General features: G+C 57.5%; 49 protein-coding genes and 1 pseudogene (2 of these 50 only partly in view). 28 read left to right on the plus strand and 22 right to left on the minus strand.

The features are described from left to right. Positions 1 to 410 carry the 5' portion of a Tim44/TimA family putative adaptor protein gene (locus FHX15_RS27865; protein WP_184401589.1) on the minus strand. 295 nt of this gene lie to the left of the window's left edge, so the window shows 410 of its 705 coding nt (coding positions 1-410); its start codon is at positions 408 to 410; its stop codon lies off the left edge, out of view. 126 nt (positions 411 to 536) lie between these two features. On the opposite strand from FHX15_RS27865, the gene FHX15_RS27870 reads away from it, so the two are divergent. Next, positions 537 to 1,055 carry an FxsA family protein gene (locus FHX15_RS27870; protein ID WP_184401590.1) on the plus strand — a complete coding sequence of 173 codons (519 nt, stop codon included), beginning with the start codon at positions 537 to 539 and terminating at the stop codon, positions 1,053 to 1,055. A 98-nt stretch (positions 1,056 to 1,153) separates the two neighbouring features. Continuing rightward, a complete protein-coding gene (secB, locus tag FHX15_RS27875) occupies positions 1,154 to 1,636 on the plus strand; it encodes a protein-export chaperone SecB (protein WP_184401591.1) in 483 nt (160 codons plus the stop codon). A gap of 58 nt (positions 1,637 to 1,694) precedes the next feature. Here secB and dnaQ read toward each other — a convergent pair whose 3' ends face one another. The 5 genes from dnaQ to FHX15_RS27900 are packed head-to-tail and all read right to left on the minus strand — an operon-like array spanning position 1,695 to position 5,320. Next, the gene (dnaQ, locus tag FHX15_RS27880; protein WP_184401592.1) at positions 1,695 to 2,411 is read right to left on the minus strand and encodes a DNA polymerase III subunit epsilon; all 717 of its coding nucleotides are present in this window, start codon (positions 2,409 to 2,411) and stop codon (positions 1,695 to 1,697) included. Beyond that, complete coding sequence (coaE, locus tag FHX15_RS27885) at positions 2,404 to 3,015, minus strand: dephospho-CoA kinase (RefSeq protein WP_184401593.1); 612 nt, start codon at positions 3,013 to 3,015, stop codon at positions 2,404 to 2,406. Before coaE ends, dnaQ begins: the two co-directional genes overlap by 8 nt. Then, positions 3,015 to 3,872, minus strand: coding sequence for a shikimate dehydrogenase (locus FHX15_RS27890; RefSeq protein WP_184401594.1), 858 nt, complete (start codon positions 3,870 to 3,872; stop codon positions 3,015 to 3,017). The genes coaE and FHX15_RS27890 overlap by 1 nt, the downstream gene beginning before the upstream one ends. Beyond that, on the minus strand, positions 3,865 to 4,464 hold the full coding sequence (locus FHX15_RS27895) for a Maf-like protein (protein WP_184401595.1): 600 nt from the start codon (positions 4,462 to 4,464) through the stop codon (positions 3,865 to 3,867). Before FHX15_RS27895 ends, FHX15_RS27890 begins: the two co-directional genes overlap by 8 nt. A 34-nt stretch (positions 4,465 to 4,498) precedes the next feature. Further along, complete coding sequence (locus tag FHX15_RS27900) at positions 4,499 to 5,320, minus strand: pyruvate, water dikinase regulatory protein (protein WP_184401596.1); 822 nt, start codon at positions 5,318 to 5,320, stop codon at positions 4,499 to 4,501. 401 nt (positions 5,321 to 5,721) lie between these two features. Between FHX15_RS27900 and hemE the strand changes: the two genes are divergently transcribed. From hemE to FHX15_RS27940, 8 genes are all read left to right on the plus strand, one after another. Next, the gene (gene hemE, locus FHX15_RS27905) at positions 5,722 to 6,759 is read left to right on the plus strand and encodes a uroporphyrinogen decarboxylase (RefSeq protein WP_184401597.1); all 1,038 of its coding nucleotides are present in this window, start codon (positions 5,722 to 5,724) and stop codon (positions 6,757 to 6,759) included. Further along, positions 6,759 to 7,295, plus strand: coding sequence for a protoporphyrinogen oxidase HemJ (hemJ, locus tag FHX15_RS27910; protein ID WP_184401598.1), 537 nt, complete (start codon positions 6,759 to 6,761; stop codon positions 7,293 to 7,295). Before hemE ends, hemJ begins: the two co-directional genes overlap by 1 nt. Before the next feature lie 196 nt (positions 7,296 to 7,491). Further along, positions 7,492 to 8,757 (plus strand): transcription termination factor Rho, encoded by a 1,266-nt coding sequence (rho, locus tag FHX15_RS27915; RefSeq protein WP_029868909.1) that lies wholly within the window; start codon positions 7,492 to 7,494, stop codon positions 8,755 to 8,757. 98 nt (positions 8,758 to 8,855) lie between these two features. Further along, positions 8,856 to 10,178 (plus strand): tRNA uridine-5-carboxymethylaminomethyl(34) synthesis GTPase MnmE, encoded by a 1,323-nt coding sequence (gene mnmE / locus FHX15_RS27920; RefSeq protein WP_184401599.1) that lies wholly within the window; start codon positions 8,856 to 8,858, stop codon positions 10,176 to 10,178. Between the two features lie 63 nt (positions 10,179 to 10,241). Further along, entirely contained in the window at positions 10,242 to 12,116 is a 1,875-nt protein-coding gene (gene mnmG, locus FHX15_RS27925; protein WP_184401600.1) for a tRNA uridine-5-carboxymethylaminomethyl(34) synthesis enzyme MnmG, read from the plus strand. Positions 12,117 to 12,144: 28 nt separating this feature from the next. Then, positions 12,145 to 12,762, plus strand: coding sequence for a 16S rRNA (guanine(527)-N(7))-methyltransferase RsmG (rsmG, locus tag FHX15_RS27930; RefSeq protein ID WP_184401601.1), 618 nt, complete (start codon positions 12,145 to 12,147; stop codon positions 12,760 to 12,762). Positions 12,763 to 12,781: 19 nt separating this feature from the next. Next, positions 12,782 to 13,576: a ParA family protein gene (locus tag FHX15_RS27935; RefSeq protein WP_184401602.1), complete on the plus strand. Its 795-nt coding sequence runs from the start codon at positions 12,782 to 12,784 to the stop codon at positions 13,574 to 13,576. A gap of 36 nt (positions 13,577 to 13,612) precedes the next feature. Next, positions 13,613 to 14,494: a ParB/RepB/Spo0J family partition protein gene (locus tag FHX15_RS27940; protein WP_184401603.1), complete on the plus strand. Its 882-nt coding sequence runs from the start codon at positions 13,613 to 13,615 to the stop codon at positions 14,492 to 14,494. A gap of 6 nt (positions 14,495 to 14,500) precedes the next feature. On the opposite strand, the gene holA is transcribed toward FHX15_RS27940, so the two are convergent. From holA to leuS, 3 genes are read right to left on the minus strand one after another with little or no spacing between them, the layout of a single operon-like run. Continuing rightward, positions 14,501 to 15,538 (minus strand): DNA polymerase III subunit delta, encoded by a 1,038-nt coding sequence (gene holA / locus FHX15_RS27945; RefSeq protein WP_184401604.1) that lies wholly within the window; start codon positions 15,536 to 15,538, stop codon positions 14,501 to 14,503. A 12-nt stretch (positions 15,539 to 15,550) separates the two neighbouring features. Continuing rightward, positions 15,551 to 16,072: an LPS assembly lipoprotein LptE gene (lptE, locus tag FHX15_RS27950; protein WP_184401605.1), complete on the minus strand. Its 522-nt coding sequence runs from the start codon at positions 16,070 to 16,072 to the stop codon at positions 15,551 to 15,553. Further along, positions 16,062 to 18,692 (minus strand): leucine--tRNA ligase, encoded by a 2,631-nt coding sequence (gene leuS / locus FHX15_RS27955; protein WP_184401606.1) that lies wholly within the window; start codon positions 18,690 to 18,692, stop codon positions 16,062 to 16,064. Before leuS ends, lptE begins: the two co-directional genes overlap by 11 nt. Before the next feature lie 197 nt (positions 18,693 to 18,889). On the opposite strand from leuS, the gene FHX15_RS27960 reads away from it, so the two are divergent. Next, on the plus strand, positions 18,890 to 19,549 hold the full coding sequence (locus FHX15_RS27960; protein WP_184401607.1) for a YggS family pyridoxal phosphate-dependent enzyme: 660 nt from the start codon (positions 18,890 to 18,892) through the stop codon (positions 19,547 to 19,549). A 417-nt stretch (positions 19,550 to 19,966) separates the two neighbouring features. Then, positions 19,967 to 20,902, plus strand: coding sequence for a flagellin (locus FHX15_RS27965; RefSeq protein ID WP_184401608.1), 936 nt, complete (start codon positions 19,967 to 19,969; stop codon positions 20,900 to 20,902). 72 nt (positions 20,903 to 20,974) lie between these two features. Here the strand turns inward: FHX15_RS27965 and FHX15_RS27970 are convergent, their stop codons facing one another. Further along, the gene (locus FHX15_RS27970; protein ID WP_184401609.1) at positions 20,975 to 21,676 is read right to left on the minus strand and encodes a DUF1013 domain-containing protein; all 702 of its coding nucleotides are present in this window, start codon (positions 21,674 to 21,676) and stop codon (positions 20,975 to 20,977) included. 234 nt (positions 21,677 to 21,910) lie between these two features. Here FHX15_RS27970 and acs point away from each other — a divergent pair, with 234 nt between their 5' ends. Next, positions 21,911 to 23,866 (plus strand): acetate--CoA ligase, encoded by a 1,956-nt coding sequence (gene acs, locus FHX15_RS27975; protein ID WP_184401610.1) that lies wholly within the window; start codon positions 21,911 to 21,913, stop codon positions 23,864 to 23,866. 338 nt (positions 23,867 to 24,204) lie between these two features. On the opposite strand, the gene FHX15_RS27980 is transcribed toward acs, so the two are convergent. Next, the gene (locus tag FHX15_RS27980) at positions 24,205 to 24,429 is read right to left on the minus strand and encodes a DUF1674 domain-containing protein (protein ID WP_184401611.1); all 225 of its coding nucleotides are present in this window, start codon (positions 24,427 to 24,429) and stop codon (positions 24,205 to 24,207) included. 111 nt (positions 24,430 to 24,540) lie between these two features. On the opposite strand from FHX15_RS27980, the gene htpX reads away from it, so the two are divergent. From htpX to purH, 4 genes are all read left to right on the plus strand, one after another. Next, positions 24,541 to 25,503 (plus strand): zinc metalloprotease HtpX, encoded by a 963-nt coding sequence (gene htpX, locus FHX15_RS27985; protein WP_184401612.1) that lies wholly within the window; start codon positions 24,541 to 24,543, stop codon positions 25,501 to 25,503. Further along, complete coding sequence (locus FHX15_RS27990; protein ID WP_184401613.1) at positions 25,494 to 26,882, plus strand: RsmB/NOP family class I SAM-dependent RNA methyltransferase; 1,389 nt, start codon at positions 25,494 to 25,496, stop codon at positions 26,880 to 26,882. The genes htpX and FHX15_RS27990 overlap by 10 nt, the downstream gene beginning before the upstream one ends. Before the next feature lie 102 nt (positions 26,883 to 26,984). Beyond that, positions 26,985 to 28,652 (plus strand): heparinase II/III family protein, encoded by a 1,668-nt coding sequence (locus FHX15_RS27995; protein ID WP_184401614.1) that lies wholly within the window; start codon positions 26,985 to 26,987, stop codon positions 28,650 to 28,652. A 192-nt stretch (positions 28,653 to 28,844) separates the two neighbouring features. Next, positions 28,845 to 30,461, plus strand: a complete 1,617-nt coding sequence (purH, locus tag FHX15_RS28000) for a bifunctional phosphoribosylaminoimidazolecarboxamide formyltransferase/IMP cyclohydrolase (RefSeq protein WP_184401615.1) — start codon at positions 28,845 to 28,847, stop codon at positions 30,459 to 30,461. A gap of 45 nt (positions 30,462 to 30,506) precedes the next feature. Here purH and FHX15_RS28005 read toward each other — a convergent pair whose 3' ends face one another. Both FHX15_RS28005 and FHX15_RS28010 read right to left on the minus strand, forming a co-directional pair. Then, the gene (locus tag FHX15_RS28005; RefSeq protein WP_184401616.1) at positions 30,507 to 31,892 is read right to left on the minus strand and encodes an MFS transporter; all 1,386 of its coding nucleotides are present in this window, start codon (positions 31,890 to 31,892) and stop codon (positions 30,507 to 30,509) included. Between the two features lie 30 nt (positions 31,893 to 31,922). After that, positions 31,923 to 36,701, minus strand: coding sequence for an NAD-glutamate dehydrogenase (locus FHX15_RS28010; RefSeq protein ID WP_184401617.1), 4,779 nt, complete (start codon positions 36,699 to 36,701; stop codon positions 31,923 to 31,925). A gap of 274 nt (positions 36,702 to 36,975) precedes the next feature. On the opposite strand from FHX15_RS28010, the gene pdxY reads away from it, so the two are divergent. The 3 genes from pdxY (at position 36,976) to FHX15_RS28025 (ending at position 40,248) form a co-directional block, all read left to right on the plus strand. Beyond that, positions 36,976 to 37,851 (plus strand): pyridoxal kinase PdxY, encoded by an 876-nt coding sequence (pdxY, locus tag FHX15_RS28015; protein WP_184401618.1) that lies wholly within the window; start codon positions 36,976 to 36,978, stop codon positions 37,849 to 37,851. A 60-nt stretch (positions 37,852 to 37,911) separates the two neighbouring features. After that, positions 37,912 to 38,559: a carbonic anhydrase gene (locus tag FHX15_RS28020; RefSeq protein ID WP_184401619.1), complete on the plus strand. Its 648-nt coding sequence runs from the start codon at positions 37,912 to 37,914 to the stop codon at positions 38,557 to 38,559. Positions 38,560 to 38,643: 84 nt separating this feature from the next. After that, positions 38,644 to 40,248 (plus strand): GGDEF domain-containing protein, encoded by a 1,605-nt coding sequence (locus FHX15_RS28025; protein WP_184401654.1) that lies wholly within the window; start codon positions 38,644 to 38,646, stop codon positions 40,246 to 40,248. A gap of 64 nt (positions 40,249 to 40,312) precedes the next feature. Here FHX15_RS28025 and FHX15_RS28030 read toward each other — a convergent pair whose 3' ends face one another. The 3 genes and pseudogenes from FHX15_RS28030 to FHX15_RS28040 all read right to left on the minus strand — a co-directional run bounded on the left by FHX15_RS28030 (position 40,313) and on the right by FHX15_RS28040 (position 42,681). Beyond that, positions 40,313 to 41,134 (minus strand): lytic transglycosylase domain-containing protein, encoded by an 822-nt coding sequence (locus tag FHX15_RS28030; protein ID WP_184401620.1) that lies wholly within the window; start codon positions 41,132 to 41,134, stop codon positions 40,313 to 40,315. Between the two features lie 170 nt (positions 41,135 to 41,304). After that, a complete protein-coding gene (locus FHX15_RS28035) occupies positions 41,305 to 42,339 on the minus strand; it encodes an aspartate-semialdehyde dehydrogenase (protein ID WP_184401621.1) in 1,035 nt (344 codons plus the stop codon). Between the two features lie 112 nt (positions 42,340 to 42,451). Next, a pseudogene (locus tag FHX15_RS28040) lies at positions 42,452 to 42,681 on the minus strand (hypothetical protein). 348 nt (positions 42,682 to 43,029) lie between these two features. On the opposite strand from FHX15_RS28040, the gene FHX15_RS28045 reads away from it, so the two are divergent. Then, positions 43,030 to 44,916 (plus strand): MFS transporter, encoded by a 1,887-nt coding sequence (locus FHX15_RS28045; protein WP_184401622.1) that lies wholly within the window; start codon positions 43,030 to 43,032, stop codon positions 44,914 to 44,916. 69 nt (positions 44,917 to 44,985) lie between these two features. On the opposite strand, the gene lpxE is transcribed toward FHX15_RS28045, so the two are convergent. Then, positions 44,986 to 45,723 carry a lipid A 1-phosphatase LpxE gene (gene lpxE / locus FHX15_RS28050; RefSeq protein ID WP_184401623.1) on the minus strand — a complete coding sequence of 246 codons (738 nt, stop codon included), beginning with the start codon at positions 45,721 to 45,723 and terminating at the stop codon, positions 44,986 to 44,988. Positions 45,724 to 45,917: 194 nt separating this feature from the next. Further along, complete coding sequence (gene leuB, locus FHX15_RS28055) at positions 45,918 to 47,030, minus strand: 3-isopropylmalate dehydrogenase (protein ID WP_184401624.1); 1,113 nt, start codon at positions 47,028 to 47,030, stop codon at positions 45,918 to 45,920. Between the two features lie 181 nt (positions 47,031 to 47,211). On the opposite strand from leuB, the gene FHX15_RS28060 reads away from it, so the two are divergent. Next, the gene (locus tag FHX15_RS28060; protein ID WP_184401625.1) at positions 47,212 to 48,144 is read left to right on the plus strand and encodes a pyridoxal-phosphate dependent enzyme; all 933 of its coding nucleotides are present in this window, start codon (positions 47,212 to 47,214) and stop codon (positions 48,142 to 48,144) included. 59 nt (positions 48,145 to 48,203) lie between these two features. Here FHX15_RS28060 and leuD read toward each other — a convergent pair whose 3' ends face one another. The 3 genes from leuD to FHX15_RS28075 form a co-directional block, all read right to left on the minus strand. Next, a complete protein-coding gene (gene leuD / locus FHX15_RS28065; RefSeq protein ID WP_184401626.1) occupies positions 48,204 to 48,812 on the minus strand; it encodes a 3-isopropylmalate dehydratase small subunit in 609 nt (202 codons plus the stop codon). Positions 48,813 to 48,944: 132 nt separating this feature from the next. Further along, positions 48,945 to 49,364, minus strand: a complete 420-nt coding sequence (locus FHX15_RS28070; RefSeq protein ID WP_184401627.1) for a glyoxalase/bleomycin resistance/extradiol dioxygenase family protein — start codon at positions 49,362 to 49,364, stop codon at positions 48,945 to 48,947. A gap of 110 nt (positions 49,365 to 49,474) precedes the next feature. Continuing rightward, a complete protein-coding gene (locus FHX15_RS28075) occupies positions 49,475 to 49,705 on the minus strand; it encodes a hypothetical protein (protein ID WP_007824784.1) in 231 nt (76 codons plus the stop codon). A 113-nt stretch (positions 49,706 to 49,818) separates the two neighbouring features. Here FHX15_RS28075 and FHX15_RS28080 point away from each other — a divergent pair, with 113 nt between their 5' ends. Together FHX15_RS28080 and FHX15_RS28085 are read left to right on the plus strand one after the other, a co-directional pair. Next, positions 49,819 to 50,724, plus strand: a complete 906-nt coding sequence (locus tag FHX15_RS28080) for a CoA ester lyase (RefSeq protein ID WP_184401628.1) — start codon at positions 49,819 to 49,821, stop codon at positions 50,722 to 50,724. Next, complete coding sequence (locus FHX15_RS28085) at positions 50,724 to 50,930, plus strand: DUF1737 domain-containing protein (RefSeq protein ID WP_184401629.1); 207 nt, start codon at positions 50,724 to 50,726, stop codon at positions 50,928 to 50,930. Before FHX15_RS28080 ends, FHX15_RS28085 begins: the two co-directional genes overlap by 1 nt. Positions 50,931 to 50,932: 2 nt before the next feature. On the opposite strand, the gene FHX15_RS28090 is transcribed toward FHX15_RS28085, so the two are convergent. Further along, positions 50,933 to 51,370: a metallopeptidase family protein gene (locus FHX15_RS28090; RefSeq protein WP_184401630.1), complete on the minus strand. Its 438-nt coding sequence runs from the start codon at positions 51,368 to 51,370 to the stop codon at positions 50,933 to 50,935. A 162-nt stretch (positions 51,371 to 51,532) separates the two neighbouring features. On the opposite strand from FHX15_RS28090, the gene FHX15_RS31200 reads away from it, so the two are divergent. The 4 genes in view from FHX15_RS31200 to FHX15_RS31205 are tightly spaced (at most 46 nt apart) and all read left to right on the plus strand, a layout consistent with a single transcriptional unit that may run on beyond the window. Further along, positions 51,533 to 52,477, plus strand: a complete 945-nt coding sequence (locus tag FHX15_RS31200; protein WP_246779114.1) for an ImuA family protein — start codon at positions 51,533 to 51,535, stop codon at positions 52,475 to 52,477. Beyond that, the gene (locus FHX15_RS28095; RefSeq protein ID WP_281413834.1) at positions 52,461 to 53,936 is read left to right on the plus strand and encodes a DNA polymerase Y family protein; all 1,476 of its coding nucleotides are present in this window, start codon (positions 52,461 to 52,463) and stop codon (positions 53,934 to 53,936) included. Before FHX15_RS31200 ends, FHX15_RS28095 begins: the two co-directional genes overlap by 17 nt. After that, the gene (locus FHX15_RS28100; protein ID WP_184401632.1) at positions 53,933 to 57,412 is read left to right on the plus strand and encodes an error-prone DNA polymerase; all 3,480 of its coding nucleotides are present in this window, start codon (positions 53,933 to 53,935) and stop codon (positions 57,410 to 57,412) included. The genes FHX15_RS28095 and FHX15_RS28100 overlap by 4 nt, the downstream gene beginning before the upstream one ends. A gap of 46 nt (positions 57,413 to 57,458) precedes the next feature. Next, positions 57,459 to 57,671: the 5' portion of a (2Fe-2S)-binding protein gene (locus tag FHX15_RS31205; protein WP_409527040.1), read on the plus strand. The gene runs 207 nt beyond the window's last position; 213 of the gene's 420 nt are visible here — the first part of the coding sequence; its start codon is at positions 57,459 to 57,461; its stop codon lies off the right edge, out of view.

A 57,671-nucleotide genomic window follows, 5' to 3' on the forward strand; every position in this document is an offset into this window, starting at 1 on the left:
TCATACACCTCGCGGGAGAGAAGATTCTTCAGCGTTTTGCGATCGCCATCGGCGAAGGCCATGACGATCATTTCGTAGGCCATGCGGGCACCATTCAGGAATTCCTTCGGGTCAAAGGACGGATCGGCTCTGTTGAGTGCGCGCAGCGATTCGTTCAGCGGCGTGCCGGCAGGTGCGACGGCGTCGATGGCAGAGAAGCGGCCTTCCTCTTCCCCATTCACATCGCGTCGCGGCAGAGTTACGACCTTGCCGGCATCGGCGCTATCCTTCTGCACGGCATCCCGTGGCGTATAGAGATCACGCGGCGGCTTCTCATTTCCCGTGCGGCGTCCAAGAACGGATCGAAGCTGAAAGAAAATCAGCACCGCCGCCACCAGGAAAAATAATGTGATGAAGTCGTTTGAACTCATATCCCGCCGTTCGCTGTTAACATCCCTGATTTCTACCCCCATATAGTCCGGCTATACGGATGATTCAAATCATGGCTGGTATCTTCGCCAGTGCCAAGAGGAGCCCGAGCCGCTCGGGATAGAGAGATGCGTTTTTCCATGCTGCCGGTTTTCGTGCTGCTTCTGCCGCTTGCCGAGATCGCTGGCTTCGTCATTGTCGGCCGCGCAATCGGACTTGCCGCGACCCTGGGGCTTGTCGTGCTGGGCTTTGTCGTCGGCTCCTTCCTCTTGCGCCGGCAGGGTATTGGTATCCTGCGCCGCATGTCAGCCGAAGGGCGCAACGGCACGATGCCCGGACGGGAACTGCTCAATCCTGCGATGACCGTCATCGCCTCGCTGCTCTTCATCATCCCCGGCTTCCTCTCCGACATTCTGGCGATCCTGCTGCTCATTCCGCAAGTTCGCAATCTGCTCTGGCGGTCGATTGCAAAACGTTTCGTTGTCGTTGATACCAGCCGCGGCGGTTTCTCGGCCTCTCCGCGTTCGGATTATCGAGCCCGGCCAGGCAAGTCGGGCGATTCAAAGGTGGTCGATCTCGATGAAGAGGACTATCATCGCGAGCCGGACGGCAAATCGCCCTGGTCCGGCAAACAGCTCGAAGACTGAACGGCAGCGCATTAACCGCGCCAGGTGCCCAGGGTTGTAAGCCTATCCCCGAAATGTTAGATGGCGGCACCTATCAATGCCCCCTTGAGGAAAAGCCCATGGCAGACGACAACAGCAGCAACGGCACAGCGAACCCGACCCTTTCGATCCTTGCCCAGTACGTCAAGGATCTTTCCTTCGAAAACCCGGGCGCACCGCGCTCGCTTCAGGCCCGCGACAAGGCACCGGCGATCAACATCAATGTGAACGTCAATGCCAATCCGCTGTCCGATACGGATTTCGATGTCGTGCTTTCGCTGGTCGCCGAAGCCAAGGACGGAGACAAGACCGTCTTCCATACCGAGCTCGTCTATGGCGGCGTCTTCCGCGTTGCCGGCTTCCCGCAGGAGCACATGCTGCCGGTCCTCTTCATCGAGTGCCCGCGCATGCTCTTCCCGTTCGCCCGCCAAATCATTGCCGATGTCACGCGCAATGGCGGCTTCCCGCCGCTGATGATCGATCCGATTGATTTCGCGCAGATGTTCGCACAGCGCGTTGCTGAAGAACAGGCTCGTTCCAAGGTTCAGGCCGTACCGAACTGAACCAGTTTTATAGGCTCTCCAAGTTCAAATGCCCGGGCAGAACCCGGGCATTTTTATTTCAGTTGAGCTGATCGTATTTCGACCAGACAGCCTTTTGGCCGAGTTTGGCGATTAAGGCGTCATGAGCCTCGGCTTCAGCTTCGCTCAATCGCGGCGCCAGCGGCCGCGGTCTCTCCATGATGGCAGCGACCACGACTTCTTCCACCTCAACATTATTCTTGTTCTGGCTCGCAGATCCCGCGACGCCGAGCCCGAGTGCGGCCTGCCGGCCGCCAATCATTTCGATATAGACTTCAGCAAGAAGTTCGGAGTCGAGAAGAGCGCCATGTTTGGTACGATGCGAGTTATCGATGCCATAACGACGGCAGAGAGCATCGAGCGAGTTCGGTCCCATCGGATGCTTGCGGCGGGCAAGCGAAAGCGTGTCGACGACCCGATCGGGCAGAATCGGCGGCAGGCCGAGTCTGGCAAGCTCGGCATTCACAAAGCCCATATCGAAGGTGGCGTTGTGGGCGATCCACTTGCCGTCGCCGAAGAATTCCAGGATCTGCTCGACGACATCGGCAAAAGGCGGCTTGTCCTTCAGGAACTCGTCGGTGATGCCATGGACGGCAAGCGCATCCGGGTGAACCTTCTGATCACCCGGATTGATAAAAAGATGGATCGTATTTCCCGTCGGAAAATGGTTGAAAAGCTCGATACCACCGATTTCGATGATGCGGTCCATGCGGTTGTCGAGCCCGGTGGTTTCCGTATCGAAAATAATCTCACGCATCGGAGGTTTCTTCCTTCGCTATCCGCTTCTTCAGGTCGGCGATTATCTCTGCCACTTGCTTTCTTGCCGCCTCGACGGTGTGACCAGTATCCACGAGGTAGTCAGCCCGGCGGCGTTTTTCCTTATCCGGCATCTGGCGGGAGAGAATCATATTGAATTTTTCTTCCGTCATGTTCGGGCGCGCAAGCACCCTCTTTCGCTGAATCTGTGGATCGGCACTGACGACGACAATGACATCCACTCTTTGCTCAGCACCGGTTTCGAAAAGCAGGGGGATGTCGAGCACCACCATATCTGCTCCTGCCTTTTTCTGCTGCGCCAGGAATTCAATCTCCCGCTTGCGCACAAGGGGATGAATAATCTGTTCGAGCCGCTTGAAGCCAGCTGGGTCCAGAGCGAGTTGCCGCCCCAGTTCCTGACGGTCGACGACACCATTTTTTATCGTGCCAGGGAAGGCCGCGTTGACCAGGGGTGCGGCCTCGCCCGCATATAGGTCATGCACGACAGCATCTGAATCGTTAACCGGAACACCGGCTTCGGCAAAGAGCTTCGCTGTCGTCGATTTGCCCATGCCAATGGAGCCGGTGAGACCGATCTTCAGCATCAATGTTTTTCCATATCCGCAATGATCAATGCGCGCAGCCTTTCATCAACGACAGGCCGCCTGCCGAACCATTTTTCAAATCCCGGGACCGCCTGATGCAGAAGCATGCCGAGGCCGTCGACGATGGCAAAACCCTGTTCTTCCGCTTGGGCGAGGATCGGTGTTTTCAACGGCACATAGACGATATCGGTGACGACCGCGTTCGAAAGCATGGGGGAGAAATCGATGACGGGTGCCGCTTCTCCATCCATGCCGAGAGAGGTCGTGTTGATGAACAGCCCCGCTCCAGTCATCACTTCCGCGAGCGCGGCGGTTGGATGCGCATAGACCTTCGGGCCGAAGCGGTCGGCCAGCTCCCGCGCCCGCTCGACCGTGCGGTTGACGACGTGGATTTCCTTGAAGCCGCGGTCGCGGACCGCCTGAATGACAGCACGGCTTGCACCACCGGCGCCAAAGACGACAACCCGGTCAGACCGGTCCCACCCGGCGCGACGTTCATCAAGGTTGGCGGTAAAGCCGCGACCGTCGGTGTTGGTTGCGAAGAGTTTTCCATCTTCCAGCCAGAGGGTATTTGATGCACCGAGCTCTTTTGAAAGCTCGTCTGGTCGATCGGCCAGTTTGAAGGCCAATTCCTTGTGGGGGATCGTGACATTGCCACCGACGAAACCAATACTGCCGTTCTTCAGTGATGCAATGAAATCTGCAAAGGCTTCGGGGGCAACTTCATAGGCCTGATAATTTCCGGGCAGATTGAGTGTCTTCAGCCAATAGGCGTGGATCAACGGCGAACGCGAATGCTTGACGGGAAAGCCCGTGACAAACGCTTTTGGCTCATGTGTTTCACGTGAATCATCCATCGATCGCATCCAGTTCCCGAAGTTTTGCAAGGAGAGGCAACATCGGCAGACCGAGGATTGTGAAGTAATCCCCGTCGATCTTTTCGAACAACTGGATCCCCTCTCCCTCGAGCTGGTAAGCCCCGACGCTCGCCAGAGCCTTTAGCCCAACGCGCTTCAGATGGCGCCCAATAAAGTCATTGGTCAGCGGACGCATCGTCAATTGCGCATGCGCCACATGTTGCCATAGGACTTCGCCATCCTTGACAATGGCGATCGCGCTATTCAAGCGATGTGTCCTTCCCTCAAGCATACGCAGATGATTTGCCGCCTCTGCCATATCCTTCGGTTTGTGAAAGACCTGGGCGTCGAGCGACATTGTCTGGTCCGAGCCGATGACAAGCGCGCCGCCGAAGCGTCGGCTGACTTCACTCGCTTTTGCCTCAGCGAGAACAAGCGCCACTTGATCGGGTGCCGCGCCCGATTTTTCCAGCGGCGCCTCGATTGCACGTTCGTCGATGTGGGCGGCGTGAGCTTCAAAAGCGAGGCCGGCATTTTCCATCAGCATCCGCCGGAACGGGCTCGATGATGCAAGAACGAGCTTTGGTGTCATTCCTTGCTCCCGAAGTGATTAAGTTACTCAGCGCTTAACGCAGCTTCGGGCGCAGGGCAACGATTGCCGCTGCTGTCTCCTCAATCGAGCGTCGGGTGACATCGATCATTGGCCAATTATGACGAGCGCAGAGGGAGCGCGCATATTTCAGCTCCTCAGAGATTGATGCGCGATCGGTATAATGCTCTCGGTCGAAACCGGGGGTCGATCCAAGAAGGCGATTTTCGCGAACTTGGGAAATCCGGTCCGTGGTGGCGATGAGACAGACGATCAGCGGTTTGGTCGCCGTTGCCAACGCCTCAGGCAAAGGCACGCCATAGACGATGGGGATATTCGCAGTCTTGATGCCACGGTTTGCAAGATAAATGCTGGTCGGCGTCTTCGACGTCCGGCTGATGCCGACGATGACGACATCCGCTTCGTTATAGTCCTCCGGCATCTGACCATCATCATGATCCATGGTGAAGTTCAGCGCTTCGATACGTGCGAAGTAGCCCGCATTCATCACGTGCTGAGCGCCGACACGTCTTCTCGAGGGAGCCCCGAGATAGATCTGAAACGCGCCGATAACCGGTTCCAGAACATTGACGGAGGCTACGCCCATTTCCGCACAGCGTTCGTCAATGATGCTCGCAAGTTCCGGATCGACGATCGTGTAGAGAACGATGCCCGGTTCACTGTCGATCGCCTGAAGCACCGGCATCAGCTGCTTACGGTTTCGGATCAGCGGATAGACATGTTCGATCGACTGAGCGGATTTGAACTGGGCGGAGGCGGCGCGGCCGGCGGAGATGAGAGTCTCGCCGGTCGAGTCAGAAATCAGATGCAGATGGAAGAAGTTCGTTCTGTTCTCCACGCTATTTTCCGCTGCCTGTTGAAAAGACTGGACAGCAAAGAGCTAACGGCGCGACTAGGATCGAGGCAAGGGAAAACATGCGCCCTTATCCACATCCAGAACTTTCGGAGGTGATCTCGGAGGGAGCTGTGGATGATGGGGACGGTGATCGTGCTCCCGCTGACCATGCACAGCTTGTCCACAGCGTGAGCTGAAAGATGAATTCCCGGAACCTGATGGAATCTCTTCACAATTTGGATTTTCTGCTGATTTACGCGCACGCACGCGAATCTCAACCCTCATTGATACGGCCTGCGTGACAAATCGCGCTCGCGGTGGATGGATTTTAATCCTTGATAGAAACCGACTCTAAGAAATAGAAACCTTTTAAATATCTTTGGATTTTTATAGGGAAGAAGCGCTTGAGCGAAACGCGCCGGAAAATCATGCAGGTTCTTGACGGTAAGACCCTGACGCCCCCTCCCCTCTGGCTCATGAGACAGGCAGGTCGTTATCTGCCGGAGTACAGGGAAACGCGTGCGAAAGCGGGAAGTTTCCTCGATCTCTGTTATTCGCCTGATTATGCCGTGGAGGTGACGCTTCAACCGATACGGCGCTACGGTTTTGATGCCGCCATCCTATTTTCCGACATCCTGGTCATTCCCGATGCGATGAAGCGCAATGTCCGTTTTACCGAGGGACATGGTCCGGAGATGGACCCGATTGACGAGACGGGCATTGCCGGGCTCGATGGAGAAAATGTCATTGATTACCTGCAGCCCGTGCTGGAGACGGTGAAGCGCCTGAGGAACGAGCTTCCTTCGGAGACGACGCTCCTCGGCTTCTGTGGAGCTCCTTGGACGGTTGCGACCTATATGATTGCTGGCCACGGCACGCTGGATCAGGCGCCTGCCCGTCTGTTTGCGTATAAGCATCCGCGTGCTTTCGAGCACTTGCTGATGCTGCTTGCGGATGTCTCTGCCGACTATCTCGTGGCGCAGATCGATGCCGGCGCTGATGCGGTGCAAATCTTTGATTCCTGGGCTGGTGTTCTCGGCGAGAAAGAATTTGAAGCATTCGCGGTTCGTCCCGTGGCGCGCATGATTGCTTCGATCAAGGCACAACGGCCGCAGACGCGGGTCATCGCATTTGCCAAAGGTGCGGGCTACATGCTCAAGACTTATCGGCAGAAGACCGGAGCAGATGCGATCGGGCTCGATTGGTCCGTCCCACTTGCCTTTGCAGCCGAGCTGCAGAAGGACGGACCAGTGCAGGGTAATCTTGATCCGATGCGTGTTGTAGCTGGCGGCCATTCCCTGGAGGAAGGCATCGACGACATTCTTCAGGCGCTCGGAAACGGACCGCTGATCTTCAATCTCGGTCATGGGATTACGCCTCAGGCAGATCCGGAGAATGTCCGCCTTCTCGTCGAGCGGGTACGCGGCGTGGGGGCGGTGTAGTGGAAAAGCAGACGGATAGAAGGCCGGGCGCCTATGCTCGCCGGCGCGCCCATTTTGCTTTGATCTTCTTTGCAGTTCTAGCCGTTGGGCTTTTCGCCTGGAATCCCGACAACCTCTATCTCTGGATCAAGGCGCTCCACATCATCGCTGTGATTTCGTGGATGGCCGGCCTTTTTTATATGCCTCGGCTTTTCATCTATCACACGGATGCAGAACCCGGTTCCATTCAATCCGAGACTTTCAAGGTGATGGAGGGACGGCTGCTCAGGATCATCATGAATCCGGCCATGATGCTGACCTGGATCCTTGGTCTTTATCTCGCCTGGTCTGTTTATCGTTTTCAGGGCGGCTGGTTGCATGCAAAGATGGGGTTGGTCGTTCTTTTGACGATCGTCCATGTCTTTTTCGCCAGAGCCGTGCGGGCGTTCGAACGGGATGAAAACCGCCGCTCGGCCCGTTATTGGCGCTTCATGAATGAGGCGCCAACTGTGCTGATGATCCTCATCGTCATCCTCGTCGTCGTGAAGCCGTTTTGATACCAGAGGTGATGCAGGTTAAATTTCAATCATTTTAACCAGCCCTCTTGCGGGCAGGGTTGTGACTCGCTATTTTCCGCCCATCTCATCTTCGTGGCATGTGTGTAGAGTTCAGTCGCCTGCGAGCCCTTTCGCAGTACCGAATACGACCCAACATCGCCTTTCCCCTTCTAAAATAAAGAGTATTGGTCACTTCATGGCTGAAATGAAGCTTCAGGAACTTAAGAGTAAATCGCCGACGGATCTTCTGGCTTTTGCAGAATCGCTCGAGGTCGAAAACGCGAGCACGATGCGCAAGCAGGAGCTCATGTTTGCAATCCTGAAGGTTCTTGCCAGTCAGGATATCGAAATCATCGGTGAAGGTGTCGTTGAGGTCCTGCAGGATGGTTTCGGGTTTCTACGCTCCGCAAATGCCAACTATTTGCCCGGCCCGGACGATATCTACATTTCCCCTTCGCAGATCCGCCGTTTCTCGCTGAAGACCGGCGACACCGTCGAGGGTCCGATCCGCGGTCCGAAGGAAGGCGAACGTTACTTCGCGCTTCTCAAGGTCAACACAATCAATTTCGATGATCCTGAAAAGATCCGTCATAAGGTTCACTTCGACAACCTGACGCCGCTCTATCCGAATGAGCGCTTCAAGATGGAACTGGATGTTCCGACCTCCAAGGATCTCTCCCCGCGCGTCATCGATCTCGTGGCGCCTCTCGGCAAGGGCCAGCGCGGCCTGATCGTTGCTCCGCCGCGTACTGGTAAGACGGTTCTGCTGCAGAACATCGCTCACTCGATCACCGCGAACCACCCGGAATGCTATCTGATCGTGCTGCTGATCGATGAACGTCCGGAAGAAGTCACGGACATGCAGCGTTCGGTTCGCGGCGAAGTCATTTCTTCCACATTCGACGAACCGGCCGTTCGCCACGTACAGGTCGCCGAAATGGTGATCGAAAAGGCAAAGCGCCTCGTGGAACATGGCCGCGACGTCGTCATCCTGCTCGACTCCATTACGCGCCTTGGCCGCGCCTACAATACCGTGGTGCCGTCGTCGGGCAAGGTTCTGACAGGTGGTGTCGACGCGAACGCGCTCCAGCGTCCGAAGCGCTTCTTTGGTGCTGCACGTAACATCGAGGAAGGCGGTTCGCTGACCATCATTGCGACGGCCCTCATCGATACCGGCAGCCGCATGGACGAAGTTATCTTCGAAGAGTTCAAGGGCACCGGCAATTCGGAAATTGTTCTCGATCGCAAGGTCGCAGACAAGCGCATCTTCCCGGCCATGGATATTCTCAAGTCCGGCACGCGTAAGGAAGATCTGCTCGTTCCGCGGCAGGATCTGCAGAAGATCTTTGTCCTGCGTCGCATTCTTGCGCCGATGGGCACGACTGACGCGATCGAATTCCTCATCGACAAGCTGAAGCAGACGAAGAATAATGGCGACTTCTTCGACTCGATGAATACCTGATCGTTAGCCGGATTCCTCAGATTGAGGCTGGTGAGTCGTTATGCGACCGCCAGCCTTTTCTGTTTAGGTCGATGCGGAAACGAACTGATTGGCAGAAGATGGAAATGTGGAACGATACCATATTCGCTCTCTCGAGCGGCGCGCCGCCGTCAGGCGTCTCTGTTATCCGTGTTAGCGGTCCACAGACCCGTCTTATCTTGGAAACGCTGATCGGTCGGGTTCCCTCGCCGCGATCTGCCGCCTATCGAACGATTCGGAGTCGGAACGGTTTTACGATCGATGCGGGATTGGTTCTTTTTTTCCCAGGTCCCGCCTCTTTCACGGGTGAGGACTCCGCAGAATTTCAGGTTCACGGTTCGAGAGCGGTTATATCTGGCCTTTCAAAGGAACTAGCATCATTTCCGCAAACCCGGCTTGCGATGGAAGGGGAATTTAGCCGTCGCTCTTTCGAGAATGGCAAGCTTGATCTCGTCGAGGTAGAGGGATTGGCCGATCTTATCGCGGCCGAGACTGAAATGCAGCGTCGACTGGCGCTTGAGCAGAGTTCAGGTGGCCTGTCCCGTCTATACGATTCGTGGGCGGAACGAATTACGCATTCCCGGGCGCTTATCGAGGCCGAGCTTGACTTTCCCGATGAGGACGATGTTCCGGGATCCGTCTCAGATGAGATCTGGACCTCGTTGACAGCGCTCCGGAGCGAGATAGAGAGCCACCTCTCTCATGCCGAAATGGGAGAGATCATACGGGACGGTTTTAAGGTCGTCATTGCCGGGGCGCCGAATGCTGGTAAGTCCAGCCTGATGAACTGGTTTGCCCAAAGAGATGTGGCGATCGTGACCGATATCGCCGGGACGACACGCGACGTCCTTCATGTCGATATCAATCTGAACGGCTATTTGGTTAAGCTCTACGATACAGCGGGCCTGCGCGACACGGCCGATATCGTCGAAAAAGAAGGAATCAAGAGGGCACAGGTGGCATTAAGCAATGCCGACCTTGTCCTTTTCCTGGTCGATATGGGATCCCCGCAGCCAGTGGATCCCGCTGACTTGGAACGCGCTTCATCGCATGTTATTGTTGGCACCAAGCGCGACCTGAATCCTTCAGCCAATTCCTATAGTCTTCAGATTTCCATAAGGACCGGTGAGGGTCTTCCAGAACTGCGGGATTATGTTTCTTCCCTCATCGAACGGAAGTTTGGGGGATTATCCTTATCTGTTCCGGCACGAGGGAGACATAAGGATTCACTTCTGAAATGTCTGATGGCTCTCTCAGAAGCAATCGATCGGATAGGGCAAAGCTTGGAGATCAGAGCGGAATCGCTAAGGCTTGCAGGCGACCATTTAGGACGCATTACCGGACGTGTTGATGTCGAAGATCTTCTTGGTGTCATCTTCTCAGAGTTTTGTATCGGAAAATGATTCACGTGGAACATCAGCAGCCCATGATGGGGAAGTTTCACGTGAAACCTTTTGGAGTTGCGCATGAGCGCCAGTAGCTATGATGTTATCGTGATTGGCGGCGGCCACGCAGGGTCGGAAGCAGCCGCCGCGGCCGCGAGAATGGGCGCGAGGACGGCCCTGATTACACACCGCCGCGATACAATCGGTGTCATGTCCTGTAATCCGGCGATAGGCGGCCTCGGCAAAGGGCATCTTGTCCGAGAGATCGACGCGATGGATGGTCTCATGGGCCGCATCGCGGATGCAGCTGGCATTCAGTTCCGGATGCTGAACAAGAAGAAGGGTGCGGCGGTGCGCGGCCCGCGCACCCAGGCCGATCGCAAGCTCTACCGGCTCGCGATGCTCGACGCCATCGAGGCGATTGAGAATCTCGACGTCATTGAAGGCGACGCATTTGACCTTGAGATAAGGGGTAATCGAGTCGCTGGCGTAATGATGAAGGACGGACGGCTCTTTTCAGCCCCTTCCGTGGTCATCACCACCGGCACTTTCCTGCGGGGTCTTATCCACATAGGCAATGAGAAGACGCCCGCCGGCCGCACCGGAGAGCCGCCATCTGTTGGACTTTCGGCAACGCTTACTCGTTTGGGCTTGAAGCTAGGTCGGTTGAAAACGGGGACGCCGGCGCGTCTGAATGGAAAAACGATCGATTGGTATTCTGTTGGCCGCCAAGCGGCGGATGATGAACTGATCCCCTTCTCTTTCATGACGGATCGGATCGTGAATCAGCAGGTCGAATGTGGCGTTACGCGGACAACGGAGGCGACACATCGTATCATCGTGGACAATATAGGGAAGTCAGCGATGTATTCCGGCCAGATCGAAGGTGTGGGTCCTCGCTACTGCCCTTCGATCGAGGACAAGCTGGTTAGATTCGGTGAGCGAGATGGACATCAGATCTTCCTGGAACCCGAGGCCCTGGACGACGACACTGTTTATCCAAATGGGATCTCTACTTCGCTTCCGGCCGAAGTGCAGGCGGCTTTTATCAAGACGATCCCCGGTCTTGAACATGTAGAGATATTGCATCCCGGATACGCGATCGAATATGACCATGTTGATCCGCGCGAGTTGTCGGCGACATTAGAAGTCAAGAAACTTCCGGGACTCTTTCTTGCCGGCCAGATCAACGGGACGACGGGCTATGAAGAAGCTGGCGCGCAAGGACTTGCCGCTGGCCTTAACGCTGCACTTTCGAGCAGCAACTCTCAGCCTTTTATATTTAGCCGTACGAACTCCTACATCGGGGTGATGATCGACGATCTGACCTCCCGGGGTGTTACGGAGCCGTATCGAATGTTTACATCGCGTGCCGAGTATAGATTGACTCTTCGTGCCGATAATGCCGATGTACGACTTACGCCGGTGGGAATCGAGCTCGGATGTATTTCTGCTGGCCGACGTGAACGTTTTGACGCGTATCAAAGTGCCCTCCAACGCGCCAGGACGATGCTTCAATCATTGTCGGTGACCCCGAGCGAAGCCCGCCGCGTTGGCCTGAACCTCAATCTTGATGGCCAGCGGCGCACCGCTTACGACCTTCTTTCTTATCCTGAACATAGCTTTGAAGATTTGGGCAAAGTGTGGGAAGGCTTGGGGGTTTTTTCGAAAAAGATTGCCGAAGCGCTGGAGATCGAGGCTGGCTACTCTGTCTACATGGATCGCCAGGCGGCCGCCATTGAGGTGCAGCGGCGGGACGAGGCCCGCTTGATTCCAGCTGACTTCGACTACGGCACCTTGTCCGGCCTCTCCAACGAGCTGAAGAGCAAACTCAGTGCACAGCGGCCTGCTAACGTTGCCCAAGCTCTTAAGGTAGAGGGCATGACACCGGCAGCGATTTCGCTTTTACTGGTTCATCTGCGTCGCCACCGGGACGCTGACACACAAGTCGCATAATGACTGCAAGGTTTGAGAGTCTTCCGGAATGGACTTAAACGGATTACGTGTTTCACGTGAAACACAGGAGCGTCTGCGTCATTTCGCCGAGCTCTTCACAAAATGGGCCAAAACAATCAACCTTGCTGCTCCCTCTACTATGGATGACATGTGGCGCCGGCATATCGCTGACAGCGCGCAGATATTCCAGATCTCGCCTCATCCCCAAACCTGGATCGATCTGGGAAGCGGCGGCGGTTTTCCTGGGGTGATTACTGCGGTTTTCTTGGCAGAACAGCAGGCGGGCTGGGTCCATCTGGTGGAGAGCAACAATAAAAAAGCAGCATTTCTGCGAACTGCCTTGAGAGAAACAGGCGGACGGGGCGAGGTACATGCTATCAGGATAGAAGATGCACCAGCTAGGGTTCCCTTTTGTGATGCCATTTCTGCCCGAGCGCTGGCTGATCTCGATAAGCTGATCGAGTATGCGTCGCCGTGGATGGTTGGCAAGGAAAACAATCGGGCTTTTTTTCATAAAGGCCGGGATTACCAGAGGGAAATTCAGAAAGCGCATGGTCGCTGGACTTTTGATCTGTTAGAACACAATAGCGCTGTTGAGCGAGATTCTGTAATTCTCGAGATATCAAATCTCAGGCGCTTGGTTTAACAAAGCGGATATTGCGGCAATGGCTGGCGAACGTAATCGGATAATCACCATCGCAAATCAGAAGGGTGGCGTGGGCAAGACCACCACCGCAATCAACTTGGCAACTGCTCTCGCCGCTATCGGCGAACGGGTATTGATTATCGATCTGGATCCACAAGGTAATGCAAGCACCGGTTTGGGTATTGACCGGCGCAATCGCAGGCTTTCCTCCTATGACCTAATGGTGGCGGAAGCCAGTGTCGCCGAGACCGCGCTTGAGACGGCTGTTCCTAATCTTTTTATTATCCCGTCGACAATGGATCTCCTTGGCGTGGAGATGGAAATCTCTCAGCAAAGCGATCGTGTCTTTAAACTCAAGAAGGCATTGTCTTCCTCCGAAGCGCTCTCCTTTTCTTACATCCTTCTCGATTGCCCGCCCTCTTTCAATCTTTTGACGATGAACGCCATGGCGGCAGCTCATTCGGTTCTGGTTCCACTGCAGTGCGAGTTCTTCGCTCTTGAGGGTTTGAGCCAGCTTCTGGAGACCGTCAACCAGGTCCGGCGGACGGTCAACCCACAGCTCGATATTCAAGGCATCGTGCTAACGATGTTCGATGCGCGCAACAATCTGGCGCAACAGGTCGTCAACGACGTGCGGACTCACCTCGGCGAGAAAGTATATCACACGCTTATCCCGCGGAATGTCCGTGTTTCGGAAGCGCCTTCCTATGGCAAGCCTGCAATCCTCTACGACCTCAAATGTGCCGGTAGTCAAGCTTATTTGCAGCTCGCATCGGAAGTCATCCAGCGGGAGCGGCAGAGGCTGGCGGCTTGAACGGGTGCATGACAGAGTTAAGCGAGTTTTTTGAACATGAATGACGATACATCGAAAAGACGGCTTGGCCGTGGCCTCGCAGCCCTTATAGGTGAAATGGATCAGCCTGTTCCAGCGGAGGCCGAGCGGTCTGCAGTCAGTGCAGACCGGATGATCCCTATCGAATTCGTTACTCGCAACCCTCGCAACCCTCGTCGTTTTTTCGATGATACGGAGCTTCACGATTTAGCGAGTTCGATACGCCAGCACGGTATCGTGCAACCAATCGTGGTTAGAACACTCTCGCGGGACCGCTATGAAATTATAGCCGGCGAAAGACGGTGGCGTGCCGCCCAGCTGGCAGGTTTGATCGAGATTCCCGTTATCATCAGAGACGTCGATGATAAGACGGCGCTGGAAATCGCCATCGTCGAGAATGTTCAACGTTCCGATCTGAATCCGCTTGAGGAAGCGCTCGGTTACGAGCAACTCATTGCCGAATATGGATATACCCAAAACGATCTCGGCGAGATCATTGGCAAAAGCCGCAGCCATGTCGCCAATTCGCTGCGCCTGTTGAAGCTGCCTGAGCCTGTCCGTGACATGCTGGCCGCAGGAAGCCTTTCTGCAGGGCATGCGCGTGCGCTGGTGTCGACATCGGATCCTTCTGCACTCGCGCGCACAATTGTTTCCAAGGGCATGTCGGTACGCGACGCAGAAAAGCTCGCACAGAACGACATCAAGGCTCAGTCCGAGCCACAAACGCCCGTTCAAAGGAACCAGAAGGATTCGGACACTTTGGCTCTGGAGCGTACGCTGTCGGATACGCTTGGACTCGATGTGTCCATCAATCACAAGGCCAGCGGTGGTCAGATTCGTATTTCTTATAAGTCTCTGGAACAGCTCGAAGAAGTCTGCCGACTTCTCGAGCGGCGCTGATCTGGACTAGGGGCGTCTTCCTGATTGCAGCGTTGTCGAGAGCAATGTCTGCATGGCGATGCTGTCTTCCAATATCTGACGCTGCCTCGTCTGGAGGACAGCTGCCTGCAGACGTTTTGTTTCACGAGAAATAGCGTCGGCACTCCAGCTTTTTAATGCCTGCTCTAGAATCGGCTTGCGGCGGAAATGAAGATGTCTGCCCAGCGTCTGCATGATTTGCGCGGGCGGCAATCTCTTCTCATCCATCTCCGCACGCATCGTATCGAGAAGCTGAAATTGCCGAAGGCAGGCTTGGAGAACCAGAAAAACCGAGGTCTTGGAACTAGTGATCTTCTGCATGGCATGCAGGAAATTGTTGTTATTGCCGCTCAATATCGCATCCACAGCATCATCGACCGAAATCGCGCTGGCGTCCCCGATTATTTCGGTAACGTGATGATCTTCGATTGTCCCTATGCCGCGGCAATAGAGGGCTAGTTTTCGAATTTCGTTTCTCGAAGCAATTCTGTCGCCACCGATCAGTGTGATGAGGGCCTGTCTGGCGGCGGGAGTTATACCCAATCCCTCGGCAGAAAGTTCGCTGTCGATCAGCGTATTCAGCGCGCGGCCGTCGTCGGCGTAACAGGGAATGGCGACGGCGGTACGGGCGGCCTCGACCGTTTTGCGCAAGGCCGAACCCTTCTTTAGATCGCCGGCTTCGACGATAATGCTGGCTGCGTCGAGAGAGGCGCCTGACAGAAATGCGACAGCATCGACGAGATATTTCTCGTTTGCCGCACCCCTCACCCATATCAGCTTTTCGCCGCCGAAAAGACCGATGGACTGGGCCTCATCGACCAGCCTCCCAGGCTCCTTCTGAAGATCGCCCACGTCGAGTTTGGTGAGAGAGAAGGGGTCATTCTGGTCGATGCCAGTCTTTCCCGCAATCATCCCAGCCCGCTCGGAAACAAGTCCGCGGTCCGGGCCATAGATCAGATAGATGCGATACTGGCGAACGGATCTCTGCAGAAACCCTTCGAACTCATGGGATTTGATTTCCGCCACGCCACCGCTCCTTTAGCGGCTGAGCGCGGCGGCAAGATCCGCTCCCACGAACTCGGCCGCTTGATTGGCCGCGCGATTTTCCGCATCGAGAATTGCTCGCTGCTTGGCAAATTCCTGGCTTGGGAAGTCAACCAGAGATATTGCCGAGCGGCTACCTGCTTTGATGATACGATTGTCCTTCGTCGTCCGCAACGTATAGCTGACCGTCACATTCGCGCGTCCCGCCCGAGACGTATCGGAGGATTGAACAAGCAAAGTATCGGCAACGTATGACGAAACCTGCAGATCGACCATGTAATCCGGCTTCTCAACCTCACCGGCACCGCGGGAAGCCAGGAAGATCAGACGATTGCGAACTACCTGGCCGACGCGCGTACCCGCTTCGGAAAAGCCGACGGAGCCAAGCTTCTCGGTAACGCCGGTGCTTTCGGAATAGAGTGGCCGGACCTGGCAGGCGGAAAGGAACGCCGTAGAGACGAGGATCGTAACGATGCCGGCGCGGCGCGCAAGCTTGCGGGCAAAATCAGACGACAATGTTTACAATCCTCTGTGGAACCACGATGATTTTTTTCGGTGCCTGGCCGTTCAAGACATTCTTCACCGCGTCCAATTCCAGCACGGCTTCGGTGACGGCATTCTGATCTGCGTCGCGAGAAATTGTCAATTCGGCGCGCTTCTTGCCGTTGATCTGCACGGGAAGGATCACGTCGTTCTCTACGACGAGCGATTCGTCATAGGCTGGCCAGGCTGCATGGGCGATCAAGCCTTTATTGCCAAGGGTCATCCAGCATTCCTCCGCCAGATGCGGGGTCATCGGTGCGACGAGCTGGATGAGGATCTCCGCCGCATCGCGGATCGCAGATCGATAGGCCGTATCACCCTCGCCGGCTGCCACCTTCGTCAGCGGGCCTGCCAGCGCGTTGACGAGTTCGTAAATACGAGCGACCGCCTTGTTGAACCAGAGCCGGTCGTAGTCGTTCTGAACCGCCTTCAGGGTCTTGTGGGCCAACTGGGAAATTGCGAGTGCTTCGCCTTCCTTTGCCGGCTTCGGCTCTACGGTGGAGAGGACTTCGGCAGCTTCCGAAATCAGGCGCCATAAGCGCTGGGTGAAGCGGTGGGCACCTTCGACGCCGGCTTCCGACCAGATTACGTCGCGCTCGGGCGGAGAGTCGGAGAGAACGAAGAAGCGAGCGGTATCGGCGCCGTAGGAGGCAATGATATCGTCGGGATCCACGACGTTTCTCTTCGACTTCGACATCTTTTCGATCGAGCCGATGGTGATTTCCTCGCCTCCATCAAGCAGATAGGCGCTACGCTTTCCGTCGATCTCCTCGATACGGATATCGGCGGGCGAAACCCATTCGCGGTGCATGCCCGCACCGCGGCTATAGGTTTCGTGGACCACCATGCCTTGCGTGAAGAGGCCCTTGAAGGGCTCCTTGACGTCTACATGTCCGGTTTCGCGCATCGCGCGGGTGAAGAAGCGGGAATAGAGCAGATGCAGGATCGCGTGTTCGATACCGCCAATATACTGGTCGACCGGCAGCCATCGGTTGGCCGCGGCCGGATCGGTAGGCTGCTTCTCCCAAGGTGCCGTGAAGCGGGTGAAGTACCAGCTCGAATCGACGAAGGTATCCATCGTGTCCGTTTCACGACGCGCATCCTTGCCGCATTGCGGGCAGGCGACGTGACGCCAGGTCGGGTGACGGTCCAGCGGATTGCCGGGCTGATCGAAGGTGACGTCCTGCGGCAGCTTTACCGGCAGGTCTTTCTTCGGAACCGGCACGACGCCGCAATCATCGCAATGGATGACTGGGATCGGGCAGCCCCAGTAACGCTGGCGGGAAATGCCCCAGTCGCGCAGGCGGAAATTGATCTTGCGTTCGCCCTGCGGTGCATTGCCAAGCAGGGTGGAAGACAGTTTGTCGGCAACGATCTGGAAGGCCTCGTCGGTCGTCTTGCCGTCCAGGAAGCGCGAGTTGATCATCACGCCCTCGCCGTCGTATGCGACATCGCCGACGGTGAAGCTTGCCGCATCGCCGTCTTTCGGCATGACGACCGGCACGACCGACAGACCATATTTGCGAGCGAAATCCAGATCTCGCTGATCGCCCGAGGGGCAGCCGAAGATTGCGCCCGTGCCGTAGTCCATCAGAACGAAGTTGGCGACATAGACCGGCAGTTCCCAGGAGGGGTCGAGCGGATGCTTCACGCGGATGCCGGTATCCATACCCTTCTTCTCGGCCGTCTCAAGCGCGGCAAGAGAGGTCCCGGCGCGGCGGCATTCCTCGCAGAAGGCTTCGATATCGGCATTCGTGCCCGCCATTTCCTTGGCGAGCGGATGATCGGCAGCGATCGCCAGGAAGGAAGCGCCGAACAGCGTATCCGGGCGAGTTGTATAGACCGTCACTTCGGTTTCGCCGGCGGGTGCGGTTTCCGGAACGATTTCCCAACGGATCGTCAGACCTTCGGAGCGGCCGATCCAGTTCTTCTGCATAAGGCGCACTTTTTCCGGCCACTGGTCGAGCGTATCGAGCGCATCCAGCAGGTCCTGGCTGAAATCGGTGATCTTGAAGAACCATTGCGTCAATTCGCGCTGTTCCACCAGCGCTCCAGAGCGCCAGCCACGGCCGTCGATGACCTGCTCATTGGCAAGAACGGTGTTGTCGACCGGATCCCAATTCACCTTGGACTGCTTGCGGTAAACGAGACCCTTTTCCAGGAAATCCAGGAAAAGATGCTGCTGTTGCTGATAGTATTCCACATCACAGGTGGCGAATTCGCGCGACCAGTCCAGCGAGAGACCCATCGCCTTCAGCTGAGCCTTCATCGAGTTGATGTTCTGGTAGGTCCAGGATGCGGGGTGCACGCCGCGCTCCATCGCGGCATTTTCCGCCGGCATGCCGAAAGCGTCCCAACCCATCGGATGGAGGACGTTGTAGCCACGGGCGCGCTTATAGCGCGCCACCACGTCGCCCATGGCGTAGTTGCGGACATGGCCCATGTGAATGCGACCCGACGGATAGGGAAACATTTCCAGGACGTAATATTTCTCGCGCGGATCGGAATTGTCGGTCTCGAAGACCTTTTCCTCGTTCCATTTCTGCTGCCAGCGGGGCTCAGCATCGCGCGGATTGTAACGTTCGGTAGCCATAGTATCAGAATTTCCGGAAAATCAGGGGAGGTCGGTCGAGACCTTCACCATGAAACCAACCAAGCGTCAAGTTTTGCGGGCGCTTCAGGCGTTCGATCTCGGATTTGAGGCGATTTCCGTGGAGAGAAGTCTTGGCAAGCCCACTGGAGGTGATTAGTGCATTGCCAGTGAATTAGGCATGATGTCGGAGCAGAGCGATGGAGCTTCAAGAGCGGTTAAACGAAGTACGGTCCAAGATCGCCGCGGCAGAGCGCGATGCAGGCCGCCCCGCACGCTCTGTCGAACTCGTGGCTGTCTCGAAAACCTTTGAGGCCGATACCATTCGCCTCGCAATCGAAGCCGGCCAGCGAATCTTCGGCGAGAACCGCGTTCAGGAAAGCCAGGGAAAATGGCCGGAACTGAAAAAGGAAATGCCTGGCATAGAGCTGCACCTCATCGGTCCGCTGCAATCCAACAAGGCTGCCGAAGCGGTTGCGCTTTTCGACGTCATCGAAACCGTCGACCGTGAGAAAATTGCCCGCGTCATAGCGGAGGAAATGAAGTCGCAGGGCAAGGTCCTTCGTCTCTATGTGCAGGTCAATACCGGCCTGGAGCCACAAAAGGCCGGCATAGCTCCTGACGACGTTACGGCCTTCGTCAATTTCTGTGGCGATGAGCTTGGCCTTGCCATTGAAGGGCTGATGTGTATTCCGCCGGCGGAAGAGAATCCTGGCCCGCACTTCGCACTGCTCGCGAAGCTCGCTGAAAGATGCGGTGTGAAAAAGCTTTCGATGGGCATGTCCGGCGATTATGAAACCGCCATTGCATTCGGGGCAACCAGTGTGCGCGTCGGCTCGGCGATTTTCGGCGCACGTTAACGAATAACGGAAAAGGCGCTCTCCAATTCGGAGGACCGGTCATGATTCGACCGGGCATCCCAGCAGCCGTTGTTTGGAAAGCGATAATATTCATTAATGCGAAAAAAGTTTAAGCGGGTGGTTTCCCTGGCTGGCGTGGGACTACTCGGCGCCCAGCACCAATTCCATAAGCCCTTTGAATCATTGATTAATTTCTTTCTTCCTCTTACGCTTTTCCAAAGCCGATCGATTGCTGCCGCAAGCCCTAACGAGAGCTTAAATTAAATTTTCCGCAAAGCTAATTGAGGAAATATTAACTATGTTGGGCGCAACCATTCGTTAACGGCAATGACCCGGCTCGCTCGGGTTTTGCATGAAGCGTCGCCGTTACCGGACTTGTCCGGATGACCCTTTCACTTCGATTGCGGAAAACGGAACATGACAAGCATCCTTACCAACAACGCTGCCATGGCAGCGCTGCAGACCCTGCGCGGCGTAAACGATAGCCTCAAGAATACCCAGGCTCGCGTCTCCTCAGGCTATCGCATCGAAAAGGCCGCCGACAACGCTGCCTACTGGTCGATCGCGACGACCATGCGTTCGGATAACAAAGCGCTCTCGGCTGTTTCCGACGCCCTCGGCCTCGGCGCTGCCAAGGTCGACACCGCTTACACCGCCATGGACAACGCCATCGACGTCGTCACGGAAATCAAGGCGAAGATCGTTGCTGCCACGGAAAAGGGCGTCGACAAAACCAAGATTCAGGAAGAACTCGACCAGCTGCAGGAACAGCTGGTGAGCATCGCCCAGTCGGCGTCCTTCTCCGGTGAAAACTGGGTTGCAGGCGCTTCGGGCACGAAGAGCGTCGTCTCCTCCTTCGTCCGTGACGGCTCGAATGCCGTTTCGGTCAAGATGACGGATTATGTTCTTAACGACGGCACGCTTGGCAATGTGCTGTTTGGGATGAACAGCAATGGCACGATCCAAACGACGAGCGGGATCATCGGCACCGCATTCAACGGGACTTACGGCGGTACGGTTATTGTCATGCCTTCGATCTACGCGCTCGATATCACCAACTTCACGCAGGGTCAGCTCGACGGAGCGCTTTCCGGCGTCGAACTCGTGCTCCAAGCCTTGACGAATGCAGGCTCGCAGCTGGGTTCGATTTCGACGAGAATTCAGCTGCAGGAAACCTTCGTGAGTGCCCTGGGTAACTCTATCGACTCCGGTATCGGCCGCCTCGTCGATGCAAATATGGAAGAAGAATCCTCCAAGCTCTCTGCCCTGCAGACGCAGCAGCAGCTTGCGATCCAGTCTCTCTCGATCGCCAATTCCTCTGCACAGAACATTCTCTCGCTCTTCCGCAGCTAAGGGGCGCGCAGGAGAACGGCAACAAAAAACCCCGCGGTTCGCGGGGTTTACTGTTTTCAGGAACTGACGATCTCAAAACTTATCGTCTTCATCCTCGTCTTTCGGGGTCGAGCGCAGCGAGCTCAGCTTCCGGAAGACGGCATCGGCGTCGATTTCCTTTTCTTCCTCACGCTCGTAGCTTGGCGTCAGGCGCTCGGTTTCCTGAGCGGACTGCAGCGTCGCGCCAAGTTCGGCAGCGGTCGGCAGCGGCCGGCCCTTGGAAGCCTTTTCCACTTCCATATCGAGGTCGATCTGGCTGCAGAGGCCAAGGGTGACCGGGTCCATCGGTGCGAGGTTTGCCGAATTCCAGTGAGTACGTTCGCGGATCTGCTCGATCGTCGATTTGGTGGTGCCGACGAGACGCGAGATCTGGGCATCTTTCAGTTCCGGATGGTTGCGAACCAGCCAGAGAATGGCGTTCGGGCGGTCCTGGCGCTTGGAAACCGGTGTATAGCGCGGGCCGCGGCGCTTGGATTCCGGCACGCGGACCTTCGGCTCGGAAAGCTTCAGCTTGTAGTTCGGGTTGCCCTCGGCGCGAGCGATTTCATCGCGGGAAAGCTGGCCAGTGGCGATCGGGTCCAGGCCCTTGATGCCTTGCGCGGCTTCACCATCGGCAATCGCCTTGACTTCGAGCGGATGCAGTTTGCAGAACTGAGCGATCTGGTCGAAAGACAGGGCTGTATTGTCGACGAGCCAAATGGCGGTCGCCTTCGGCATGAGCAGTTGTTGAGCCATGGATATAGTCCTTCTGTCGTCCGCGCCGGTGTCGCGGTCCGTGGATTGTCACCACAATGTCCGGGAAATAGGGCGCTATATAATCGCACTGTCGCAGAATTGCAATTCTTCAGAAATGAAATGACCTTTGTCTAATTGCCGTCATCAGACTACCTGATATGAATTGCGCAATTCGAGTCCCGGTCGCTGCGTGGAAACCGTGGGCCGTAGCATACCTTGTGAGGAGGAGTTCCCATGTCGGAGAAGATCTATCCGGTATCCAAACCGGTGAAGACCCGTGCGCTGATCGATCAGGCCAAGTACGAGCAATGGTACGAGGAAAGCATTGAAAACCCAGACAAGTTCTGGGGTAAGCACGGCAGGCGCATCGACTGGTTCAAGCCTTATACCAAGGTCAAGAATACGTCCTTTACCGGCAAGGTCTCGATCAAATGGTTCGAGGATGGCCAGACCAATGTTTCTTACAATTGCATCGATCGTCACCTGAAGACGAACGGCAACCAGACCGCCATCATCTTCGAAGGCGACAACCCCTATATCGATAAGAAGATCACCTATAACGAGCTCTACGAGCATGTCTGCCGCATGGCGAACGTGCTGAAGAAGCATGGCGTCAAGAAGGGTGATCGGGTTACTATCTACATGCCGATGATCCCGGAAGCGGCCTATGCGATGCTTGCCTGCGCCCGTATCGGTGCGGTGCATTCGGTCGTCTTCGGCGGCTTTTCGCCGGAGGCGCTGGCTGGTCGTATCGTTGATTGTGAATCCACTTTCGTCATCACCTGCGATGAAGGTATCCGCGGCGGTAAGCCGGTGCCGCTGAAGGACAATACGGATACGGCCATCCACATTGCCGCCCGTCAGCATGTGACGGTCAACAAGGTGCTAGTGGTGCGCCGCACCGGCGGCAAGACCGGCTGGGCGCCGGGCCGCGACCTCTGGTACCATCAGGAAATCGCCACGGTAAAGCCGGAGTGCCCACCAGTGAAGATGAAGGCGGAAGACCCGCTTTTCATCCTCTATACGTCAGGTTCGACTGGCAAGCCGAAGGGTGTCCTGCACACGACGGGTGGTTATCTGGTCTATGCGGCAATGACGCACGAGTATGTCTTCGATTACCACCCTGGCGATATCTACTGGTGCACGGCCGACGTCGGCTGGGTTACCGGCCACTCCTATATCGTCTACGGGCCGCTCGCGAACTGCGCCACGACCCTTATGTTCGAAGGCGTGCCGAATTTCCCGGATCAGGGCCGCTTCTGGGAAATCATCGACAAGCACAAGGTCAATATCTTCTACACGGCACCGACGGCAATCCGCTCCCTCATGGGCGCCGGCGACCATTTTGTGACGCGCTCTTCCCGTGAGAGCCTGCGTGTGCTCGGGACGGTCGGTGAGCCGATAAATCCGGAAGCTTGGGAATGGTACTATAATGTCGTCGGTGACAGGCGTTGCCCTGTTGTCGATACCTGGTGGCAGACGGAAACCGGCGGCCACATGATCACGCCGTTTCCAGGCGCGACTGATCTCAAGCCCGGTTCGGCCACCAAGCCCTTCTTCGGTGTCAAACCGCAGCTGGTCGACAACGAGGGGAAGGTGCTCGAAGGTGCGGCCGACGGCAATCTATGCATCATTGACAGCTGGCCGGGCCAAATGCGTACGGTCTATGGCGATCACGAGCGCTTCATCCAGACCTACTTCTCCACCTACAAAGGCAAGTATTTTACTGGCGATGGTTGCCGCCGCGACGAGGATGGCTACTACTGGATCACTGGCCGCGTTGATGACGTTCTGAACGTCTCCGGCCATCGTCTCGGTACGGCGGAGGTCGAATCGGCTCTCGTGTCGCACAATCTGGTTTCGGAAGCTGCCGTCGTCGGCTATCCGCATCCGATCAAGGGGCAGGGTATCTATTGCTATGTCACGCTGATGGCGGGCAACGAAGGTACGGATGAGTTGCGTCAGCAGCTTGTTAAGCATGTGCGTGCCGAGATCGGCCCGATCGCGGCACCCGACAAGATCCAATTCTCACCGGGCCTACCGAAGACTCGTTCGGGCAAGATTATGCGCCGTATCCTGCGCAAGATCGCCGAAGACGATTTCGGTTCGCTCGGCGACACCTCGACCCTGGCAGATCCGGCTGTCGTCGACGATCTGATCGCCAACCGGCAGAACAAGGCTACGGCCTGAGTCAAAGGGCCGCTCCGTTCAGGAGCGGCCCTATTCTTCTACATAAGGAACCCCGTCTTGCGGCCGCCATCATAGGCGTGAAACCAGTCCATCGATGAGCAATTCTGTGCAGGATTGCGCCCGTCGGGAAAGGTGAATTGGCGAGAATTCGTCCTAGATATTTGTCGCCGCTGATGTCGGTCAATTTGATGCCCGCAACACACCGAGGTCATCTGCTCCAACGGGTGCAGCCGAAACCGGTTCGTCGATTTCATTCCGCGTCGCAAATGCCGGCATGGCGAGAGGGAACATAAAGGAATAAATTCCTCTTATGTTTGAAAGTAAATAGGCGTATTTACTTAAAAATCGATCGCGCGGCCGTTAATCTCATAGTCGCCGAAGCGGGAGGGTTCTGCTCCGCCGCGTCCGCCGATCTCCGGCGGCAGTTCGGCGAGCCTGGCATTCTTCCGGCGTTCTTCGGCTTCCGCCAGCGCGCGTTTTGCGGCAGGGGAAAGCATCTTGCGCCGCGGCTCAGAGCCTTCGGGCACCGGAATTTCTACGTTGTCATTGTCGGCCATCTGCATAGAGCACTCCCGCCTGAAAACATTGAAAATGGCTGGCGAATAACCAAATCATAATGCGCCGGCGCCAGGATTTAAAGCAGCGCCCTGTAATCAAGGAGATGGAGACCTCTGATGAACCTCATGCGTACTGCCATGTTGCTTGCCTTCATGACGGCGCTTTTCATGTTTGTCGGTTTTTTGATCGGGGGCCGAAGCGGCATGATGATCGCCTTTCTCATCGCTGCCGGCATGAATTTCTTCTCCTATTGGAATGCGGACCGGATGGTGTTGTCGGCCTATCGCGCCCAGGAGGTCGATGAGCGCAACGCCCCGGAATTCTATCGGATCGTGCGTGATCTCGCCCGGAATGCCGGTCTGCCAATGCCGAAGGTTTATCTCTACGACAGCCCTCAGCCGAATGCTTTTGCGACTGGCCGCAATCCGGAAAATGCCGCGGTTGCCGCTTCGACCGGCTTGCTTTCTGCTCTTTCGCCGGAAGAGGTGGCAGGCGTGATGGCGCATGAGCTGGCCCACGTCCAGAACCGCGACACGCTGACAATGACGATCACCGCCACGCTTGCCGGTGCGATCTCCATGCTCGGCAATTTCGCGTTCTTCTTTGGCGGGAATCGCGAGAATAATAACAATCCCCTGGGCTTCGTCGGTGTGCTTGTCGCGATGATCGTGGCCCCGCTTGCCGCCATGCTGGTGCAGATGGCAATCAGCCGTACGCGCGAATATTCAGCCGACAGGCGAGGCGCTGAGATCTGCGGCAATCCTTTGTGGCTCGCTTCGGCGCTTGGCAAGATTGCCCGCGGCGCGGCGCATGTGCCGAACTATGATGCGGAGCGCAATCCGGCCACCGCGCACATGTTCATCATCAATCCGCTCTCAGGCGAGCGCATGGACAATCTGTTTTCGACCCATCCGGCCACTGAAAACCGTATTGCGGCCCTGCAGGAAATGGCGCGGGGAGCCTTCAACGTCTCGACGCCGCCGGTTCGCGCTGCTAATCCCACCCGCAAATCGCGCTCGGTCCCGAATACGGGTTTAGGCCGCGGTGACTCGCAACCGCCGAAGGGTCCGTGGTCTTGAATTCAGACGGCAAGAAGAATCCAGTTCGCAAACATAAGCCTTCCGCAGAACGCTCAGCATCGGCGCCGGTAAAACCCGGCCTGCCGACACGTGCCGCTGCCGCCAAAATCCTTTCAGCCGTCGTCGACCGGAAACTGTCCCTTGATGGCGCGCTCGATCATGAACATGGAAATCCGGCCTACAAGGCGCTTGGGGAAAGCGATCGGGCGCTGGTGCGCGCGATCCTGAACACGACGCTCCGGCATCTGCCGCGCATCGACGCGGCCATTGCTTCACTTCTTGAAACGCCGTTGCCGGAAGGGGCTCGCGCGCTTCATCATGTCCTTGCCGTCGGCGCCGCACAAATCCTCTATCTTGATGTTCCCGATCACTCGGCCGTCGATCTTGCCGTCGAACAGGCCAATCAGGATCCACGCAATCGTCGTTTTGCGAAGCTCGTCAATGCCATCCTCCGTCGTCTCAGCCGCGAGAAGGAGCGCATCCTTGCTGATGTTGCAACCATTCCGCCGATGCCTGCCTGGTTCGTGGAGCGGCTCGCGAATGCCTATGGGCGAGATGCCGCGCTTGCCATTTCCGAATCACAGCTCGAGCCAGCAGCCATTGATCTGACCGTGAAATCCGATGCCGAGGGTTGGGCGCGCCGTTTGAATGGCGCTGTGCTTCCGACCGGTGGCGTGCGGCTTTCCGCTTTCGAAGGCAGCATTCCCTCGCTCGAAGGGTTTGAAGAGGGCGAATGGTGGGTTCAGGATGCGGCTGCGAGTATCCCCGCGAAGCTCTTTGGTGATCTCACTGGCAAACGTGTTGCCGACCTCTGCGCTGCGCCAGGCGGCAAGACCGCACAGCTCATCCTTGCCGGCGGAAGAGTGACTGCGATCGACCAATCCGAGAACCGATTGAAGCGGTTGCGTTCCAACCTGGGGCGGCTTGGCCTTGAGGCCGAAACGATTGCGGTAGATCTGACGAAATTCGAACCGCCCGAATGCTTCGACGCGATCCTGCTCGACGCGCCCTGCTCATCGACGGGCACGACCCGCCGTCATCCCGACGTGCTCTGGACGAAGGGACCTGAGGATATCGCCAAGCTTGCGGTACTGCAGGAACGCCTTCTGCGCCATGCCATTACGCTTCTGAACTCCGGCGGCTTGCTCGTCTTCTCCAACTGCTCGCTCGATCCGCAGGAAGGTGAAGAGGTCGTGGCGCGCATTCTGGAAGATGTGAAGGGGGTTGAACGTGTGCCGATCGACGCAGGAAGATGGCCAGGCATGAGCCAGGCGATTACACCGCTGGGCGAGTTTCGCACCCTTCCCACAATGCTGGATATGCCTGATTTGGCGTCGGGCCTTGATGGCTTCTACGCTGCGGTGCTCAGGCGCAACTAAGCACCATTATATTCCAATTTCATCACAAAATAATACACCGTGGCTAATGAAATCAGTCGCGATTCATCTATTCTTAACCACGAGGGTCAATAGACAATTGATATGCAGTCCGGTCGGCGTCTTGCGAGCATGTATGTTCGAGAAGCTTGGCGGCGCGGTGCGCGCCGTGCCGCACTTCTGCGTTTGCGTTTCTCGCGCCATGCTATCCCGGTGCCGGAACGCCTGATCGTCGCGCCGACGGATCTCAGAGGCGTCGATTCACATGTTGCCGAAGAAATCATAGATGGGCGCTTTCCGCTTGCCGGGCGTATGCTGGAAACCGGCGGAAAGTCCCCTTTCACGTTGCCCCTCCCCTCACGCGCTTTCGCGATCAGGCTCCACAGTTTCGGCTGGTTGCGGCACATGCGGGCGAACAAGAGCGAACAGGGGTCGGCCGTTGCTCGCATGATCGTCGATAGTTGGCTCTCGATCCACGGAGGCCGGATTGAGGGCATCGCCTGGGAGACCGATGTCGTGTCGCAGCGCGTCATCGCCTGGCTGTCGCATTCTCCTGTTGTCCTGCAGAATGCAGATCGCGGTTTCTATCGCCGCTTCATGAAATCGCTGGCATTTCATATCCGCTATCTGCGGCGCATGGCGCCTTATTCGGCGGGCGAAGTCCGCTTCCGTCTTCGCATAGCGCTTGCGACGGCGTCTGTCGCCATGCCGGTGCGGGCTTCGACGGTGCGGCGAGCAGCGCAGGCGCTTGATCGTGAATTCGATAGCCAGATTCTGCCTGATGGAGGCCATATTTCTCGCAATCCGCGCGTAGGGCTGGAGCTGTTGCTCGACCTGCTGCCGCTGAGACAAACCTACGTGAATCTCGGTCACGACCTGCCGCAGAAGCTGATCTCCGGTATCGACCGCATGTATCCCGCCCTGCGCTTCTTCCGACATCAGGATGGCGATCTGGCGCTCTTCAACGGTGCGACGTCCACGCTGGCAGACGAGCTGATGTCTGTACTGCGCTATGACGAGACCGCGGGCCAGCCGTTCAAGGCACTGCCGCATTCGCGCTATCAGCGGCTTGCGGCTGGCAAGACGGTGATCATCGCTGATACCGGCCCGCCCTCGCCCGCCTGCTTCAGAACAGCCCATGCAGGCAGCCTTTCCTTCGAAATGTCCTCCGGCCGTTACCGCTTCATCGTCAACTCAGGATCACCGAAATTCGCAGGCCAACGTTACGTACAGATGGCCCGCACGACGGCTGCCCATTCCACCGTCGTTCTAAACGATACGTCCTCAAGTCGTTTTTCACCTTCGGCTTTTCTGGCTCATATGATGACGGAGCCGGTCGAAACGGTAGCGGCTGAGCGTGTGGAGACCGAGGACGGCCGCGAAGGTATCAAGGCGAGACACGACGGCTATCTCGATCCCTTCGGTGTCATCCATGAGAGGGAGCTGACGCTGAATGCCGCCGGTTCCATCGTGACTGGTATGGACCGTTTCTTGACGGATGACCGATATCACAGCGAAGGCCCACTGCGGGCCGTTGCCCGCTTCCACATCCATCCCTCTATAGTGCCGCGGCAAAATGATACGGAATCGGTGTTGCTGACGGCACCGGATGGTGAAAGCTGGCTCTTTTCCTCTCCGGGCAACGAAGTGCTGATTTCGGAAGATATTTTCTTTGCCGACAGCGCCGGCATCAGCAGCTCGGACCAGATCGAGATCGGCTTCGATCTCGCGGAAAAACCCGAAATTCGCTGGTTTTTATCACGCAAGGGCTAAAGCATTTCCATTTTATCTGAATATGGAAATGCTTTAGCTATTTGCTTTCGTGCAATTCCCAACGCAAAACCGATGCACACTTTTGCTGGAATTGCTTCGGCGGCTGTTTGCGCTGGCTCCAAGCTGTGCTAACGCGGCCCCATCAAACGTCCCTTGCCCGGATGTCTCCCGAAGCCCGAAAGGAGAAGGTTCATGGCCGTCATTTCCAAGAAGATCCCCGCCCCTGACAAGATCGAGATCAAGACCGCGCTGCTTTCTGTCTTCGACAAGACCGGCATCATCGAACTTGCTCGCGCGCTTTCGGCGCGTGGCGTGCGTTTGCTGTCGACCGGCGGCACCTACAAGGCGATTGCGGCCGAAGGTCTTGCGGTGACCGACGTCTCCGAGGTGACGCAGTTCCCGGAGATCATGGATGGCCGCGTGAAGACGCTGCATCCCAAAGTGCATGGCGGCCTCCTGGCGATCCGCGACGATGCCGAGCACCAGGAAGCCATGAAGGCGCACGGCATCGACGGCATCGACCTGCTTGTCGTCAACCTCTATCCCTTTGAAGACGTGCGCGCTGCCGGCGGCGATTATCCCACGACGGTCGAGAATATCGATATCGGCGGTCCGGCGATGATCCGTGCTTCGGCCAAGAACCACGCCTATGTCACTGTCATTACCGATCCCGCCGATTATACCGAGCTGACGGAACAGCTTTCGGCTAATACCGGCAAAACGGCCTATGCTTTCCGCCAGCGAATGGCGGCCAAGGCCTATGCGCGCACCGCCGCTTATGATGCTGCGATCTCCAACTGGTTTGCCGAAGCGCTGTCCATCGATACTCCGCGCTATCGCACCATTGGGGGCGTACTGAAGGAAGAGATGCGCTACGGCGAGAACCCGCACCAGAAGGCTGCTTTCTACGTGACCGGCGAAAAACGTCCGGGTGTTTCGACGGCGGTTCTGCTGCAGGGCAAGCAGCTTTCCTACAACAATATCAACGATACCGACGCGGCCTATGAACTGGTCGCCGAGTTCCTGCCGGAGAAGTCGCCGGCCTGCGCCATCATCAAGCATGCCAACCCCTGCGGCGTTGCGACCGGACCAACTCTTCTCGAAGCCTATAAGCGGGCGCTTGCCTGCGATTCAGTCTCTGCTTTCGGTGGCATCATCGCGCTGAACCAGACCCTCGATGCCGAAACAGCCGAAGAGATTATCAAGCTTTTCACCGAAGTTATCATCGCTCCCGATGTCACCGACGAGGCGAAGGCGATCGTTGCCCGCAAGCCGAACCTGCGTCTGCTTTCGGCTGGCGGCCTTCCTGATGCGCGTGCGGCCGGAATCACCGCCAAGACGGTGTCCGGTGGCCTGCTCGTGCAGAGCCGTGACAATGGCATGGTCGAAGATCTCGAGCTCAAGGTCGTTACCAACCGTGCGCCGACGGCCCAGGAACTCGAAGACATGAAGTTCGCCTTCAAGGTCGGCAAGCATGTGAAGTCGAATGCCGTCGTTTACGCCAAGGACGGCCAGACGGCTGGCATCGGCGCCGGCCAGATGAGCCGTGTCGATTCCGCCCGTATCGCGGCGCTAAAGGCTGATGAGGCTGCTAAGGCTCTTGGGCTCGCCATTCCAATGACACGGGGTTCGGCCGTCGCCTCCGAGGCTTTCCTGCCCTTTGCTGACGGTCTGCTGTCGATGATTGCTGCCGGCGCCACCGCCGTCATCCAGCCCGGCGGTTCGATGCGCGATCAGGAGGTGATCGACGCAGCAAACGAACACAATGTCGCGATGGTCTTTACTGGCATGCGCCATTTCCGCCACTGAGCGGAACAACCAGTTCGTCCCTCGGAGTCTCGCAGCCGGGGGACGTTACCCTCGATCCGCCGGATAGGGTGTGCGGATCAACAGTACCAAGCCTCCTGCCAGGAACAGGATCAGGGTCGACATGCCGAGATGCGCCGACCCGGTCAAATAGGTCACGATCGAAAACAGCAGCGTTGCCATGAAGCTCGTGGCCCGGCCGGAGAGCGCATAGATGCCAAAATAACGGCCGGCTTCGTCAAGGCTGACGCTGCGCGCCAGATAGGAGCGCGACGAAGCCTGCACCGGTCCGAAAGCCAGACCGATCAGCAGGCCGTAGAGGATATAGGCCTTTTCCGCAGCGGTACCGAAGAGGCCGCCGCTGTCAACATTCGAAAGTGGCATCAGACCGAAGAAGGTGTAGCCGCGGCCCGTTGAAATAATACCGATTGTGGCCAGCAGCAGCATGCTAAGGCTGATGACAACGGTCGCCTTCGAGCCAATGCCTTTGTCAATCCGGCCGGCGATCAGGCAGCCGAGGATCGCGACCACGTTGAGAATGATCCCATAGATGCCGATCTCGATCGTCGCCCAGCCGAACATGCCCGCCGCGAAAGCGCCGCCAAGGATCAGCAGGCCGTTGACGCCATCCTGATAGATCATTCGGGCAATGAGGAAGGTGAGGATACCTCGACGTGTCTTTAGTTCGCCCAGCGTGTTGCGCAATTCCCTGAGGCCGAAGCGCACGGCAAAGCCGAAAGGCAGGCCTTTGCGGGCATCCGGCGTGAAGAAGAACATCGGCAGGATGAAGATCAGATACCAGACCGCCGAGATTGGACCGGTGATGCGCGCGTCCTCGCCAGTATGGGGATCGAGGCCGAAGAGCGGATCGAGGCCCAGAATGGTCTTGCCGCTTTCCGGACTGCCGGCCAGCAGGGCCACGACGGCGATCAGCACGATCATGCCGCCGAGATAACCGAGACCCCAGGCAGTGTTGGAAAGCTTGCCGACCTCATCCTTGCTGACGAGGCGCGGCATCATTGAATCGTTGAAGACGATTGAAAACTCTGCCGAAATCGAGGCGAGGATCATGAACACGATGGGGTAGATGATCGGCGAGCCGGGGGCCGCGAACCACAGGCAGACGAGGCTGACGATCTTGATAACGGCAAAAAAGGCAATCCAGGGTTTGCGCGCACCGGATTGGTCGGCAATAGAGCCCAGAATGGGAGACAGGATGGCGATGATAACAGAGGAGATCGTCGCCATGTTGCTCCACATCGTCTGGGCGGCAATGGGATCAGCCGTCAGCCGTGAGACGAAGTAAGGACCGAAAATAAACGTCGTCACCACGGTGAAGAAAGGCTGGGCTGCCCAGTCGAAGAGCATCCAGCCCCATATGCCCTTCTCCGTAGCTTTCGGCGGCTGCGTGCCTGTCCAGTCAATGCGATTCAAGCGTCCGCTCCTTTTTTGGAGCGGACTGTCTCATCTCGCCCGGTCGCGCGCAAGGTCGGTCAGTATGCCGGCGGCGACAGTGATGCGTGCGAGGTTTGGATCGGCGCCGTCGCTGAGGCTTGCGAGCTCCTCGACGATGCGGTTGATGCGGATCCTGTCCTGTGCATGCCAGGCCTGGACCGGCCGTTTCTCCTTGCCGTGATCTGAAAGCGCGGAGATCACGATATCGCGACGGGCACTGGCGATTTGATCGATGCTGCGGGCAAGCGCGAGGTTTTCGTAGTGATCCGAGGTGACAATGCGGTTGCCGGCAGCAAGCAGCCGGCCGACGCGGAAGGTCTGCGTGAAGGCAAAGTAGTTTTCGGCAGCACGCGTCAGCGTTTCCCCGGTCCTCTCGGCGATCTGCATGATTTCCGGCACGAGGGCGAAGGTCGGAAGAGCAGTGATTTCAGCGGCGAGTTTTTCCGGCAGGCCGGCCTGTTGATAATCCTGCCGGCGTGCCGCGACATCGGTTCCAGCCTGATCGGCAAAGACGGGCTTGAGTTTTTTCAATGCTGCCTGCAGCCGGCTAATGATTTCTGCCAAATCGCCCTTGGTCATGCCGGTCTTCAGCAGCAGGCGTGTCAATACCACGAAGCTGTTGCCGATCTCTTCGTAGACCCTGTTCTGAACTTCACCGGTTACCTTGTTGTCCAAGGCGTCCGTTTCCGCCCATAGTCGATTGAGATCGAAGCCGTCGCGAGCGACGATCGCGGCACGCACGACTTCGGGAGCGGAGGCAGCGGTGGCATCCATCATGGTTACGACAAAGCCCGGCCCGCCGCGATTGATCGCCTCGTTTGCGAGCACGGTCGCGATGATTTCCCGCTTCAATCGGTGGCTGTCGATGTCGGATGCGTTGGATTTCTGCATCTTGGCAGGGAAGTAATTGAACAGCGTGCCAACGAAATACGGATCGTCAGGCAACTCGCTGGCGATTACCGCATCGAAGAGCACGATCTTAGCGTAGGAGAGCAACACGCCGATTTCAGGGCGCGTCAGCGGCTTGCCGGCAGTATAGCGCTCGGACATGGTAGCATCGTCGGGCAGCGTTTCCACCTTGCGGTTCAATTGTCCGGCTGCTTCCAGAACGCTCATGAAACGGCTGAGCTCAAGGCCGTTCGCAGTCCCCTTGCGGGCTGTGAGCGAGATTGCCAGAGACTGCAGGTAGTTGTTGCGCAGCACGAGGCTTGCCACTTCGTCGGTCATGCTACGGAGAAGCTGGTCGCGTTTGGCGCGGCTGAGCCGCTGCTCATGCATGGCATTTGCCAGGGCGATCTTGATGTTGACCTCGACGTCGGAGGTGTTGACACCGGCAGAATTGTCGATTGCGTCGGAATTGCTGCGGCCACCCTTAAGGCCATAGGCAATGCGGCCCTTCTGGGTAACGCCGAGGTTGGCACCTTCGCCGATCACCTTAGCGCGCACTTCGTCGGCCGTAATGCGGATCGGGTCGTTGGCGCGATCGCCGACGTCGGTATCGGTCTCCGATGCCGCCTTTACATAGGTGCCGATGCCGCCGAACCAGAGAAGATCGACAGGGCTCTTCAGGATTGCCGTCATGATTTCGAAGGGCGTGGCGGCGGCTTTGTCGATGCCGATTGCAGTCACGGCCTCCGGCGTCAGAGTGACCGACTTTGCGGAGCGCGAAATGATCATGGCGCCCTTCGAAAGGACGGACTTGTCGAAATCCTGCCAACTCGAGCGCGGCAGGTTAAAGAGACGCTGGCGCTCGGCGAGCGTCCTTTCCATGTCTGGATCGGGATCAATGAAGATATCGCGGTGGTCGAAGGCGGCCAGCAGCCTGATTTTTGGCGAGAGCAGCATGCCGTTGCCGAAAACGTCGCCCGACATATCGCCGACGCCCGCTACCGTGAAGGGCGTCGTCTGAATGTCGATATCCATTTCGCGGAAGTGGCGTTTCACCGTTTCCCAGGCGCCACGAGCGGTAATGCCCATCTTTTTATGGTCGTAGCCAGCCGAGCCGCCCGAGGCAAAGGCATCGTCCAGCCAGAAACCGGCTTCCTGGGCGAGCGCATTGGCGGTGTCGGAGAAGGTCGCTGTGCCCTTGTCTGCTGCGACGACGAAATATGGATCATCGCCATCGAGCCGGACCGTGTCCTTGGGGGGGACGACATCGGTGCCGGAAATGTTGTCGGTGATGGAGAGTAGCGTACGGATATAGGTCTTATAAGCTTCCCGGCCCGCGTTGAAGATCTCTTCGCGGCTGCCGCCGGCCGGCAGTTTTCTTGGATAAAATCCGCCTTTGGCACCGACAGGCACGATCACGGCGTTCTTGACCTGCTGTGCCTTCACGAGGCCCAGAACCTCGGTGCGGTAGTCCTCGGCGCGGTCCGACCAGCGCAGGCCGCCGCGGGCAACGCGGCCGAAGCGCAGATGCACGCCTTCCACTTCGACGCCGTAGACAAAGATTTCGCGGAACGGCTTCGGCTCCGGAAGACCGTCGACCAGATGCGGGTCAAGCTTGAAGGCAAGCATCGCCTTTGGTGTTCCATCGGCATTGCGGTGGAAATAGTTGGTGCGTAGCGTCGCATCGACGATGTTGACGTAGCGGCGCAGAATGCGGTCGTCATCCAAGCTCGGCACGTCGGCAAGTTCGGATTCTATAATTTCGTGCAGTTCGGCGACCTTCTTGAGCCGCACCTTTTCCGTAAGCTTTGTGTCGAGCGTGTCGTGGAAAAGGCGAAAGATCGAGGCGGCAATGCCAGGATATTTGTCGAGCGTTGCGGCGATATAAGCCTGCGAATAGGCAATGCCGGCCTGGCGGAGATAGCGCGCATAGGCACGCAGTACATTCACTTCGCGGGCCGAGAGACCGGCCGACAGGATCAGCCGGTTGAAACTGTCATTGTCGATCGTGTCGTTGAAGGCTGCGACGAAAGCTTCTTCGAGCGGTGCGCCAAAACGTGCGAGGTCGATGTCAGCACCGCTGCGGGCCTCAAGTTCCATGTCGTGCAGCACTACGATGTTGATGGCGTTGTCGGCGGCCGGAACCTCGATATCGAAGGTCCGTTCGCTCAGGACGTTGAAGCCGAGGTTTTCGAGTAGAGGCACGCGGCGCGACAGCGGCAGCTGCTCGCCACTATGGAAGATCTTCAGCGACAGGATGCGGCCGCGTTCATCGTCCTGGCGATAGTAGAATTCGATGCGGATCGGCTCGCCGGAGGCGCATGCGGTGATGTCGGCGAGGTCGCCGACCGCTTCATCCGGCGTGAAGGCTTCCTGGAAGGCGTTGCTGACGCCGAGCTTCGGCGCCTTGGGGCCGGCGAGCATCTCGAAGCGGCTGTCCCAGCGCGCGGTGATCTGGCGGATCGTCTCTTCGAGCTTGGCTTGAGGGATGCGTGGCGTCTTGCCGCCGGAACGACCGATGATGAAGTGCACGCGCGCCACGCCGCCTTCCGGGAAGGCGGGATAGTAAGCGGAAACGCGGCCGTCATAGACGGTCTTTAAATAGGTACCGATGCGTTCGCGCACGATCGAATCATATTCTTCGCGCGGTACGAAGACGATGACAGAGACGAAGCGATCGAAATGGTCGACGCGCGGTAGGACGCGGACGCGCGGGCGGTCGACGAGATCGTTGATCTGCTCGGCGAAACTCGCAAGCAGCGTGGTATCGATTTGGAAAAGGTCGTCGCGCGGGTAGGATTCAAGCGTGTTGTCGAGCATGCGGCCCGAATGGCTCATCGGGTCGAAGCCGAAATGCTCCTTCACTTTTTCGATCTTGGAGCGCAGCAGCGGGATTTCGGCGGCGGACGAGGTATAGGCGGTCGAGGTGAAGAGGCCGACGATACGCAGCTCTCCTGTCACGTTGCCCTGTGCGTCGAAACGTTTGACGCCGACATAGTCCATGTAAGCGCGGCGATGGACTACGGACTTCACATTGGCTTTAGTCACGATCAGAAAGTCCGGGCCATCGAGGAAGGCGAGAATCTCCGGCGTCGTCGTCACCGCGTCCTTGCCGGTGCGCAGGACGAGAACGTCGGGGTTGGAGAGAATGCCAAGGCCCGTACCCTTGTCGCGCTCAACCTTCGCATCCGCCCCTTTGCCGGAATAGACATAATCGCGCATGCCGAGAAAGGTGAAGTTCTCATCACGCAACCAAGTCAGGAAGGCGATCGCTTCGTCACGATCGGCCTTCTTGCGGCTGGCATTGTAGTTCGAAAGCTCCGCAATCACCTCGTCGACGCGCGACAGCATCGGCTTCCAGTCGGAAACGGCAAGCTCCACCTGCTCGAGCACTGTCTTGATGCGCTTGATGAGATCGGCTGCCTGCGAGGCGGCGAGCGGCGAGATGTGAAGCTGGATGTGGCTGACCCGTTTTGCCGGATCGCTCGGCACATCAGCGGAGTAAAGTTCCGGAGCCCTGCCATCTCCCATGATCAGGATCGGGTGAACCGCCATGTAGATGTCGCGGTGGGTGCTGGTCACCTCGCCCATCACCGATTCATAGAGAAAAGGCTTGTTGTGATCAGTCACCGAGAGGACGGAGACAGCAACGCCATCGGGGGTGACATCGGCGATCGTGTCGATGCTGACACGTGGCGCCTTGCCGTTCCAGGCGAAGAGTTCGGCTGCCGAATGCACGGCGGAAAGCGCCAGCATTTCCGGTGTATAGAGTCCAAGGTCGTCTCCGCTGGCCCGGCCGAAGAGAATTTCGGGGTCCAGATGGGGTTCGCCAGTCGCAGCCGCGATTTTGCGGGCGCTTTCGATCTGCTTTTCCCGTTTCGGATTGTTTCTGGCAGCCATGGATCATCCCCCCGATTTGTTTTGATATGGGCAAGTTAGCAGAAGGTCCTTCGAAAGAATCTTTAAAAAACGGCTTCGAAAAGGAGTTTTCGTGCTTTTTTGACTAAGCTGGCGAGAGATTTCGAAGTTTTTGGATCGTTTTGTGTCGATCGCCGGCAAAGCGTCCTTACCCGGCTTTTCCGCCCGCCGCACATTTCCACGCTCGCGTGAAGAATGGTTGACAGCGCCTCGTCAAAAAGATCATCAACGGCGGTCAAATTCGGATTCGGATACCATGTCGGAAAACGCAGCAGGCGCAGTCATCGTCATTTCCAGCCATGTCGTGCGCGGGTCGGTCGGAAACCGCGCTGCGGTCTTTGCGCTGGAGACGCTCGGCCATCAGGTCTGGGCGCTGCCGACAATCGTGTTGCCCTGGCACCCCGGTCACGGCCGCTCGACGCGGCTCACCTTCGCCGAAGCCGATTTCGAAGCAGCGATCGACGATCTCATTCGCGCGCCGTGGATCGGCGAGGTCAAGGCCATCCTGTCCGGCTACTTCGGCAATGCGGCGCAGGCTCGCTCCGTTGCGAAACTCATTGCGTCCTTGCGTGAGAAGAACCCGGGGCTGCTCTATGTCTGCGATCCGGTCATGGGGGATCTCGGCGGCCTCTATGTGCCGGAAGCGACAGCCGAGGCGATCCGTGACCACTTGATCCCGCTTGCCTCGCTTGCAACGCCGAATCGTTACGAGCTTGCCTGGCTGTCGGGCGCTGCGCTCGATGATAACAGCGCGGTGATGGAGGCTGCGCTCGCGCTCGGCCCTTCTCGTATGCTGGTCACGTCGGCAGTGCCAATGATGGCGGGTAGCACCGGCAATCTCTATCTTTCCGGGAAACATGCACTGCTTGCCGAACATCGTGTGGTCGAGAATCCGCCGAACGGTCTCGGGGATTTGCTAGCAGCGCTCTTCCTCTCCCGCCTGCTCTCGGGAATGGAGGACGAAAAGGCCCTGCAGCTTGCGACGGCAAGCGTGTTCGAAGTGCTGGCGCGTGCCGTCAAGCGCGGGAGCAATGAGCTGATGCTGGCAAGCGACGCGTCCAGCCTTTCGACGCCCATGGCAATGGTGCAGATGCGTCATCTCGTCCATCCTGCGCAACGGCGAAAAAAATAGGTCTTATGCTATTCCAGCGCAACAGTTGATCTTGGCTCGCGCACGCGTTAATCCAGAGGCATGATGAGCTTTCCCAACTCCCTTCTGGATGGTTATCGCAATTTCATGAGCGGGCGCTATGCCGACGCTCGCGACCGGTATCGGCAGCTTGCGGAAAACGGGCAGAATCCGACAACGCTCGTCATTGCCTGTTGCGACTCGCGTGCGGCTCCAGAACTGATCTTCGATGCAGGGCCTGGCGAACTCTTCGTCATCCGCAACGTCGCCAATCTGGTGCCGCCCTACGAGCCGGACGGCCATTTCCATTCCACATCGGCAGCACTCGAATTCGCGGTGCAGGCGCTGAAGGTCAAGAACATCGTCGTCATGGGCCATGGTCGCTGTGGCGGTATTCGCGCTGCCCTCGACCCCGATGCCGAACCTTTGTCACCAGGTGATTTCATTGGCCGCTGGATGTCGCTCGTGCGTCCTGCTGCCGAACAGATCGGCAGCAATGACATCATGACGGCGAGCGAGCGGCAGACGGCTTTGGAGCGGGTCTCTATCCGGAATTCGATCAACAATCTTAGATCTTTTCCTGAGATCAAGGCGCTTGAGGAAGAGGGCGAGCTGCAACTTCACGGCGCCTGGTTCGACATTTCCACTGGCGAGCTCTGGGTGATGGATTCCGAGACGCTCGATTTCACCCGTCCCGAAATCTGGGGATAGATCGCTTTATCGGTTTTTTAAGATATTCCACTAGGCTCGCTTGCGAACAGCTATGCGCGTGGATCAGTGATGAATTTCGAAGCGGTGAAATTCAAGAATATCAGAAGGGCCGTACTCGCCGCCATTCTTCTGCCTTTCGTATTCATGATTGCCGAAGGAGTGGTGTTGATCCGCTCGTCGCTCATGCAATATCGCACGCTCGAAAATGACCATGTCTTTGCCGATGTTCTTGCTCGCGGAGGCTCGATTGCCGCCAACGAGATTCTGGCAGAGCTCGTCGCTACGCGAACTTATATCAACGATCCCGGTGACAAGACCAAAGCGTCGATGATGGAAAAGCGCAACGCGCTCGATGGCGAACGTGCGCGTTTCGACGCCAGTCTTCCGTCCACCGAAGCGCTTGATCCGGGTCTGCGATCACAGCTTTCCAATCTCCGTCTTGCCTACAGCCGCATCGTTGCGACGCGTTCGGCAGTCGATCGAGGATTTTACGGCAAAGGCGGCAATCCGGTTCATGTCTACGGGCAGGCCGGGTTGAAACAGTTTGGACTGGTCGATTCGCTTTCGTCGAGGATTCATGATCCCGTTTTGATGCGCAAATCCAACGAGCTGATGGGCATATTGCTCACCTATTACGGAGAGCGGCTGATCGGCAATCTTGGCCAGCGCTATCTGGACCAAGCCGACTTTTCCCCCATGTCCCACGAGCAGCTTGTTCAGGGTGCGATGATGCTCGGCAACGGGATGGATCGCCTGCGCTTTCATTCTTCCCCCGTCGTGCAGGGGATCCTGGCTTACAGAACTCAGCCTGATGAGGTCTGGGCCGATACCTTCGTCCAGGCCATGATTTCGGGCGCGCTGCGGCCGGATAGGGCGATCCGCGACAAATGGATTGCTATCCATAATAGGCGGCTGGATTTTCTTCGGCAGAAGATCGATGCCGTCACCGATGACATTCATGTCACCGGGCAGAAGCTGTCGATGCGTTCGCATATCCATATGACGATCGTGCTTGCGCTGTCATCCGGACTCGTATTGCTCGTCGCACTCATTGCGTCGCTGGCGGTCAGGGGTATCCGTCTTGTCGCTCGCGTCACCACAGAACGCGAGCTGCTCGTCAATGAGCTGCGCGATGCCGCCCAGACCGATCTTTTGACGGGACTTTATAATCGGCGGGGATTCGAGGCTGCCGCTTCAGCGCTTCTGATGCAGGCGGAGTATGGCTCGCGCTGGATTTCCGTCGTGCTGTTCGATCTCGACCACTTCAAGAAAATCAACGACGTGCATGGCCATGACGCCGGTGATCTCGTTCTGAAGCAGGTTGCCAGGATCGCACGGGAAAACTTCCGCTCCTTCGATCTCCTGGTGCGCCACGGCGGCGAGGAGTTCATGGCCCTGCTGCCGGATTCGACGCCTGAGGAGGCGGCCAAGATCGCTGAGCGCGTGCGTTTGGCCATAGAGGCTGCTCACATTGCGCTGCCAAGCGGGGAGCTTCTTAGGGTTACGGCAAGCTTCGGCTGCGCGGGGCGTGCTAATGCCGTAAGCAATCGCAATTATGATGATCTGGCAAAGCGCGCCGACCTGGCCCTCTATGCGGCCAAGGCTTCGGGACGTAACTGCGTTGTTGCCGGCCCGCTCGTTCCTGATGCGGAAGAGCAGGAAGAGCGCCGCAAGGGGCAGAAGCTTTGATTTCCGCATCTGAGAACGCCGCATTCACATGCAGCGCTCATCGTGTTTCCCTGTCGAACTTTTCTCAGTTGCCGTCTATCTGCTGGCCGATATAGGCGATCGCCTGCTGATAGACCGTTGCAGCATTCCAGCCCTGAATGGCGGCAAAGTTCGGCTCACCTGGCTGGTAACCGGCTCCGGCCCGCCAGCCGTGACCCTTGAGGAAATTGGCAGTCGAAGCCAATGCATCGGCGCGGGAGCCGACCATATCGATGCGGCCGTCACCGTCGCCATCGGCGCCGTAGCGTACTACGTTGCGCGGCAGGAACTGGGTCTGGCCGATTTCGCCATGGGCAGCCCCCCGAGCTTGCGGGCTTAGATAGCCCTCCGAAACGAGCTGCAGGGCTGCATAAAGCTGATCGGTGAAATATTCCGAACGGCGGCAGTCATAAGCGAGGGTGGAGACGGCCGACATTGTATGCTGGTTGCCCATATAGCTGCCGAAGCCGGTTTCCATGCCCCAGATGGCGATCAGAGGGCCGGCCGGCACGCCGAAGCGGCGCTCGATAGAGGCAAAAAGCGGCTGGTTGGCGGCTTTCATGGAACGGCCGCGAGAGATGACGGCGGCACCGCCGCGCTTCTTCATGAACTCGTCAAAGGATAGCTTGAAGCTCTTCTGGCCGCGGTCGGCCGAAATCGTCGGCTTGTTGTAACTGACATTGGCGAAGGCGCGGTTGAGGACGGACTGGCTTACCCCATTGGCTGCCGCCGTCTGTTTGAAATCGGCGACCCAAGCCTCGAAACCGGCACTGGTGTTACCGCATTGGGCACCCTGCGCGAACGCCGGTACCGTGTGGAGGACGCCCATTGCCGCAGCGGCCGCCAGAATCAATTTTGTCATGCGCATTGAGAAACCCCGCTCTCGATCTGCATAGCTATCAGGCCGGGCAAGAGAATGCCAGTCACCGGCGATTTTGTCACGGTCGCCTTTTTAGCGAACGCTTATACGGCGGTATTTGCCCGAAAAAGCCCCGCTCGTCGAGCAGGGCTTTAGCATATTATGGTTTACAAATGGTATCAGGCTGCCTGCTTGCGCGGCTTGACGAGGCCGCGATTGACGAGCAGCTCGGCGATCTGGATGGCGTTGAGAGCTGCACCCTTGCGTAGGTTGTCGGAGACGACCCAAAGGTTGAGGCCGTTCTCGACTGTTGCGTCCTCGCGGATGCGCGAGATGTAGGTCGCGTCTTCGCCAGCGGATTCATAAGGCGTGATGTAGCCGCCGTTCTCATGCTTGTCGATGACAAGGCAGCCCGGTGCCTCGCGCAGGATATCGCGGGCCTGATCGGCGGTGATCTCGCTTTCGAATTCGATGTTGACCGATTCCGAATGGCCGATGAAGACGGGAACGCGGACCGCGGTGCAGGTCACCTTGATCTTCGGATCAAGCATCTTCTTCGTTTCAGCCAGAACCTTCCATTCCTCCTTCGTGTAGCCGTCTTCCATGAAGACGTCGATGTGCGGAATGACGTTGAAGGCGATGCGCTTGGTGAACTTCTTGTTCTCGATCGGATCGGCAACGAAGACAGCGCGGGTCTGATTGAAGAGTTCGTCCATGCCTTCCTTGCCGGCGCCGGAAACCGACTGATAGGTCGAGACGACGACGCGCTTGATCTTGGCGAAGTCGTGCAGCGGCTTCAGCGCAACGACGAGCTGAGCCGTCGAGCAATTCGGATTGGCAATGATGTTGCGCTTCGTGAAGAGCGAGATCGCGTCCGGGTTTACTTCCGGAACGATCAGCGGCACGTCGGCATCGTAGCGCCAGGCGGAGGAATTGTCGATGACGACGCAGCCCTGCTGGCCGATCTTCGGAGAGAAACGCTTGGAAACCTCGCCGCCGGCCGACATCAAGCAGATATCGGTATCGGAGAAATCGTAGTTCTCCAGATTGGCGACTTTCAGCGTCCGGTCACCGTAGGAAACCTCGGTGCCCTGGGAGCGGGCGGAGGCGAGCGCTACGACTTCATCGGCCGGGAAACCACGTTCGGAAAGAATGTTGAGCATTTCCCGCCCGACATTTCCGGTCGCTCCCGCAACTGCAACTTTGAAACCCATTTCTCAAGCTCTCTTTCTCTTCTCTCCTCTTGTCCGGTGAGGGGGAAAGCGCGAAATCATCGCGGCTTCCTGTCCCCGGCCGGGCCGGGGAGAGAGCGGCAGGCCAGAGACGTCAGACGGTTTTCGTCGTCGTTTTGGCCTTGGTTTTGGAAGAAACCGGAACGGCAAGATCCAGCCCGGCATTTGATGCCAGGTTATTGCGCTCAGCGATAGCGTGCTCGTGGCGAACCATGGATAATCCTTTTCCGTGGTTGCTCATAAAAGGTTTTCCACAGGAGTCAAGGTTTTTGCGTGTGCGACGAGAGCAGGAGAAGGTGCCGCAGCGCTACGGCGTTTTGTGATCCCTCTGTCATTGCTGGGGAATAGCCCTGGCCCGTTGTAATGACTGAAACGAGCGTTTTCCATGCGTATGCTTTCCTTCGCAGCCATCCTGGCCCGCCCGTCCGGCAGTCCTTGCCTACAAGCAATCTCCGGCTCAAGCGCTACGCGTCTGATCGTGGGGTAAATGCCCAATGGCTGCGTATGCGTGAGCTTACGCACCATTGCATTAGACTAAAGTCATAATCCCAAAGCATCCCTCTTTCTGATGCGTCTTTTCTGTCAAACTCTCGTCAGGCGTGTCGCGGCCAGGGGTATGCTTTGAGGAGAGTGGGCCGCGACCGTTGCTCATCACTCTGTGGAGGACAGACAATGGCAAATGTCGCAAGCGTCGACGGTGCAAAAGCCGGTCCGATGACGGGCGAGGAGAAGAAGGTCATCTTCGCCTCGTCGCTCGGCACGGTTTTCGAATGGTATGATTTCTATCTTTATGGTTCGCTCGCCACCTATATCGGCGCGACCTATTTCACCCAGTATCCGGAAGCGACGCGTAACATCTTCACGCTGCTCGCTTTTGCCGCCGGCTTCCTGGTGCGTCCGTTCGGTGCGTTGGTTTTCGGTCGCCTTGGCGATCTCGTCGGCCGCAAATACACGTTCCTGGTCACCATTCTCATCATGGGTCTATCGACCTTTCTGGTCGGCGTTCTGCCGGGTGCAGCCTCCATTGGCATTGCTGCACCGATCATTCTGATCGGCCTGCGCCTGCTGCAGGGCCTGGCGCTCGGCGGTGAATATGGCGGTGCAGCCACTTACGTTGCCGAACACGCGCCGCAAGGCCGCCGTGGCTACTTTACGTCCTGGATCCAGACGACAGCAACGCTCGGTCTCTTCCTGTCTCTGATCGTTATCGTCACGGTCCAATCGGTCATGGGCTCGACCGCCTTTGCCGCGTGGGGCTGGCGTATTCCGTTCCTGGTTTCCGTCGTTCTGCTCGGTATCTCCGTGTGGATCCGGTTGAAGATGAACGAATCGCCCGCCTTCCAGCGTATGAAGGCAGAAGGCAAGGGGTCGAAGGCGCCACTGACGGAAGCTTTCGGCCAGTGGCGGAATGCCAAGATCGCGTTGATTGCCCTTTTCGGTGCCACTATGGGCCAGGCGGTTATCTGGTATGGCGGTCAATTCTACGCCCTGTTCTTCCTACAGAACGTGCTGAAGGTCGATCTGCAGTCGGCCAACATCATGGTCGCAGTCGCCCTCTTCCTCGCCACACCATTTTTCGTCATCTTCGGCGGGCTGTCGGACAGGATTGGCCGCAAGCCGATCATCATGGCAGGTTTGCTGATTGCAGCGGTCACCTACTTCCCGCTGTTCAAGGCGATGACCTATACGGCAAATCCAGCTCTCTATGAGGCGCAGGCGACAATCCGGGCAACGGTGACGGCCGATCCGGCGGATTGCAGATTCCAGTTCAATCCGACGGGTACTGCCAAGTTCACCAGTTCCTGCGATATCGCAACAGCGTTCCTGACCAAGAACTCGGTGCCTTTTGATGTGGTGCCGGGTCCGGCCGGCCAGCCGGCAACCGTGAAGATCGGTGACCGCACGATCACCAGCTTCGACGCCGTCGCAGCCGGCGCCGATGCGGCTAAAGCGAGTGCCGCCTTCGAAAAGAACGTCAATCTCGCCCTTCATGATGCTGGCTATCCGCTGAAGCGCGGTGCTGCCAAGGTTGCCGACGCGAAGCTCGATGCCTTCATCGCCGCCAATCCTGAACTTGCCCTCAACGCCGATGCGATACGCGCTGGCCAGAAGGAAACGCTACCAGCCGACAAACTGGTTGCCGGCAAGTTGCTGACGGCGGATGAGGCAAAAAGTGTCACCGACATGGCCGTCTTCACGATCCCTGGCGGCGGTGCGTTCGCGATGACGGCCGATCCTGCTCGTGTCAACTGGGCTGGTACGATCGCCATCCTGTTCGTACTCGTGCTCTACGTGACGATGGTCTACGGTCCGATCGCGGCCCTACTGGTCGAACTTTTCCCGACCCGCATCCGCTATACCGGCATGTCCCTGCCCTATCATATCGGCAACGGCTGGTTCGGCGGCCTTCTGCCTGCTACGGCTTTCGCGATGAGTGCCGCCGCGGGCAACATCTATTATGGTCTCTGGTATCCTATCGTCTTCGCCGCTATCACGCTGGTCGTCGGTGTGCTGTTCCTGCCGGAAACCAAGAACCGGGACATACACGCGCTGGATTAAGGCACGGCTGATATCTTGGAAAATAAAGCCCGGTGCCGAAAAGCGCCGGGTTTTTCGTGCGCCATTCTCTTATGCGTCTGGAAAGTATCGTTTGGACGTCGGCCAGCCGTCCGGACAAAGCTTGAAAAGCAGGCCATAGCGGGCATAGACGATGGCTGTCAGCAGCGAGAACCAGGCGCCGAAGGCAAGGCCGGCAATGACATCGCTCGGATAATGCGCGCCGACCATGACACGCGTCATGCCGAGCCAGATGGCACAAGCGATGAAGGGAACCCGGTAGCGCGGGAAGAGCAGGGCGAATGCAGCGAAGAAGGCACCCACCGTGGTCGAATGACCTGATGGAAAGCTCTCCAGTGCTGCATCGCCGGAAAAGGGCGTGAAGGAAAGCACGCCGAGATCGTGAAAATGTTCGGGACGCGCGCGGCCGATCATGCGTTTTAGCAGGTTTGCGAGCAGGCCAGAAAAGACGACGGTTGTAAAAAGATAGGCTCCGATCCAGCTCACATAGAGCGCCTGAGCCTTCGCCCTTGCGCTTCTCAAGATGTTATAGCCAGCTCTGCCGTGGAAGAAGAGCAAGGCGCTGGTGAGGATCAGCCAGCCGGAATCACCAAAATCGGTCAACATTTCCCCGAAGCGTTGAATAGGCTCCGGCAGGGCCCCCGCACCAATCGGGGCATCGAAGATCAACATGGAAAGGATGACGGCGTTCAGCGTAATGAACAGGCATGCACGCCACCGCAATGATGGCATCGCACGGCCGCCGCGTCTGCGCCGGCGCCTGTCCAAGGAGACTAAAAGTGCCCACATTATACTACCTGGATAACCCTAGGGGTAACGAATAGGCAGAAAAAATGCACAAGATTACGACAGGGACGGTGTTTCGTCAGATGTTTTTGAGCAATCTTGGTAACGATTACTCCTTGATGAGGCGATTGTCCCGGCTTCAATAAAAAGCCCTCCGCACCGAGTGCGAAGGGCTGAAAAGCGTTTCACGTGAAATATCAGGCAGAAAGCGCCTTGAATTCGTCAAGGATCGCGTCGCCCATCTCGACGGTACCGACCTGGCGGCTGCCCGGGGCCATGATATCGCCGGTGCGGATGCCCTTGTCGAGCACGTTGGCGATTGCCTTTTCCAGATTGTCAGCTTCCTTGACTAGGTTGAAGGAGTAGCGAAGGCACATGGCGAAAGAGGCGATCATAGCGATCGGGTTGGCGATGCCCTTGCCGGCAATATCAGGTGCCGAGCCGTGCACCGGCTCGTAGAGAGCCTTGCGTTTGCCGGTCTTGCCATCAGGTGCGCCAAGCGAGGCTGAGGGCAGCATGCCGAGCGAACCTGTGAGCATGGCGGCAACGTCGGACAGCATGTCGCCGAAGAGGTTGTCGGTGACGATGACATCGAACTGCTTCGGCTGACGAACGAGCTGCATGCCCCCAGCATCGGCCAGCATGTGCTCCAGCTGCACGTCGGAATATTTCGCCTTGTGCGTCTCGGTCACGACTTGGTTCCAGAGCACGCCTGATTTCATGACGTTGCGCTTTTCCATCGAGCAGACGCGATTGTTGCGGGTGCGGGCCATTTCAAAGGCAACACCGGCGATCCGCTCGATCTCATAGGTATCGTAGACCTGCGTATCGATGCCGCGCTTCTGACCATTGCCGAGATCGATAATTTCCTTCGGTTCGCCGAAATAAACGCCGCCCGTCAGCTCGCGAATGATGAGGATGTCGAGACCTTCGACCAGTTCCGGCTTCAGCGAGGAAGCCGAAGCGAGTGCCGGATAGCAGATCGCTGGGCGCAGGTTGGCGAAAAGTTCCAGATCCTTGCGAAGACGCAGGAGGCCGGCTTCCGGCCGCACTTCGTATGGAACGCTATCCCATTTCGGGCCACCGACAGCGCCGAAGAGAACGGCATCGGCGGCAAGCGCCTTCTTCATGTCGTCTTCGGAGATTGCCGCACCATGCGCATCATAAGCGCAACCGCCGACAAGGCCTTCGTCCGTGACAAAGCCGGTGTTCATCGCCTCGTTCATATAGGCGATAATCTTGCGGACCTCGCCCATGGCTTCGGGGCCGATGCCGTCACCCGGCAGCAGGAAAAGATTGCGCGCTGTCATGAAACCCTCCGCGGAAAAACAAGCTGCGGCTTCTTAGACCCCGAAAATAGGCATTTCAAGCGAGAGAACGGGTGAATCGGTACGCTTACCTCCGTATCATGTGATGCCTGACAAGGTTGCTCCGGTGCCCGTAACCGGGCTAGAACGGCAGCCTTGCCTATTCCTTTTTGGATACTCTCCTATGTCTTTCGCATCTCTCCATCTCGACACGCCCCTTACTCAAACGGCGCCTGATTACAGCGCCAGCGGGAAGCCGCTCTGGCTGAAGCTCGACTCGCTGCAGCCTTCCGGCAGCTTCAAGCTGCGTGGTGTCGGCCGGCTTTGCCAGCACGAGGTTCAAAACGGGGCGCGCGAAATCTTTTGCGCCTCCGGCGGCAATGCCGGCGTTGCCGCAGCCTATGCCGGACGGGCGCTCGGTGTGCCTGTTACGATCGTCGTGCCCGAGACGACGGCGCCCGATGTGCGCAAGACGATTGCCGCGACCGGCGCCAATGTGCTGGTCCATGGATCTGTCTTTGACGAAGCCAATGCCCATGCGATCGGTCTCGCAGAAAGCCGTAAGGCGACCTATGTGCACCCCTTCGACCACCCGCTTCTTTGGGATGGCCATGCCACGCTGATCGATGAAGTCGTGGCGACGGGCGCAAAGTTCGATTGTGTCATCACCAGCGTCGGCGGCGGTGGGTTGCTTGCCGGTATCGTCGAAGGGCTAAGGCGGAACGGGCTCGCGGATGTGCCCGTCATTGCGGTCGAGACGGAGGGGGCTGCTTCATTCCACGCCAGCCTGAAGGCCAATGAGCGCGTCTCGCTGCCGGCGATCACCTCGATTGCGACATCGCTCGGGGCACGGCAGGTAGCGCAGCATGTTTTCGATCTGCCGAAACATCATCCGATCGAAAGCGTTCTCGTCAGCGATGCTGACGCCGTAGCCGCTTGCCGGAAATTTGCCGATGCGCAGCGCATCCTGGTCGAACCGGCCTGCGGTGCCGCGCTTGCGGTTGCCGATGTGCATGCCGATCTGCTGTCGCGCTTCGACAATCCGCTCATCGAAGTCTGTGGCGGGGTAGGTGTATCGCTTGAAAAGCTTGATGCCTGGAAAGAAAAATTTCTCTGAGCGGGCAAAGAAAAGCCGGGCGAAAAGCCCGGCTTGATGGGTAGGCAATACGCCAGAGCTTAGGCAGCCCATGGATGCGAAGCGGCGTTCCTCTTTTCGAATTCGTCGATCGCCTTGCCCTTTTCCATGGTCAGGCCGATATCGTCGAGACCATTCAGCAGGCAATGGCGCTTGAATTCGTCGAGGTCGAACTTGATCGAGCCGCCATCTGGACCGGTGATTTCGAGGTTTTGGAGATCGACGGTCAGAACGGCATTCGAGCCGCGCTCGGCATCGTCCATCAGCTTGTCGAGGTCTTCCTGGCTGACCTTGATCGGCAGGATGCCGTTTTTGAAGCAGTTGTTGTAGAAGATGTCGGCGAAGCTGGTGGAGATCACGCAGCGGATGCCGAAGTCGAGCAGCGCCCACGGAGCGTGTTCACGCGAGGAGCCGCAGCCGAAATTGTCGCCGGCAACGAGGATCTTGGCATCGCGATAGGCCGGCTTGTTCAGCACGAAATCAGGGTTTTCGGAGCCGTCTTCGTTATAACGGGCTTCGGCGAAAAGGCCTTTGCCAAGGCCGGTGCGCTTGATGGTCTTCAGATAATCCTTCGGAATGATCATGTCGGTGTCGATATTGACGACCGGCAGGGGCGCTGCAACGCCCGTGAGCTTCACGAATTTATCCATGACCTATGCTCCATTTCAGCAAAACGTACTTCTGAACTTGCATCTATTCCAGTTTTCCGCCGAAATGAAGAAGAATCTTTCGCCGATGCAGGCCAAGCGACTTTCGCGCGGCCTGCTGATTGTGCGAATTGCTCACTTGGACGGCGCGTTCAAGCCCCAGAGGACGCCGAACGGATCGCGAAGCTGGCCGTAGCGGTCGCCCCAGAACATCAGTTCGACCGGCATGACGACTTCGGCACCGGCAGCAACAGCCCGGTCCCACCAGAAGTCGATATCGTCGATAACCAGCTGGATGCCAAAACCCTCGTGGCCTTTGAAGGGGTGGCCATATTCCGGATAGGCGTCCGACAGCATCAGCGAGCTGCCGTTAATATAGAGGTGTACATGCATCGTACGGCCACTCTCGTCTGGCGGCACGATATAAGCCTGTTCGGCGCCGAAAGCCTTCTTGTAGAATTCCGCAGCCTTAACCGCGCCATCAACCGTTAGATAGGGAAGCAGGCCATTCTTGACCGGCGGCATCTTGGCCTGGTTGCTCTCCATCGCGTCCATGCTCGTCCTCCATTCGTTTTTGAAGTGCCGGCTGAATGCTCGGCTGCTTCAAGGACGTAGCATGGGAGTGTGAGCCGACAATGTCGGTCAGAATTTTCAGCGAAAAGCGATCAGAGATCGATGATGGTGCCGCGACCGTCGTTCCAGATGCGCATTTCGCGCTTGCCGTCAGCGCGGGCGCGAACGGGGGCGGGCTTCATCTTCATCGAAAGGGCGCGGCCGACCATGAGCACGGTCAGGATGCCGCCAACGGCGAGCGTGACCGAAAAGGTAAGAAGCAGCATGGCCACGAAAACGGTGGCGCCGGCGAGCATGAAGAAGATGGAACGAATGTTCTGCATTGATTGGAGACCTTTCTACGGAAAGGAATGTGGTCCTTCTTTTTCCTCTCTGCAAGACAAGCATGGCTTTTTGTTGTCTTGCCGGGCTTTGCAAAGCTTGGCACTAATGTTTCATGAGCAGAACACCACCTCTTCGTTCCCTGCGTCTGCGCCGCTCGGTGCTGAGTGTACCCGCCGTCAACGTGCGTGCGCTCGAAAAGACCCGTTCCCTTGATTGCGATGCGATTATTTTCGATCTGGAGGATTCTGTCGCCCCAGGGAAGAAGGCGGAAGCGCGCGACAATCTGAAGGCGGTTTTTGCCGCGCCGCCGCTTGAGGGCAAGGAGAGGATCATCCGCATCAACTCTTTGTCATCCGGCCTGGGGCTGGCCGACCTCGAGTTGGTCAAGGCATTGTCGCCCGATGCCGTTCTCTTGCCCAAGGTGGACGAGCCGCAGGACGTGATGGCCATTGGTGATCTGCTTGCCGAGGCCTATTCGCCAGAGGAATTGCGTATCTGGGCGATGATCGAAACGCCGCGCGGCGTGCTGAATGCCGCGGCGATTACCGAATCCGGCCGCACACCAGGATCGCGGCTCGATTGTCTCGTCGTCGGTCTCAACGATTTGCGTAAGGAAACAGGGATTCTCCCGCAGACCGGGCGGACCTATCTCGTGCCGTGGCTGATGCAGGTCATTCTGGCGGTCAAGGCCTATGGGCTCGATGCGCTCGATAGCGTCTTCAACGATTTCCAGGATGCTGAAGGTTTCAATGCCGAATGCAGACAGGGCCGGGGCATGGGTTTTGCAGGCAAGATGTTGATCCATCCAGCGCAGATCGAAGCCGCCAACCGGTATTTTGGGCCGAGCGCAGAAGAGATCGCGGAGGCGGAGGCAATCATTGCCGCCTTTGCCGACCCGGCCACAGAAGGGCTCAACGTCATTAACGCGAACGGACGGATGATCGAACGGCTGCATCTTGTCCAGGCTGAAGCTCTGGTCCATAAAGCTCGCCTGATTTCTGCAAGAAAGCCTGCCTGATGAAACTCTACCGCTTCCTGACTGGTGCCGACGACGCTTCCTTCTGCCACAAGGTGACTGCGGCGCTGAACAAGGGCTGGTCGCTATCCGGCTCGCCCACCTACGCATTCAACGCCGCGACCGGCGAGATGCAGTGCGGCCAGGCGGTCGTCAAAGAGGTCGAGGGCAAGGATTATGACCCGGACATGAAACTGTCCGAGCAATAAGGTCAGCGTTCGGCCGCTTCTTCGGCACTTGCCTCGATGCGTTCCATGTCATCGTCGCTGAGGCCGAAGTGGTGGCCAATTTCATGGATCAGCACATGGGTGATGATGTCGCCCAAAGTCTCGTCGTTTTCCGCCCAGTAATCGAGGATCGGACGGCGATAGAGGCGGATGCGGTTCGGCATCTCGCCGGTTTCCACGGTAAAACGCTCCGAAATGCCGCGGCCCTCGAAAAGGCCGAGCAGGTCGAAGGGCGTTTCCAGCGCCATATCCTCGAATATTTCGTCATCGGGAAAGTCTTCGATCTCGATGGTCAGATTGGTCGTCAGCTTGCGAAATTCGTCCGGCAAGTGGCTATATGCCTCCATTGCCAACGACTCGAAGGCGCTGATCGTCGGCGCGTGGCGATCCCGCCAATCATCGCTCTGGTCTATCTGGGCCATGAATATTCCTTCCTTTGCCGGCCCATATAGAACCTTTATCGTCGATTTTCGAGTGCGGAATCAAAGGCAGGAATAAATTCTTATAAAATGCCGGTTGACTCTCTATTAGAGCTCTGGAATCTATAAGAACATAACAGGAACAAGACGAATGGAGAGACCGCCATGGCGCAGATCGCCCTGGCGCGCGAGCGGCTTTTTGCGCTCCGCGAAACCATTGCCCGACTGGAAGGAAAGCCCGCGCCGGTGCTTGCTGCAGCCGAGCGTGAAGCCTTGGCAGAAGGGCGCGAAATGCGGCAGGAGCGTACGTCGCCGCGCCTGTCTTTCGGTGTGGAACTGTTTGATGACGCTCTGGAAGGCGGTCTGCAGCTCGATGCGATCACTGAATTCCGTGCGGCGAGTTCCCGTGATGTCGGGGCGGCAAGCGGTTTAGCGATGGCTATAGCGGCGCGCAAGCAAAGACAGGAAGAAGATGCCGGCAAGGCTTTGCCGCTACTCTGGATCGGTGATGCGGTCGGCACATTGGAGGCAGGTCGCCCCTATGCACCGGGGCTTAAGGATTTCGGGCTGAAGCCGGAACTGTTTTTTCATGCCGCGCCGCGCAAGCTGGAAGATGCGCTCTGGCTGGCGGAGGCTGCTATTGAGAGTGCCGCTTTCTCGACGGTTGTCTTCGAAGTGCGCGGCAACCCTTTGCATTTCGGTTTAACGGAAAGTCGCCGGCTCAGCCTTAGGGCGCGTGCCGTCCGCCGTCCGCTTTTTCTTATCCGTCAAGCAGGGGAGGAGGAGGCGAGCAGCGCTGCCTTGCGCCTGCATGTCGAGCCGGCGCCGTCAAACACGCGGCCGTTGCCAGATGGATCAAAACTTTCCGGCAGCATCGGCAATCCGATTTTTCGTCTCACGCTGGAGAAGAGCCGCAATCCGGCCCCGCTCTCCTTTCTTCTGGAGTGGAATCCTCATGAACGTGAATTTCTCCCTGTCAGCGAACCAAGCTTCGCTCGGCCTCCAGGCAAACAGTCAGCGCATTCTGGCGCTCAGCTTTCCGCATCTGGCGACAGACCGCATCGCGCGCAGGCGATGGGGGCTCTCCTGGCGCTTGAAAGGGCGTCCTGAGAAGCCGCCGATCGTCTGTTCCGGCAAGCTTAACAATGCCATGCGGCTGACGGCGCTGGACGAATTCGCCGAAAAGCTGGGACTGAGGAAGGAACAGGGCGTTGCCGAAGCGCGCGCCATGTATCCGGCGCTCGATGTCGTGGAAGAAGACCCTGCAGCCGACCGCAGGCTGCTGGAGGCGATTGCAGATTGGTGCGACCGTTATACGCCGATGGTAGCGCTCGACGGCAAGGATGGGTTGTTTCTCGATATTACCGGTTGTGCCCATCTCTTTGGCGGTGAAAGCGCGCTCCTGAGGGATATCCTGTCGCGGCTCTTCCATATGGGGCTCGATGCACGGGGAGCGATCTCCTCGTCGCCCGGCCTTTCCTGGGCCGTCTCTCGTTTTGGGCAGGGTGGTGTCGTGGAGGATGAGGAGACGGAACGCGTGCTGATGCCGCTGCCTGTTGCAGCTTTGCGGCTGGAAGAACAGACCGTCGATGCCCTGAAGAAACTCGGCCTCAAATATCTCGGTGACGTCATTCATGCACCGCGGGCACCGCTGACCCGCCGCTTCGGGTCGACGCTGCTTCTGCGTCTCGATCAGGCGCTGGGTCGTGAGGAAGAGCCGATCTCTCCCCGCCGCCCCGTCGCCAGTCTCTCGTCCGAACGCCGTCTGGTCGAGCCGATTGGAACGGAAGAACAGATTCTTGCCGTCGCCGGACAGGCTGCCATATCGCTGAAACCGTCCCTGGAGGCGCGCGGTGCTGGTGGGGGGGGTTTCGAACTGGTGTTGTTCCGTGTGGATGGCAAGGTGTTTCGCATTTCCGTGGGTGCCTCCCGGCCGCTTCGCGATCCGAAGCTCATTGCGGGATTATTTTCCGAGCGGCTACAGGTGATCTATGATGATATCGACGCCGGCTATGGTTTTGAGATCCTGCGCCTGAATGTCCTGCGGCATGAGCCGTTCCATGATGCGCAGGGCGACTTCGAAGGCGATCGGCAGGGGGAAATTTCGCTTTCGAGTTTTATCGATCGTGTTGCGGCGCGGCTTGGCCCGGATTGTCTGCAAAGCTTCCAGCTTCGCGAGAGCCATGTGCCGGAGCGCGCCGTGATTACTGTGCCGGCAATGGAGAGCCTTCCGGCTCGGCGCAAGGTGGAGCAGGACAGTGCCCTTCCCTTCCGCGAGGAGCGCCCTCTGCGACTCTTTGCAACGCCGGAACCAGTAGAGGTTGCATTTGCCGAAGTGCCTGACGGTGCACCGCAGATTTTCCGTTGGCGACGTTTGCTGCATCAAGTGGCAAAGAGCGAAGGGCCGGAACGGATCGCCATGGAATGGTGGATCGATGGAGACGATGCCGAAACGCGGGATTATTTCCGGATCGAGGACGAGGCCGGTCACCGCTTCTGGATCTATCGCCGGGGTCTTTATGGAGACAGCCCCGATCCTCGCTGGTTCATGCATGGGGTCTTTGCATGAAGCCCGAACCCGCATTTTTCGAAATCGGCGCGAAGACGAATTTTTCGTTCCTGGAAGGTGCTTCGAAACCTGAAGAGATGGTCGTGCAGGCCGCTTTTTTGAAGCTTGGCGGTCTCGGTATTGCTGATCGCAATTCGGTTGCCGGCGTGGTGCGGGCTCATGCGCAGGCACAGCAGCTTGAGGAGAGATACAAGAACAAGGATGCCATCTTAGCCGAGGCAGAGAAGAAGGGAAAACCAGAGATCATTCTCGATCCCATCCGGGTTCAGCCGGGCGCCCGTCTCGTCTTTTCCGATGAAACGCCTGATATCCTTGCCTATCCGCGGAACCGGAAAGGTTGGGCAAATCTCTGCCGCCTGCTCAGCGCCGGAAACCTGAAGGAAGAAGCTGTCAAGGGAACCTGTATCCTGACGGAAGCGGAGCTCATGGAATGGGGCGACGAGATGATGCTTGCTCTCGTCCCCAACCGAGCCGTCGTGAATGACCCAACCAAGCAGTTGGAACTCGAAAACTATTTGCAGCGGTTTCGCAAACGCTTCCGCAAAGCATTTTTCATCGCATTGTCGCCGGTCTATGACGGCCGCGACCGACAAGCTTTTGCAGTGCTTGCCATGATTGCTGCTCACAATCGAGTGCCGCTGATTGCAACCAATCAACCACTCTATCATCATCCTGAGCGCCGGCCGCTTTCGGATGTCGTGATCGCAATCCGGGAGCACGTGCAGATATCGGAAGCCGGATTCCTCTTGGCGCCGAATGGAGAGCGCTATCTTAAAGATTCACGTGAAATATCTAGGCTCTTCCGGGATTATCCTGACGCGATCGAGAACACGCAGCTGTTCTTCAACAAGCTGAGTTTTTCGCTAAACGAGTTGAAACACAATTATCCCCCTGAAAACGATCCTGGTGAAACGCCGCAGGATACACTCGAAAGATTGACGCGCGCGGGAGCAGCAAAGCGCTATCCCGGCGGTGTTCCTCCTGAAGTAGCAAAGCAGATCGATTACGAGCTGAACCTAATCAGCGAGAAGAAATATGCTTCCTATTTCCTGACGGTTCACAAGATCATCCATCATGCCCGTTATGATCTCAAGGTTCTCTGCCAGGGACGAGGTTCGGCGGCCAATTCGGTTATCTGCTACTGCCTCGAGATCACGGAAGTCGATCCCACAAAGACCACGCTTCTATTCGATCGGTTCATTTCGATGGATCGGGACGAGCCACCGGATATCGATGTCGATTTCGAGCATGAACGGCGGGAAGATGTCATTCAGTCCATTTATAAAAGATATGGCCATGATCACGCGGGACTGACGGCCGCCGTCACCAGCTATCGTACCCGTTCGGCCGGCCGTGAGGTCGCCAAGGCCTTCGGTTTGTCAGAGGATGTTCAATCGGCGATCAGCAGTCTCGTCTGGGGCTGGTCCGAAGACAATCTCTCGGAACGGGATGCGAAAGCGGCTGGCCTCGATATGAAGGATTCGGTGACACGAAATGTACTGAAATATGCCTCCGAGCTTCTCAGTTTTCCTCGTCATCTTACTCAGCATGTCGGCGGTTTCGTCATCACCCGTGACCGGCTGGATGAAGTTGTACCGATTATGAAGACAGCAATGCCCAAACGTTACATGATCGAATGGGATAAAGATGACCTCGACAATGTCCAAATTCTCAAGGTCGATATTCTGGCGCTTGGCATGCTGACTTGCTTACGCAGGGCCTTTACGCTGCTTGAACTGCATTACGATGTTAAAAAGACCCTCGCCGATCTCGGCAATAAAGAGCACGGGGAGGAGGGTGAACCGGTTTACGATATGATGGGTCGGGCTGATACGCTTGGCGTTTTCCAGATCGAAAGTCGGGCGCAGATGAGTATGCTGCCGCGCCTGAAACCGAGAATATTTTACGACCTTGTCATCGAGGTGGCCATCGTCCGGCCAGGACCGATTCAGGGAGATATGGTGCATCCATATTTGAAGCGTCGAGAGCTACGGAATAAGAATCTTCCAATCGAATATCCCAGCGAGGAACTTAGGACTGTTCTTGAAAGAACCCTTGGGGTTCCCCTGTTCCAGGAACAGGCCATGCAGATTGCCATCACCGCAGCTGGCTTCAAGCCGGCCGAAGCCGATCGGCTTCGAAGATCAATGGCGACATTCAAAAGAACTGGCACGATCGATAGCTTCGAAGAGCGGTTCGTGGATGGAATGGTCGAAAGGGGATATGATCATGAATTTGCAAAGCAATGCTTTAACCAAATCAAGGGCTTCGGTGAATACGGCTTTCCGGAAAGCCATGCAGCTTCTTTCGCGCTGCTCGTCTACGCCTCCTCTTGGTTGAAGGCATATTATCCCGACGTCTTCTGTGCCGCGATGCTGAACTCACAGCCGATGGGCTTTTATGCGCCGGCGCAGCTGGTGCGGGATGCACGCGAACATGGCGTTAAAATCCTGCCGGCCGATATTAATTACTCGGATTGGGAATGTACCCTTGAAGAAGCGGTTTTTGACCGAGCAAGTGTCGATTTTCGTCACAGCGAGATGCGAGAAGTCATCAAGTCTCGCCATGCTGTGCGGCTCGGTCTTCTGCAGATCAAGGGAGTCTCCGATGACGATATGAAGAAGCTCGTTGAGAACCGTCGCGAGGGTTACCATTCTGTGCGTGATCTTTGGCTGCGCTCCGGCTTGCAGAAATCCGTCATTGAACGGCTGGCGGATGCAGATGCTTTTCAATCCATCGGGCTATCACGACGTCAGGCGTTGTGGGCGGTGCGAGCGCTGGATGTGAAAAGCGCGGCCGAAGAATTGCCGCTTTTTGAGACTGTTCGTCACATCGATCTTCAGCCTGAGCCGGCTGCCAAGCTCCCTGAGATGCTGCCGGGTGAACAGGTCATCGAGGATTACCGCTACCTGTCCTTATCTTTGAAAGGGCACCCTGTTTCCTTCCTGCGTGAAGAGCTAGGCAGGGCAGGTGTGACACGCAATGTCGATTTGCTTCGCGTTGCGAATGGGAGGCGCGTGATCATCGCGGGGTTGGTGCTGGTGCGTCAGCAGCCGGGTTCCGCGAACGGTGTGATCTTCATGACGCTGGAGGATGAGACCGGTGTTGCCAATGCCATCGTCTGGAAGAAAATCTTCGAAAAATACCGCGCCGTGGTCATGGGCGCGCGGCTCGTAAAGATCTATGGCAAATTACAAAGCCAGAGCGGCGTCATCCATACTGTGGTCGAACATATCGACGACGTGACACCGCTGCTCGGTATCCTCCAGCGGGAGGCCAAACGCTTTGGTGTCAGTGAGCGTTCGGACGAGGTTTTGCGTCCGCCGCAGGATCATCGGCAGCAGAAACAGGTCGATGCATCGGCAAAGGATGGGCTGGTCAGGAAGATCGCAGATGGACGATCGACGGGGAGGGCGAGGGATGGCGATATCGCTGAGACCGCAAGCGTGATGCCACGCGGACGGAATTTCCACTGATGATTGCCGGTATCCAGTGAGGATCCAGGCATAAGCTCTCCGAGGTGTGACGTTTAGCGCGAGGCATGAACGGGTTCGGTCGCGAATTTTCTTGACAGTTCCTATCTTCTTTTGCAGAAAACACGATAGTAAGTGTCATGTTTGGAATGAAGACGTGCTCGTCTGCAGTTGCAATTACATAACCGACAAGGAAATCCGGGACGTCATCAACAATCTTCTCGATGACGATTGCTGGCAGCTTATCGTTCCTGCGAAAGTC

It is taken from the genome of Rhizobium sp. BK650 (assembly GCF_014195325.1).
Lineage (GTDB): Bacteria > Pseudomonadota > Alphaproteobacteria > Rhizobiales > Rhizobiaceae > Rhizobium.

What these genes read in the sequence shown, in the direction of transcription:
- FHX15_RS27965 (WP_184401608.1), top strand. Translation starts at nt 19,967, where the DNA reads ATGACAAGCATCCTTACCAACAACGCTGCCATGGCAGCGCTGCAGACC.
- secB (WP_184401591.1), top strand. Translation starts at nt 1,154, where the DNA reads ATGGCAGACGACAACAGCAGCAACGGCACAGCGAACCCGACCCTTTCG.
- FHX15_RS28010 (WP_184401617.1), bottom strand. Translation starts at nt 36,701, where the DNA reads ATGGCTGCCAGAAACAATCCGAAACGGGAAAAGCAGATCGAAAGCGCC.
- leuS (WP_184401606.1), bottom strand. Translation starts at nt 18,692, where the DNA reads ATGGCTACCGAACGTTACAATCCGCGCGATGCTGAGCCCCGCTGGCAG.
- FHX15_RS28070 (WP_184401627.1), bottom strand. Translation starts at nt 49,364, where the DNA reads ATGGACGCGATGGAGAGCAACCAGGCCAAGATGCCGCCGGTCAAGAAT.
- FHX15_RS27940 (WP_184401603.1), top strand. Translation starts at nt 13,613, where the DNA reads ATGAATGACGATACATCGAAAAGACGGCTTGGCCGTGGCCTCGCAGCC.
- FHX15_RS27870 (WP_184401590.1), top strand. Translation starts at nt 537, where the DNA reads ATGCGTTTTTCCATGCTGCCGGTTTTCGTGCTGCTTCTGCCGCTTGCC.
- FHX15_RS27890 (WP_184401594.1), bottom strand. Translation starts at nt 3,872, where the DNA reads ATGGATGATTCACGTGAAACACATGAGCCAAAAGCGTTTGTCACGGGC.
- pdxY (WP_184401618.1), top strand. Translation starts at nt 36,976, where the DNA reads ATGTCGGAAAACGCAGCAGGCGCAGTCATCGTCATTTCCAGCCATGTC.
- FHX15_RS31200 (WP_246779114.1), top strand. Translation starts at nt 51,533, where the DNA reads ATGGCGCAGATCGCCCTGGCGCGCGAGCGGCTTTTTGCGCTCCGCGAA.
- FHX15_RS27960 (WP_184401607.1), top strand. Translation starts at nt 18,890, where the DNA reads ATGGAGCTTCAAGAGCGGTTAAACGAAGTACGGTCCAAGATCGCCGCG.
- mnmE (WP_184401599.1), top strand. Translation starts at nt 8,856, where the DNA reads ATGGAAATGTGGAACGATACCATATTCGCTCTCTCGAGCGGCGCGCCG.
- FHX15_RS28080 (WP_184401628.1), top strand. Translation starts at nt 49,819, where the DNA reads ATGAGCAGAACACCACCTCTTCGTTCCCTGCGTCTGCGCCGCTCGGTG.
- rho (WP_029868909.1), top strand. Translation starts at nt 7,492, where the DNA reads ATGGCTGAAATGAAGCTTCAGGAACTTAAGAGTAAATCGCCGACGGAT.
- acs (WP_184401610.1), top strand. Translation starts at nt 21,911, where the DNA reads ATGTCGGAGAAGATCTATCCGGTATCCAAACCGGTGAAGACCCGTGCG.
- htpX (WP_184401612.1), top strand. Translation starts at nt 24,541, where the DNA reads ATGAACCTCATGCGTACTGCCATGTTGCTTGCCTTCATGACGGCGCTT.
- FHX15_RS28045 (WP_184401622.1), top strand. Translation starts at nt 43,030, where the DNA reads ATGGCAAATGTCGCAAGCGTCGACGGTGCAAAAGCCGGTCCGATGACG.
- lpxE (WP_184401623.1), bottom strand. Translation starts at nt 45,723, where the DNA reads ATGTGGGCACTTTTAGTCTCCTTGGACAGGCGCCGGCGCAGACGCGGC.
- FHX15_RS28100 (WP_184401632.1), top strand. Translation starts at nt 53,933, where the DNA reads ATGAAGCCCGAACCCGCATTTTTCGAAATCGGCGCGAAGACGAATTTT.
- FHX15_RS28075 (WP_007824784.1), bottom strand. Translation starts at nt 49,705, where the DNA reads ATGCAGAACATTCGTTCCATCTTCTTCATGCTCGCCGGCGCCACCGTT.
- mnmG (WP_184401600.1), top strand. Translation starts at nt 10,242, where the DNA reads ATGAGCGCCAGTAGCTATGATGTTATCGTGATTGGCGGCGGCCACGCA.
- FHX15_RS27995 (WP_184401614.1), top strand. Translation starts at nt 26,985, where the DNA reads ATGCAGTCCGGTCGGCGTCTTGCGAGCATGTATGTTCGAGAAGCTTGG.
- FHX15_RS28035 (WP_184401621.1), bottom strand. Translation starts at nt 42,339, where the DNA reads ATGGGTTTCAAAGTTGCAGTTGCGGGAGCGACCGGAAATGTCGGGCGG.
- FHX15_RS28060 (WP_184401625.1), top strand. Translation starts at nt 47,212, where the DNA reads ATGTCTTTCGCATCTCTCCATCTCGACACGCCCCTTACTCAAACGGCG.
- FHX15_RS28090 (WP_184401630.1), bottom strand. Translation starts at nt 51,370, where the DNA reads ATGGCCCAGATAGACCAGAGCGATGATTGGCGGGATCGCCACGCGCCG.
- leuD (WP_184401626.1), bottom strand. Translation starts at nt 48,812, where the DNA reads ATGGATAAATTCGTGAAGCTCACGGGCGTTGCAGCGCCCCTGCCGGTC.
- dnaQ (WP_184401592.1), bottom strand. Translation starts at nt 2,411, where the DNA reads ATGCGTGAGATTATTTTCGATACGGAAACCACCGGGCTCGACAACCGC.
- FHX15_RS28085 (WP_184401629.1), top strand. Translation starts at nt 50,724, where the DNA reads ATGAAACTCTACCGCTTCCTGACTGGTGCCGACGACGCTTCCTTCTGC.
- leuB (WP_184401624.1), bottom strand. Translation starts at nt 47,030, where the DNA reads ATGACAGCGCGCAATCTTTTCCTGCTGCCGGGTGACGGCATCGGCCCC.
- purH (WP_184401615.1), top strand. Translation starts at nt 28,845, where the DNA reads ATGGCCGTCATTTCCAAGAAGATCCCCGCCCCTGACAAGATCGAGATC.
- FHX15_RS28020 (WP_184401619.1), top strand. Translation starts at nt 37,912, where the DNA reads ATGATGAGCTTTCCCAACTCCCTTCTGGATGGTTATCGCAATTTCATG.
- FHX15_RS27895 (WP_184401595.1), bottom strand. Translation starts at nt 4,464, where the DNA reads ATGACACCAAAGCTCGTTCTTGCATCATCGAGCCCGTTCCGGCGGATG.
- FHX15_RS28030 (WP_184401620.1), bottom strand. Translation starts at nt 41,134, where the DNA reads ATGCGCATGACAAAATTGATTCTGGCGGCCGCTGCGGCAATGGGCGTC.
- FHX15_RS27980 (WP_184401611.1), bottom strand. Translation starts at nt 24,429, where the DNA reads ATGCAGATGGCCGACAATGACAACGTAGAAATTCCGGTGCCCGAAGGC.
- coaE (WP_184401593.1), bottom strand. Translation starts at nt 3,015, where the DNA reads ATGCTGAAGATCGGTCTCACCGGCTCCATTGGCATGGGCAAATCGACG.
- FHX15_RS27935 (WP_184401602.1), top strand. Translation starts at nt 12,782, where the DNA reads ATGGCTGGCGAACGTAATCGGATAATCACCATCGCAAATCAGAAGGGT.
- rsmG (WP_184401601.1), top strand. Translation starts at nt 12,145, where the DNA reads ATGGACTTAAACGGATTACGTGTTTCACGTGAAACACAGGAGCGTCTG.
- FHX15_RS27970 (WP_184401609.1), bottom strand. Translation starts at nt 21,676, where the DNA reads ATGGCTCAACAACTGCTCATGCCGAAGGCGACCGCCATTTGGCTCGTC.